Source organism: Alkalibacterium psychrotolerans (assembly GCF_054784355.1).
In genome coordinates, this window is record NZ_BAAGPH010000002.1 from 1 (window position 1) to 57,671 (window position 57,671).

Consider the following 57,671-nt stretch of genomic DNA (forward strand, 5'->3'; position numbering starts at 1 on the left):
TGTGCGGTGACGATGGCGGGAAGGATCCACCTGTTCCCATTCCGAACACAGCCGTTAAGCTTCCCAGCGCCGAGGATAGTGAAGGGTCTCCCTTTGTGAAAGCAGGACGTTGCCGTGCAGCTCTTTTATTGTTTAAAACCGGAGGTTTAGCTCAGTTGGGAGAGCATCTGCCTTACAAGCAGAGGGTCAGCGGTTCGAGCCCGTTAACCTCCATTGCACGAAGAGCCGTTAGCTCAGTTGGTAGAGCATCTGACTTTTAATCAGAGGGNTTTAAGAAAAACGCGGATGTGGCGGAATTGGCAGACGCACTAGATTTAGGATCTAGCGCTTCACGGCGTGGGGGTTCAAGTCCCTCCATCCGCATGATTGTTTTCTTAAATAGGTAATGCCGGCTTAGCTCAGTTGGTAGAGCAACTGATTTGTAATCAGTGGGTCGAGGGTTCAAATCCTTTAGCCGGCATCTTTTTTTACTTAGTTACTTATGCGGAAGTAGTTCAGTGGTAGAACATCACCTTGCCAAGGTGGGGGTCGCGGGTTCGAATCCCGTCTTCCGCTTGTTTACCTTTACAAGTAAGTCCAATCACACTCATGCCGGGGTGGCGGAATTGGTAGACGCACAGGACTTAAAATCCTGCGGAGAGTTTTCTCCGTGCCGGTTCGACTCCGGCCCTCGGTACTAATACTATAATGCACCCTTAGCTCAATTGGATAGAGTACCTGACTACGAATCAGGCGGTTAGAGGTTCGACTCCTCTAGGGTGCACTTTATTTTCGGGAAGTAGCTCAGCTTGGTAGAGCACCTGGTTTGGGACCAGGGGGTCGCAGGTTCGAATCCTGTCTTCCCGATTGCAATAAAATGGCGGTGTAGCTCAGCTGGCTAGAGCGTACGGTTCATACCCGTGAGGTCGGGGGTTCGATCCCCTCCGCCGCTATGGAAGCGGACCTTTAGCTCAGTTGGTTAGAGCGAACGGCTCATAACCGTTAGGTCGCAGGTTCGAGTCCTGCAAGGTCCATTAATATTATCGCGGAGTAGAGCAGTTGGCAGCTCGTCGGGCTCATAACCCGGAGGTCGCAGGTTCGAGTCCTGCCTCCGCAATTTGCTCTAACTGTTGTTGCTTTAGCAACTTACAGGTAGAGTACGCGTAACGAAGTGGAGCGCGATGTGAGGAAAGCTCACAATTAAAGTGTTTAAAAGTGAGGTCCCGTAGTGTAGCGGTTATCACGCCTGCCTGTCACGCAGGAGATCGCGGGTTCGATTCCCGTCGGGACCGTTTTATGCGGGTGTAGTTTAGTGGTAAAACCCCAGCCTTCCAAGCTGATGTCGGGAGTTCGATTCTCCTCACCCGCTTTTATACAGCAATGTATAAGCAATATTTTTAGGGCCTATAGCTCAGCTGGTTAGAGCGCACGCCTGATAAGCGTGAGGTCGATGGTTCGAGTCCATTTAGGCCCATTATATCAATTTTTAATTGGTATGGGGAAGTACTCAAGTGGCTGAAGAGGCGCCCCTGCTAAGGGTGTAGGTCGGTTTTCCCGGCGCGAGGGTTCAAATCCCTCCTTCTCCGTTCTTCATTTTTTTAATTTTAGGCCCCTTGGTCAAGCGGTTAAGACACCGCCCTTTCACGGCGGTAACACGGGTTCGAATCCCGTAGGGGTCATAATAACTGAATTGTTATTTGTCGGAGGATTACCCAAGTCCGGCTTAAGGGAACGGTCTTGAAAACCGTCAGGCGTGTAAAAGCGCGCGTGGGTTCGAATCCCACATCCTCCTTTCTAATGGTTGTCATTGCTTTAGCAATATACAACCATTAGACACTACGAGTGTTAATGAGTAGTGTCTCCGATTGAAGGTCTTGTGGCTTCTTTAGAAGCTTACAAGCTCAGTACACGCGGTCTTCAGACCGTCGTGTTTCCGATTTAATCACTGTCAAGCTTCTATGCTTCACAGTTTCTGTACACTACGAGCACTGCTGAGTAGTGTTTTCTAATATTTAGTACTAGGTCCCGTAGTGTAGCGGTTATCACGCCTGCCTGTCACGCAGGAGATCGCGGGTTCGATTCCCGTCGGGACCGTTTTTATTTAGGCGCTGTAGCTCAGTTGGTAGAGCAACGGATTGAAGCTCCGTGTGTCGGCAGTTCGACTCTGTCCAGCGCCATCTTTATTATTAAGCGGGTGTAGTTTAGTGGTAAAACCCCAGCCTTCCAAGCTGATGTCGGGAGTTCGATTCTCCTCACCCGCTTACTGTATCAGCGGTGAGTCATTCGTAATAAAAAAGCGATTATCCTCAAAGGAGGGTGATCGCTTTTTTTTATTTTAACACCTCAGTCTACTATTTCTGACTGCTTACTATAATTGCCTAGTTTATTCACTGACAGATAGACCAGGTAAATACTTATGAGATAGACCGTCAGGGTCGAATTGAAGAAGTAAGTCTGACTATAAAAGGAAAAACTGTTTAAGACAACTACGATAATAAAGCTCTCAATCCCATGAAATAGATTTAGCATGTCAAAATGGAAAAAATGTTTTCTCAAGGAAAAGAGCAGTATTATTGCAGAAAACAGCATTAACGTAAAAGGGGAATAGCGGAGTGAAAAATATATCAATGGTAAAGCTAAACAGGCAATTGCTCCAATAATTTTTCTCCTCAACTTGAGAGTAAGAATATAGTTTATATGAAAAATTCCGGTTGTCAGAATCAGCAAGAGCAAAGCTGATATCCAGTGAATGCCATCATATCGTAAGGACAGTGAAAATCCGATGCCATTTGATAGCATTAATACTATTAAAAGTTTTAATGCTGCTTTTAGAGTTGATTTGTTCATTAGATCACGTCTTTCATTTAAGTAACAATTCATTCCTTTAATGATAACAGAAATATTCAAGGTTGAATATCAAATTATTGGCTGTAGGCAATGTTTTTACCTATAAATTGTGGTAAACTAATATAGGTTTACAATGAATTCCCGATAGGACGGCCAGAACCGGTCGGAAGCCTTGTAACCGAACAAATTAGGGGGAATAATAATGAGAGAAAAACATTTATTTACATCAGAATCTGTAACAGAAGGTCATCCGGATAAAATCGCGGATCAGATTAGTGACGCTATTTTGGATGCGATTCTATCTAAAGATCCTGAAGCAAGAGTGGCCTGTGAAACAATGGTCACAACAGGTCTGGTTTTAATTGCAGGAGAAATCCGTACAGAAACGTATGTGGATATGCAGAAGATTGCCCGAGATACCATTCGCGAAATTGGATATACTCGAGCTAAGTACGGTTTTGATGCTGACACATGTGCTGTTTTAGTATCCATCGATGATCAGTCTCCAGATATTGCTGAAGGAGTAGATGATTCCTTTGAGTACAAAACTGAGACGCATGATGCACTGGATAAAATTGGAGCGGGCGATCAAGGGTTAATGTTTGGTTATGCTACCAACGAAACACCGGAGTTGATGCCTTTACCTATTTCGTTAAGTCATAAGTTGACTAAACAACTGGGCAAAGTGAGGAAGGACAAGACACTTGACTACCTTAGACCGGATGGTAAAGCTCAGGTAACAGTTGAATATGATGAATACAATCAGCCTGCCAGAATTGATGCCATTGTCGTCAGTACACAGCATCGGCCTGACATAACACCAGCTCATCTGAAAGAAGACATTATCAATAAGGTAATCAAAGAAGTCATTCCTGAAAAGTGGCTGGATGATGAGACTAAATACTACATTAACCCAACTGGTCGCTTTGTCATTGGCGGACCACAAGGTGATGCGGGATTAACAGGTAGAAAAATCATTGTAGACACATATGGAGGCTATGCACGACACGGTGGTGGTGCATTTTCCGGGAAAGATGCCACAAAAGTTGACCGTTCTGCTAGTTATGTTGCACGATATATAGCGAAAAATATTGTAGCTGCTAAGTTAGCCGATAAAGTTGAAGTACAATTAGCTTATGCTATTGGTGTCGCTCATCCTGTTTCAATTTCCGTCGATACGTTTGATACAGGAACTGTTTCTGAAGAGAAATTGATTGAAGCAGTCAGAAAAACCTTTGATTTAAGACCAGCAGGCATTATTCAAATGCTTGATTTAAAGAAACCGATATATAGACAGACTGCAGCTTATGGACACTTCGGACGATCTGATATTGATTTACCGTGGGAAAGAACTGACAAAGTAGACGAATTGAAAAATTGTCTATAAAATAATATAAAGTACAGGATTTCATTGAGATTCTGTACTTTGTTTTTAGCACGGGTCAATATAGTTCAGGCAGTTGAGGGTACAAATTCATTAATGACGTTTGTAATAAATATTTAAAGAAGCTTTTCACCATAAACGACTGCATATACTATACTGCTAATTTCACGTGTGGTATACTTTTAGAGATAGATATATGACTCTCGATTTTAATAGCAAGTTGAATGAATTAAGAGAATGATTTTGTTTGAGAAATACTTTGGGTAGGTGAATACGGTTGAACGAAATAGGAGATAAGCTAAAAGAAGCACGACAATCTCAGGGGTACACACTCGATGATTTACAACAGATGACTAAAATACAAAAAAGGTATCTAATTGCAGTTGAAGAAGGTAATTTGGATGTTTTGCCGGGGAATTTCTATGCACGAGCCTTTATTAAACAATATGCCGATTCAGTAGGATTAAATGGGGAAGAATTGATTAAAGAACATATGGATTCTCTGCCTCAAGTCAGTGAAACAACCTACTCTAAGGGAGTAGACAGTAAGCAGACACGCTCGAAGAATAAAAGTAGCGGCTTTCTGGCTACCATTCAGGACAGCTTGCCTACCATCCTTATCGTACTGCTTGTCATTGCCATTATATTTGCAATTTATCTGGCTGTGACTTTTGGTGGAGGAAATGCTGATTCTGATTCTTTCATACAGGGAGACGACGCATCAGAGATTGTAGAAGTCGACGATAATGGTGAGGAGTCGGATGAAGAAGCCGATACAGACGATGAGTACACAGAAGATCAGGCATCAGACTCTGAAGATATTGATAACGATGAAAGCGAAGACGACGACTCAGAAGAAGATGAGTCGGCAGAACAGACTGTTGAAGAGTCCGGTGGTACTGGAAACTCCACAGTCTATACCATTCAGGGAGATCATCCGACTGAACAAGTCTTAACGTTATCTGCAGAAGGTGGTTCTTCCTGGGTAAGTATAGAGGTTGACGGGACAATGACCGAGCAGGGATTAATTGATGATGGACAGTCATTATCTGTCGATTTTGATGATACGGTATCGGAGATTGCATTAGTCATAGGTAATGCATCAGCTACCTTAGTTGAGCTGAACGATATGGAACTTCCAGCTGCGGTCGAAGCAGTACGTCAGGAAATGTATATCAGTTTTGAATAAATAAACAGTTTAAGGCAGACCAGTATACGTTACTGGTCTATTTTAACTATCAGGAGGAAAAAATGAACTTACCTAACAAGATAACCCTATTTAGAATTTTTCTTATTCCGCTTTTTATGATACTGGTTCTTATTCCTTTTGACTGGGGAACGTTTAATGCTCTTGGCTCATCAGTTGAAAACCATCTGCTTATAGCGGCAGTTGTCTTTTCTGTTGCTAGTTTTACTGACTGGCTTGACGGGTATTTGGCCAGAAAAATGAATATTGTTTCTAACTTTGGAAAATTTGCCGATCCACTGGCTGACAAAATGCTGGTAATGACTGCGCTTATTCTTCTAGTAGAACTGGGATTGGCCCCATCATGGGTTGTGGCGATAATTGTATCAAGAGAGTTAGCCGTTACTGGTCTGCGACTGATTTTGGTGGAGCAAGGCGGTACGGTCATGGCTGCAGGATGGCCGGGTAAAATTAAGACGAATACCCAAATGTTTGCCATCATCTTTTTACTCATTAATGATTTTCCGTTCGGGTTTATTGACATTTCTGTAGGAACAGTATTGCTGTATATCTGTCTTTTCTTTACTATTTATTCAGGAATTAATTACTTTTATAATGCACGTGAGGTATTCTCAGGAACATTTTCAGAATAAGCCAACTACTTTCTGGTCTGCAGCTTTCATGCTGCAGGCTTTTTTAATTCATATTTATCAGTTATTGGGCAGTCCTGTGATAAAATAATAGTGACTTTTCAAATAAAAGGTAAATATATAATACAGGAGGATAATCATGAAAGCTGAAATCATTTCAATTGGAACAGAACTGCTGTTAGGCCAGGTTGTCAACACGAATGCTGCTTATATCTCTAGACAACTGGCTTCTTTGGGTATCGAGGTCTATCATCACGTAACAGTAGGCGACAATAAAGAAAGGCTCGTAGAAGCTGTAAAAACAGCTGAGGAGCGGGTAGATCTCATTGTCCTCTCTGGTGGGCTTGGACCGACTCAAGATGACATTACTAAAAAGACCTTATCGGAATATTTAGATGTCGAACTTATTCTTCATGAAGAAACAGAAGACAAGATTATTACGTATCATAAAAACTCTGATTTTAAGATGCCAGAGAACAATCAGCTTCAAGCTTTGATTCTTGCTGATTCGACACCTTTGGATAACGATACCGGCCTTGCTATAGGGATGATGCTATCCAAGAGTAAGCATCATTATGTCTTGTTGCCCGGTCCTCCTGATGAACTGGAACCTATGGTTGAGAATCATCTGAAGAAGGAACTTGTGAAGCATATCATGGAGGAGCAAGTACTCGTTTCACGAGTTTTACGCTTCTTCGGCTTGACTGAAGCGCAACTGGCTGAAAAAATAGATGACATTATTTCGGAGCAAAGTAATCCGACTGTTGCCATTTATGCGAATGCGGGTGAAATAACCGTCAGACTAACGGCTAAGGCTAAAGATGATGACGAAGGGTATGCGGCTATTGATAAAGTAGAAAAGAAGATTATGGGCATACTTTCTGACTACTTTTTTGGGTATGGTGAAAAAACAATGGTTGAAGTAATCAAGGATAAGCTCAAAGAAAAAGAACTGACCATTACTGCAGCAGAAAGTTTAACTGGTGGCGCATTTATGAGCGAATTGACCAGTGGACATGGCACAAGTGAAATATTCGAAGGAGGCCTGGTGACTTATAGCGCGGATAAAAAGAATAAAGTCTTAAAGGTTAGAAAAAAAACAATAAAAGACTTTGGAGTAGTCAGTGGCGAATGCGCTATTGAGATGGCAGAAAGGTCCAGAGAGCTCTTTAATGCGGACATTGGAGTTGGCTTGACCGGTGTGGCCGGCCCCAGTTCTCTAGAAAAACAAATTCCAGGGACAGTATGGATTGGCATATCATATAAGGGAAAAGAAAGCTTCTCAAAGCACTTTCACTTCAGTTATAAACGCAATAAAAACAGGCAAATGGCTGTCTTGAATGCACTGGAATTGGTTAGACGTACGATAGATGATCTGCCAATTGAAGACAGGAAGTATTATGGTGAAGATAAACAGTAAAGCGAATAAACGTTCGAAAAAAGCTTGATTTTTCTGCTCTACAAGCGTAAAATATAAAGAGTAGACAAAAGTAAAATCCCGAATTATGAATGCTCTAGGAGGAAAAAGAATGTCAGATGATCGCGCGAAAGCATTAGAGACAGCACTGAAAAAAATTGAAAAAAGTTATGGTAAAGGTTCAATAATGAAAATGGGCGAAAAGGTGGATACTCAAGTCAAGACAGTATCCAGTGGCTCGCTCTCACTAGATGTCGCTTTAGGTATAGGTGGGTATCCACGTGGACGAATTATTGAAGTATATGGTCCTGAGAGTTCAGGTAAAACAACAGTAGCTCTTCATGCTATTGCGTCGGTTCAGGCAAATGGCGGAATTGCTGCCTTTATCGATGCCGAGCACGCTCTTGATCCTAAATATGCACGAGCTTTAGGTGTGGATATTGATGAATTGCTCCTGTCACAACCGGATACAGGCGAGCAGGCCTTGGAAATTGCTGATGCACTTGTATCAAGTGGTGCGGTTGACATGGTCGTTATTGATTCAGTAGCTGCTCTGGTTCCCCGTGCAGAAATTGACGGAGAAATGGGAGACTCACACATTGGACTTCAGGCTCGACTGATGTCCCAAGCTTTGCGTAAGCTATCAGGTTCAATTAACAAGACTAAGACCATTGCTTTGTTCATTAACCAGATTCGTGAAAAAGTAGGCGTGATGTTTGGTAATCCTGAAACCACTCCAGGTGGTCGTGCACTTAAGTTCTACTCTTCTGTCAGACTGGAAGTCAGACGTGGTGAATCAATCAAATCAGGTCAGGATATGACAGGTAACCGTACGAAGATTAAAGTTGTTAAGAACAAAGTAGCCCCACCATTTAAGACCGCATTGGTGGATATCATGTACGGTCAGGGGATTTCTCAGATTGGTGAGATTGTTGATATGGGATCAGACATGGACATCATTACGAAGGCGGGTGCGTGGTATTCCTATGGGGAAGAGCGTATCGGTCAAGGTAGAGAGAACGCCAAGCAGTATCTGACGGAACATCCTGAACTGAGAGCTGAAATCGAGAAGAAAGTTCGAGCAGCATATGGTATTGGTGATGAAGAAGTTGAAATTGTTGAAAGTGTGGATCCGGAAACACTGGAATTAGACTAAGTTTTTAAAAAGGCAAGTCATTCTGCAGTCAAAGAATGACTTGCCTTTTAACATGTAGACAAACGGATACCGACTTAAATCTTAGTTGACAGAAGCTGTAAGTATCTATAAAATTAAAGTAGTATGTTTCTATAAAAAACGAGACAGTACTAATCGTGTACCCTAACATAAATTCGATATTGTATAATATCTGATTATTTTAATGCATGACAAAAACAAAATATGATACGGAGGTGATTAGATGGATATTATTTTAACAGCCTTCGCTATCATCGTTGCTTTAATTATTGGAATTGTCGCAGGATCTTATTTTACGAAACAAAGTTTTGAAAAAAGATTAGCTAATTCTAAACGAACAGCTGAAGACATTGTGGAAGACGCAAACAAAGAAGCTGAAACTTTGAAAAAAGAAGCGTTGCTGGAGGCTAAAGAAGAAATCCATTCTTATCGTACGGAAGCAGAGTGGGAGCTGAAAGAACGTCGAACTGAAGTGTCTCGTCAGGAAAACAGACTGGCTCAGAGAGAAGACAATCTTGAGCGAAAAGAGACCACTTTAGATAAAAGGGAAAGTTCATTGCAAAGCAGAGAAGATAAATTGTCTGCTCGTCAGAAGAAAGTGGAAGAGCTGGAGAAAACTGCTGAACAATTAGTAGAGGAACAGCAAAATAAGCTTCATACTATAGCAGTTTTGTCAGAAGAAGAAGCAAAATCTATCGTGCTGAAATCTACAGAAGACGACTTGTCTAGAGATATGGCAGTAATGGTCAAGCGTTACGAAGATCAGGCTAAAGTGGAAGCGGACAGAAGAGCAAAAGCTCTCGTTACTCAAGCCATACAGCGCTGTGCAGCCGATCAGGTAACAGAATCGACAGTCAGTGTCATCAATCTTCCAAATGATGATATGAAAGGCCGCATTATCGGAAGAGAAGGACGTAACATCAGAACGCTTGAGAGTCTGACTGGTATGGACCTGATTATTGATGATACACCGGAAGCAGTGGTTCTGAGCGGGTACGACCCAATCAGAAGAGAAACTGCCAAGATGGCATTGGAAAAACTAATATCTGACGGACGTATTCATCCTGGACGAATTGAAGAAGCTGTAGAAAAATCTCGTAAAGAGATGGACGAAAGAATCAGAGAAATCGGTGAAGAAGCGATGTTTGAATTAGGTATTCACTCCATCCATCCCGATTTAATGAAGATTGTCGGCCGTTTGCATTTCAGAACAAGTTACGGTCAAAATGTATTGAATCACTCTATAGAAGTTGCCAAGCTAGCCGGCGTCATGGCGGCAGAACTAGGCGAAGATATTCAGCTGGCAAAACGTGCCGGTTTACTGCATGATATCGGTAAGGCACTGGATAGTGAAGTTGAAGGTTCACACGTTGAAATTGGTGCGCAAATTGCTATGAAGTATCAGGAAAATGAAACAGTCATCAATGCGATTGCCTCGCATCATGGTGATGTTGAAGCCAGTTCCGTTATTTCAGTCCTTGTAGAAGCTGCTGATGCAATTTCAGCTGCAAGGCCAGGAGCAAGAAGTGAATCACTTGAACACTACTTACAGCGATTGGAAAATCTGGAAAGAATTTCTAACAGCCATAAAGGTGTGAAAGAGAGTTACGCTATTCAAGCTGGACGAGAAGTACGTATTATTGTGAAGCCGGATCAACTGGATGACAGTATGGCATCCAAGCTGGCTCGAGACGTACGCAAGCAGATAGAGGAAGATATGGATTATCCTGGACACATTAAAGTAACGGTTATACGCGAAACCAGAGCAGTAGAATACGCAAAATAAATTTCAGTAACCAATCATAGCAGGCTCATAAACGGGTCTGTCATGATTGGTTTTTTTATTTGGAAGTTAGGCTAAAGGATTTTGATTTTCACTGACAATAACTGGTAAAATAAAGAGACCGATTAGAAAAGAGGAGAAGGAATGAAAGTTTTATTTATTGGAGATGTGGTAGGCACTCCGGGAATGACTATGATGAAAAACTGGTTGCCTAAGATTAAAGAGAAATACAAACCTCAGGCAACTGTAGTCAATGGTGAGAATGCCGCACCTAACGGAAGAGGGATTACCGAGAAATTGTATAAGGAACTTTTAAAAAATGGTGCAGACTTGATTACTATGGGTAATCACACATGGGACCAGAGGGAAGTTTATGACTTTATTGCTTCCGCTAATAAAATGATTCGACCGGCGAATTACCCGGATAACTCCGTTACACCAGGAAAAGGATTGGCTTATATCACGATTAATCAGACTAAACTTGCGGTCATCAACCTGCACGGCCGGGCCTTTATGGGGGACTTGGAAGATCCTTTTCGAGCAGCTGCTTCTCTTGTTGAAGACGCTAAAAAAGTGACGGACAATATCCTTATTGACTTTCATGCTGAAGCGACAAGTGAGAAAGAAGCGCTAGGCTGGTATATGGACGGTAAAGTATCCGCTCTAGTAGGCACACATACACATGTGCAGACTAATGATGCCAGAATTCTGCCTCAGGGAACAGCTTATATGACGGATGTCGGAATGACGGGCTTCTACGATGGGGTTCTTGGTATGAAGAAAGAATCCATTCTAAATAGATTTCTGACACAGATGCCGCAGCGGTTTGAAGTCCCTGAACAGGGAAGAAGTCGTTTGAATGGCTGTATAATAGATATTGATACTAAAACAGGTCAGGCTAAATCAATTAAAGCGATAAGAATTGATGATGATAACTTGTTTATGACTTAATTTGAAAGTAATTTAGAAAGAGTGAGAAGAGTGCCTCAAAAGACAAAACACACACCGATGATGGAACAGTACTTATCGATAAAGAAACAGTACCCCTATGCGTTCTTATTTTACCGCCTTGGCGATTTTTATGAACTTTTTTTTGAAGATGCCGTGGAAGTCTCAAGACTGCTTGAGCTGAATCTGACCAGTAGAAACAAGAACGCGGAAGAACAGATTCCAATGTGCGGAGTCCCGCATCATGCCGCTCAAGGCTATATTGACACATTAATTGGAATGGGGTATAAAGTGGCTATCTGTGAACAGGTAGAGGACCCTAAAGAAGCAAAAGGCATGGTAAAAAGAGAAGTTGTACAAGTAGTGACGCCGGGCACAGTCATGCAGTCAAAAACGGTAGAAGCTAAAGAAAACAACTATTTAGCGGCCATTACCCGCATGGATTCTACTATCGGTCTGGCCTATGCCGATTTAACGACTGGCGAAGTGAAAGTCACTGAACTTGAGACGACCCAGGAAGTAGTGAATGAGATAGCGTCTCTTAAAAGTAAGGAACTGATTGTTGAGCCGGGTGATTTTCTTGAATTGCAGGAAACGCTGAACAACTATTATAATATTGCCGTCTCCCATCCTCAAAAGACAACGTATGACCATGATTTAAACAAGTTAAAGGAAAAGCTGCCAAACAGCAGACTGGATAAAGTCGTTGATTTACTGCTGCATTATCTGTCGGAAACACAGATGAGAAGCCTGGATCACCTGCAGGACGTGACTGTGTACAACACAGCTCATTATTTGTTATATGGACAGGATGCCAGGAGAAATTTAGAACTAACTTCTTCCTTGAGAGACGGGTCAAAAAACGGCACGCTTTTGTGGCTTCTGGATGATACAAAAACGGCTATGGGCGGCCGCATGCTTAGGTCCTGGCTGGAAAAACCTCTGGTCGATAAAGGTAAAATAACAGATCGGCTGAACAGTGTGGAATCCCTGCTCAATCACTTTTTTGAACGAAGCGACTTGAGAGACATTCTAAAGCAGATTTATGATTTAGAGCGTCTGGCAGGAAGAATCGCTTATGGGTCGGTCAATGCGCGCGATCTGGTTCAGTTAAAACGATCCCTTAGTCAAATTCCTTTGCTGATTGACTTGCTAGAAGGAATCAATGATGAAGGCAACTGGGATGCTTATCTGAACCAGCTGGACCCTATCGAAGAGGTCGAAACGTTAATTGATCAGGCTATTAGCGAAGAGCCGCCTATTTCACTTACCGAAGGAGACATCATCAAACAGGGCTACAATCAGCAGCTGGATAATTACAGAGAAGCCATGACGAATGGAAAACAATGGCTGGCTGAACTGGAGCAGGAAGAGCGAAAGGCTACAGGTATTAAGAATCTGAAGATAGGGTTCAACAAAGTGTTTGGGTATTACATTGAGGTGTCCAAAGGAAATGTAGCGAAGCTTGAAGAAGGCCGGTACGAACGAAAACAGACTCTGGCTAATGCAGAGCGATACAGTACCCCGGGCTTAAAAGAAAAAGAAGCGTTAATTTTAGAAGCTGAAGAAAAATCCCGTCAGCTGGAATACACCTTGTTTACTGAAGTGCGTCAGGAAATCAAAGAGTCCATCGATAGAGTACAGCGACTCGCCCGTGTAGTTGCCACTATTGATGCTCTACAGAGTTTTGCTTCAGTCAGTGAAGAATACAATTATGTTAGACCGAGCATGACTGAGACGGGTAAAGATATAGCTATCGTTAAAGGCAGACACCCCGTTGTGGAAAAAGTTATGGGGGAACATGCCTATGTACCGAATGATGTCACGTTGAACAAAGGGACATCCATATTGCTTATCACTGGACCGAATATGTCCGGTAAGAGTACTTTTATGAGACAGCTGGCGCTGAGTGTGATTATGGCGCAAATGGGCTGTTTTGTCCCTGCTGAAAAAGCGGATCTGCCTATCTTTGACCGACTGTTTACGCGTATTGGAGCCATGGATGACCTTATTGGCGGGCAAAGTACCTTTATGGTTGAAATGAATGAGACCAATCAGGCACTGCGCTATGCGACTGAAAAAAGTCTACTGCTGTTCGATGAGATTGGCAGAGGAACAGCCACTTACGATGGGATGGCTCTTGCCGAGGCCATAATAGAACACGTGCACGACACGATTGGTGCCAACACGTTATTCTCAACGCATTATCATGAACTGACGGTACTGGAAGACCGTCTTGAGGGACTTCAGAATGTCCATGTCGGCGCCGTGGAAGAAGAAGGGGATTTAGTCTTTCTTCATAAAATGATGCCTGGACCAGCAGATAAGAGCTACGGTGTACAAGTAGCTAAACTGGCGGGATTACCTGCCAACCTTCTTAAAAGAGCTGAAACAATTCTAACTGACTTGGAAAAGAAGGAAACGGATTTATTTGTCGATGAAACCAAAGAAAAACACGTCAGAAATGAAGATGCAGCTGTAAAGATTAAAAGTGAAGAAGGTCAGCTGGATTTATTTGATACGTTGTCTGATAAGGAACAGGAAATCCTGGAAGAAGTGAGAAAACTGAGTGTATTGAACACTACACCTATTGAAGCACTGCAGATTCTCAGTACATTGCAGGAAAAAATAAACAAAGTGTAAGCAGAGAGTGGGGGAAGTCATGTCACAAACGATTCAAGTCATGTCATCGAATCTTGCCAATCAGATTGCTGCAGGTGAAGTTATTGAACGCCCTGCTTCAGTTGTGAAAGAGCTTGTGGAAAATGCCATTGATGCGGGGAGTACCCGTATTGAAGTGACTGTAGAAGAAGCCGGACTTAAACATATCAGAGTAGTGGACGACGGGGAAGGCATTCCTTTTGATGAAGTTCTCTCTGCTTTTGAACGTCACGCAACCAGCAAACTGCTGACCGATGAAGACTTGTTCAGAATTCGGACACTTGGGTTCAGAGGAGAAGCCTTACCCAGTATTGCCTCAGTGTCAAAAGTGGCTCTGGAATCGGCTCAGGAAAAAGAGTCGGGAAAGCGAGTTGAGCTGGAGGGGGGCACGGTAACGGTCAACCAGAGCGCTAAAGCCCGCAAAGGGACTGACATAACAGTCAGTGAGCTGTTTTTCAACACACCGGCACGATTAAAGTATGTCAAAACTTTAAAAACTGAACAGGCCCATATCAATGATACGATTAACCGTTTTGCACTCGCTCATCCAGAAATATCGTTTAAACTGGTTTCGGATGGTTCCACAGTGATTAAGACTGTAGGGAATGATAAACAGATTCAAGCGATAGCAGGTGTGTATGGCGTGGATACAGCACGAAAAATGAAAGCAATCAGTGGGCAGTCATTTGACTACGAAGTGAACGGCTTTGTATCCTTGCCTGAACTGACACGAGCCAGTAATTCCTATATTACACTGATTATCAATGGCAGAGTCATTAAAAACTTTGCCTTGAATCGGGCAATAGTAGACGGCTACGGCTCGACTCTTATGGTGGGACGTTACCCAGTTGCCGTCATTACGATTACCATGGATCCAAAACTGCTGGATGTGAACGTTCATCCGACGAAACAGCAGGTAAGAATCAGCAGTGAAAAAGATTTGGGCCAGTTAATCTCTGATACTATCAAAGATACCCTGTCCAAAGAAAGACGCATTCCAAATGCTGTTGAAAATATTTACGATTCAGCATCCAAAAAGCTTCAAGGTGAAAAAACAACGAGCCAGCAGACACAGTTCAAGCTAGAGCAGTCTTCGTCTATTGAAAGCCCTAAAAATGACTGGAAAGCGAATCCTCGTCGATTTAATGAGAGGACGAAAGACACAGAAGACCGGACATATTCGGGCTGGAAAAGTGAAAGATCTCAGAATAATGATATAATAAAAGAGAGCGCAGCGCTCACTCATCAGGAGCCGGTACTGAAAACAGCCTTAAGACAGTCGCCTGAGCAAGAAACAGCAGCTGGCTTTCCGGATCTGGACTATATCGGTCAAATGCACGGGACCTATTTGTTTGCACAAAACGATTATGGCTTGTTTATCATTGATCAGCATGCTGCTCAGGAGCGCATAAAGTATGAGTTTTTCAAGGAAAGAATTGGAGAGGAAGGAACCGATCTCCAGGAATTACTAGTGCCGATTGTACTGGACTACCCATCTGATGAAGCGATGATTATCAAAGAGAACAAAGAAACGCTCGAGACGGCGGGTCTGAATCTGGAAGAGTTTGGGCAGAATAGTTTTCTGATTAGAAATCATCCGAGCTGGATGGCAACCGGGCAGGTTGAAGACACAGTTAAAGAGATGATTGCATTTTTCCTTGAGAAGTCATCACTGTCTGTCGCTAAATTTCGTGAAGCAGCGGCTATTATGATGAGCTGCAAGCGGTCAATCAAAGCGAATCATTACTTGAGCAGGCAGGAAGCAGTCCAGCTGCTGGCAGACCTCAAGGAGTGCCGTAACCCATATAACTGTCCGCATGGCCGTCCGGTACTGGTCAATTTTTCAACAACAGATATGGAAAAAATGTTCAAACGTATTCAGGATCCACACTAATAGAAGGGATGATTGACTGTGGATAAAAAAGAATTGAAAAACAAACTGACAAAAGTTCAGTACGAAGTGACACAGAAGAATGCTACCGAACGACCAGGAACTGGTGAATACGACCTCTTTTTCGAAGACGGTATCTATGTGGATATTGTTAGCGGTGAGCCGCTGTTTTCGTCTAATGATAAATATGATGCCGGCTGTGGCTGGCCGTCGTTTACCCAACCAATTAAGAAGCGAACGCTTAAAGAAAAGCGGGACCGTACTTTTGGAATGGAAAGAATTGAGGTCCGCAGCAAAGAGGCTGATTCGCATCTGGGTCATGTCTTCAATGATGGACCGGCTGACCAGGGTGGGTTGAGATACTGCATCAACTCTGCAGCTCTAAAATTTATTCCTAAAGATAAACTGGTTGAAGAAGGCTACGAAGCCTATGTGGACGAATTCAGATAAGTAGACTGCACGTGGACCTATCCATAAGAAGCTTAATGGATAGGTCTTTTTGTGTTATAATTGTATGGATTAACTAATAGTAAATGAGGGTACTAACATGTATGAATATATAAAAGGCATCATCAGCCATATTTATCCGAGCTACATAGTAATTGAGGTTCAGGGAATAGGCTATAAGGTTTATATGGCAAATCCGTTTCGCCTGACCGATGAATTGAAGAAAGAAACGCTAGTCTATGTCTATCAGGATGTCAAGCAGGACAGTATGCAGTTGTTTGGCTTTAAGTCACTTCAGGAAAAGAATTTGTTCCTGAAGCTGATTAATGTATCTGGAATAGGCCCCAAGTCAGCCTTAGCTATTTTAGCTAATGATAATCACCACGGTTTTGTACAGGCCATTGAAGACAGCAACTTCACTTTTCTTACTAAATTTCCAGGTGTTGGAAAGAAAACGGCTCAGCAGATTGTGCTCGACTTGAAGGGGAAACTTTCAGAATTTGATGTGCTTGAAAAAGGAGAAGCAACCGGTTCAGTTCCGGGCGAAATGAAATCGGTAAATCAAGCCTTTGAAGAAGCGATGGAAGCCTTGCTCGCACTGGGCTATTCTGCTAAAGATGTCAACCGTGTCAAAAAACAGCTGAAGCAGACTGACACGGCAACCACAGACAGCTATATTCGGGAAGCACTGGCTCTACTGATGAAAAAGTAACCTAGCCATTTGAACAGATAACGGGAAGGAAGTTCTCTATGGAGTATAATGACCAACTTACATCAGAACAGGTGCTGGATGAAGGAGAGAATTCTCTGGAGCATACGCTAAGGCCCCAGCAGCTGGCACACTATTTAGGTCAGGAAAAAATTAAAGAAGAATTGACCATTTACATTCAGGCGGCAAAGAACAGGGAAGAGGCTCTTGATCATGTGCTGTTGTATGGGCCACCTGGTTTAGGTAAAACAACAATGGCAATGGTTATTGCGAATGAAATGGGTACAGATATTCGAACAACCAGCGGTCCTGCTATCGAAAAACCAGGCGATTTAGTTGCATTGCTAAACGATCTTGAGCCAGGTGGGATTTTGTTTATTGATGAAATTCATCGTATGCCAAGGATTGCTGAGGAAATGTTGTATTCTGCAATGGAAGACTTTTATGTGGATATTATTATCGGGCAAGGCGATGCCGCCCATCCGGTACATTTTCCGTTGCCACCCTTCACACTGATAGGGGCAACCACTCGTGCAGGGACATTGTCCGCACCACTCAGGGACCGTTTCGGGATCCTGGCTCACATGGAATATTACAAGAAGGAAGAACTTCAGAAAATTGTGCTGCGTTCAGCTGGTGTGCTTCAGACGCAAATTAAGGAAAACGGCGCTCTTGAAATTGCAAAGCGTTCAAGAGGGACACCTCGAATTGCCAATCGCCTGCTGAAACGGGTAAGGGATTTTGCCGAGGTCAAAGGCGAAGGCATCGTGACAGAAGCGATTGCCGCTGGGGCTCTGGATCTGCTGAGAGTGGATCATGAAGGGCTGGACAGTGTGGATCACAAGCTGTTGACTACTATGGTCACTCTTTACGGTGGTGGACCAGTGGGGCTGAATACACTATCGGCAAACATTGGTGAAGAGATGGAGACTATCGAAGATATGGTTGAACCGTATTTATTGAAAGAAGGCTTCATTCAGCGTACTTCAAGAGGAAGAGTAGCAACCGAAAAAGCTTATGCACATTTGAAACTGAACCATTTACTAGATAATTAAAAAGGAGAAAAGTATGACACTGACAACAAATGATTTTGATTTTGAACTGCCGGAAGAACTGATTGCCCAGACCCCACTCGAAGACCGATCGTCCTCAAAAATGATGGTACTGAGTGCGGACTCTGAAACGATTGAAGATAAAAATTTTGAAGACATTCTGGACGAACTAAATGCCGGCGATGCGCTGGTCATGAACGATACGCGCGTGCTGCCAGCAAGACTTCAGGGAATAAAAGAAGAGACGCACGCTCATATTGAAGTGCTTCTTTTAAAAAACACCCAAGGGGACAAATGGGAAACGCTAATGAAGCCGGCAAAGAAAGCTAAAGTCGGGACAGTTATTTCATTTGGAGACGGACGACTTAAAGCGACAGTGACGGAGATACTTGAGCACGGTGGACGCATTGTCGAGTTCAGTTATGAAGGGATTTTTCTTGAAACGCTCGAATCACTAGGTGAAATGCCTCTTCCGCCGTATATTAAAGAACGACTGGATGACCAGGACCGTTATCAGACAGTGTATGCGAAAGCCAATGGGTCTGCAGCCGCTCCAACTGCCGGGTTGCATTTTACTGAAGACATCCTTGAGAAAATCAGAAATAAAGGTGTCAAGTTAGTCTTTCTTACTCTTCATGTCGGACTGGGGACTTTTAGACCGGTTAGTGTAGATAATATAGACGAACACAAAATGCACGAAGAATTTTATCAGTTGTCAGAAGATGCTGCAGAAACATTGAACGACACGAGAGTAAAAGGTGGAAAAATTGTTGCCGTAGGTACGACATCAATTAGAACACTCGAAACGATTGGACAGGCGAATGACGGTAAATTAACGGCATCCAGCGGCTGGACAAGTATTTTCATTTCACCGGGTTACACCTTCAAAGTTGTGGATGCCTTTTTAACTAATTTCCATCTGCCAAAATCGACATTAATCATGCTAGTCAGCGCTTTTGCAGGAAGAGAATTTGTTCTTAAAGCCTACAAGCATGCGGTCGACAAACGCTATCGCTTTTTCAGCTTTGGCGATGCAATGTTTATAAAAAAGAAGTAAAGGATTAGGAGAAGATTATGAGTAACCACCCAGTAACCTATCAATTAGAGAAAAAAGACAAGCGAACCGGTGCCCGTTTAGGTAAAATCACCACCCCTCACGGCACCTTTGAAACCCCTATGTTTATGCCAGTCGGGACGCTTGCAACAGTCAAGACCATCGCACCGGAAGAACTCGAAGAAATGGGTGCGGGAATTATCTTAAGCAATACTTACCATCTATGGCTCCGACCAGGTGAAGATATCATCGCAGAAGCAGGCGGCCTGCATAAGTTCATGAATTGGGATAAAGGGATTCTTACTGACTCTGGCGGCTTTCAGGTATTCTCCTTGTCAGATATGAGAAAAATTGAAGAAGAAGGGGTACACTTCAGAAGTCATCTGGACGGATCAAAATTATTCCTGTCACCGGAAAAAGCAATTAATGTACAAAACAAACTGGGTCCGGATATCATGATGTCATTTGACGAATGTCCTCCTTTTGATAAAAGCCATGATTACGTCAAGAAATCCGTCGAACGTACCTCCAGGTGGGCAGAAAGAGGATTGGAAGCTCATCAGAACAGAGATACTCAAGGATTATTCGGTATTGTCCAAGGAGCAGGATTTGAAGATCTGCGTCGACAATCAGCAAAAGATTTAACCAGTATGGACTTTGCCGGCTACTCAATCGGTGGTTTATCAGTAGGCGAGCCAAAAGAAGACATGTACCGGGTACTGGACTTTACCACGCCATTACTGCCTGAAGATAAACCAAGATACCTGATGGGGGTTGGGACACCTGATGCCCTTATCGAAGGGGTTATGCGAGGCGTAGACATGTTTGACTGTGTTCTGCCGACACGGATTGCCCGAAACGGCACAACGATGACGAGTAAAGGCCGCGTTGTCATCAAGAATGCCACTTATGCGAGAGACTTCAGACCGCTCGATGAGAACTGTGACTGCTACACGTGCAGAAATTACTCCAGAGCATACATCAGACACTTGATTAAATCGGATGAGACATTTGGACTTAGACTGACAAGCTACCATAACTTGTATTTCCTGCTCGATTTGATGAAAAAGGTCCGCCAAGCCATCAGAGAAGACAACTTACTGGAATTCAAGGAAGCCTTCTTTGAAGAATATGGCTATAACAAACCAAATGCCAAAAACTTTTAATTGCTGGCTGATTAAAGTTTTTACACAGACTAGTATTTTAGCTCGAAATTTGCTATGGTAAGTATTGAATCATTAAAAGAGTACTCTTTATCCTGTAGATTGGACAAAGATATTTAATTAAAATAGAGAAATAACGGAGGAATGAATAAATGGAATTAATTGCTGGCATGCTGCCTTTCATAGTGCTTATGGGGATTATGTATTTACTGATGATTAGGCCTCAACAGAAAAAAGCGAAAGAAACTCAGAATATGCTGAGTGCCTTGCAAAAAGGAGATGCTATTGTTACTATTGGCGGTCTTCACGGTATTGTTGATGAAGTAATCGATACAAATAACACAGTAGTGATTGACTGCGAAGGCATTTACCTGACGTTTGAAAGACGTGCAGTTGCACGTATTGTAACGAAAGCATCAGCTGCAGGAACCCCTAATGCAGAAGAACTGGGAACCAACACACCAGAGGAAACTGCTGATAAAGACTAGTTTCTGAAATAAATGCCGCTTCTTTTCCACTGAGATAAGGAGGTGATGTCGTGAAAATCGAAACCAGTAATAATGAAGACCTGTATGCTGTCTGGCTGGATCACAAACTGAAGGAATTCAGACGTCAGGGTTATAGTGAAATTACTGTCGAAGACTTATGGGATTACTGTATAAATTTTTTATGGAAGCACAAGGAACCGAATCGCTATTATCAGAAAGTGAATGACATCGCGTCTATCTCACTGAATGATTATTTCAATTATGCTTCCTTGAAAGCTCAAGTCTATAATGTGACTTCTCTGGATGAGATGGAACTGGATGATTTATTAAAATAACAATTGAGAACAAGTAGGATGATCTGTTCATCTCTACTTGTTTTTATTGTATCTGGATTTAGAATGTTCATAATTGAGTAAAAGTTTGCAGCATTTCAGTCTTTCATTTCTAGTATAATAGGTGTATAGGATGTGTAATCTGGAGGGACAGAATGAGATACGGACTACTGGTGTTTGACGAACCCAAAAGAGACACCTCAAGAAAAATTATTCATATAGACATGGACGCTTTTTACGCTTCAGTTGCCATGAGAGAGAATCCGGAATTGATGAACAAACCTGTGATTATTGCGCGCCATCCCAGGGAAACGGGTGGAAGAGGTGTGGTTGCAACGGCTAATTACGAAGCCAGAAAATTTGGCATCCATTCGGCAATGAGTGCACAAAAAGCCTTTGAACTGTGTCCTCATGGGCAATTTGTCTCACCTGACTTTGCTCTGTATAGAGACACGTCTCAAAAGATGCACGATATTTTCAGACGCTATACCGACCGGATACAACCATTGTCACTGGATGAAGCCTATTTGGATGTGACTGAAAACAAGTTAAATCATAAAAGCGCCACCTTACTCGCTGAACGTATCCGAGAGGACATCAGAAGAGAACTGCATATCACTTGTTCGGCAGGTGTCTCATACAATAAATTTTTGGCTAAATTAGCGTCTGATTATCATAAACCGAATGGCATCACGGTCATACCTCCGGATCGGGCCCATGACTTTCTCATGAATCTGCCAATTGAAAAATATCACGGCGTCGGAGAAAAAACAGTCAATAAAATGCATGAGATGGGTATATACAATGGTCAGGATTTATATAATAAAACAGAACTGGACTTGTCTAAACAGTTTGGTAAGATGGGGCATTCTCTTTACCGGAAAGTAAGGGGAATAGATGACAGTGAAGTAAAAAATGACCGCGAACCAAAATCAGTTGGAAAAGAATCGACCTTTTCTGATAACTTGACAACTGAGAGTGAAGTGATTCAGGCTTTGAGGGTTCTTTCTGGAAAAGTCATGACCAATTTAAAGAGAAAACAGAAACACGGCAAAATTATTGTACTGAAAATCAGGTATGATAATTTTGAAACGGTGACAAGGCGCAAGTCATTTCCCGACTACATTAAAAATGAAAATGAACTCTTTCAGATTGCGCTCTCTATCTGGGAGGAAGAGAATGCGAGTGAGGGAATAAGGTTACTTGGGATAACAGTAACTGGCCTCGAATCAGCAGTATTCGAGACCATTCCACTGCCGCTCTGGAAAGATAATTACAGTGAGAGGATTAAACAGACCGATGACGACTAAGCATAAACAAATTCTGAATTTCATTGAAGATTTGCATGTCGGCGCGAAGCTTTCAGTCCGAATGATAGCAAAAGAACTGCAGGTAAGTGAAGGAACAGCCTATCGGGCAATTAAGGAAGCCGAAAATAACGGACTGGTGTCAACCATTAAACGAGTGGGGACTATCCGTGTGGAAGCGAAGGCGAACGATCACATTGAAAATCTGACTTTTGAAGAGATTGTCAAAATTATTGATGGTGAAGTGCACGGTGGTGAAGAGGGATTAAAAAAATCACTCACTAAATTCAATATTGGAGCAATGACGGAAGATGCCATGCTGCGTTATATTACCGAAGAATCACTCATGATTATCGGGAACCGGGAAGAGGCACAACAATTGTCACTTAACCATGGTGCTGCAGTCCTGATTACGGGCGGTTTCGAGCCTAGCCCCGCTGTTATTGCACTGGCTAATAAAAAAGAACTGCCCTTAATCAGCACATCTTATGACACCTTTACAGTGGGCACGATGATTAACCGGGCGATGACAGATCAGCTGATTAAGAAAGATATTCTGCGTATCCAAAACATCTATACGCCGATTGAAAGGACGCAATTCCTGTCGAGAGAAGATACGGTCTACAACTACCGTATGTTGAATCAGAAAAGCAAGCATTCCCGTTTCCCCGTGGTCTATTCTAATGATAGGCTGGTAGGAATCGTCACAGCAAAAGATGTGGTAGGGAAAGAAGACTCGGTTTTAATTGAGAAAGTCATGACCAAAAATCCAGCCTATGCGAAAACGAATATGAGCGTAGCCTCAATTGCCCATACAATGATCTGGGACGGTCTTGAGGTCATGCCGGTAGTCAGTGATGAGATGACACTTAAAGGGATTATTTCCAGACAGGATATCATGAAAGCCATGCAGTCTGTTCAGAAACAGCCGCAGTCAGGGGATACTATTTCCGATCAGATCAATAAGCTGATTACAGAACGTGAAGACGGTATGTTCTCGTTTCTGGTTACACCGCAGACGACCGACAGTATGGGAACCATTTCATTTGGAGTGCTGAGTGAAGTCATTACTGAAACAATTTACAATTATCTGGCTAAGAATAAAAAGAAAAACCTTGTGGTGGAACAGATGAACCTTCATTATTTTAACATGATTCAGTTAGGTAACGAATTGACAATCAAACCGACAATTTTTGATGAAAACCGGCGTTCTGCCCGTCTGGACGTTGAAATTTATTCAGAAAACGCATTGGCAGCCAAGGCAATAGTTGCCTGTCAGATTTTACAGAAAAAATAACAGTCACGTTTTAGAAAGAGGAGAGCTTAAGTGGGATTACAAACGAATAACTCAGAAGATAATCAGATAAAAAAAGAGCTATGGGACTTTATTAAGAAATGGGACACTATCATTATTCATAGACATGTCAGACCTGATCCGGATGCAATCGGATCCCAGTGCGGCTTGAAGGAAATCATCAAGGCTACTTTTCCAGAAAAAGACGTGTATGCGGTAGGTGCTGAAGTCGATGACCTTGCTTACCTGGACAACATGGATGACATTCCGGAAGATATATATGATGAAGCGCTGGTTATTGTAACAGATACAGCCAATATCAAGCGTATTGATGATGACCGGTTCAGACTGGCAAAAGAATGGATTAAGATTGACCATCACCCGCTGGATGATTCGTATGGAGAAATCGAATGGATTAATACGAATGCCAGCAGCTGCTGTGAAATGATAGCCGATCTTTGGCTGACTTATCCGGAAGAAATCACGATGACGACCAAAGCAGCCCGCTTGCTGTACGGGGGCATTGTAGGCGATACTAATCGGTTCCTGTATGATTCAACGTCCACTTATACGATGCAGGTAGCTGCAGAGCTTATGACTTATCCATTCTCACATACTGAACTGAATAATCAGATGAATGTCATCAAACCGGATACCGGAAAGATGATGGGTTATGCTCTCGAGCATTTTGAAGTAGCAGATAATGGTATCGGTCATATTGTGCTGACGCAGGAACTGCTTAAGTCACTGGGACTTGATGACAGTGAAACACATTCCATTGTGCCACTTCTAGGCAAGATTGAAAATGTCAAAGTCTGGGCTGTTTTTGTTGAACAGTCTGACGGCGGGTATCGCTGCCGCTTAAGATCTAAAGGACCAGTCATCAATGACATTGCTCAGCGACATGGCGGCGGCGGACACCCACTTGCCAGTGGAACGCATGCAAAGACTGATGATGAAATACAGGAAATTTTAACAGAACTGAAGCAGGTCGTTTCAGAGTACAGTAAATAAGACTAGAGACGGATTACGTTCAGTAACTATTGTGATACAATCGTGAATAAAGACAAATAGAGGTAATCTTATGAGCAAAAAATCAACGAATCGTTCGCTGAAAAACAGGATGGCACATCTTTACCAGCAGTCTAAACCTAAGTTCAGACGATCGGGAATCATTGCAAGACGAAAATGGAAAAAGTTTCACGGGACTAAACTCCTGATACTTTCAGTATTGACTGTAGCATTGTTTTTCAGCGTTTATTTAGCAGTGCTGGCTCGTTCAGCCAATGTCAACGCGTTAAGGGCTGGCCTTGAGCAGTCTACGACCATTATGGATGAGAACGGTGAAGAAGCGGGCACCTTGTACGCTCAGAAAGGGACATTTGTGGACCTGGACCGTATTTCTCCGAATTTAGTGGATGCTGTCATTTCGACTGAAGATCAGCGGTTTGAAAGACACAGAGGCTTTGATCCAATCGGACTAGGCCGGGCGGCAGTCGGTTACGTTACTAATAGAGGTCAGATAGTCGGTGGGGGAAGTACCTTGACTCAGCAGCTGGCAAAAAATGCCTATCTGTCTGCTGATCAGACCTTTATGAGAAAACTAAGGGAACTGTTTCTGGCCATTGAAATAGAAAAGCAGTATTCCAAAGAACAGATTTTGGTCATGTATTTGAATCATGCCTATTTCGGTAACGGAGTCTGGGGTGTGGAAGATGCATCACTCAAATATTTTGGTAAAACCGCGAGTGAAGTAAGTGTTCCTGAGGCCGCAACGATTGCTGGAATGCTTAAGGCGCCGAGTCACTATAATCCGATTGACAATTATGACCGTTCAATTAGTCGAAGAAATATTGTATTGAGTTTAATGGCTTCAACGGAAACGATAACGGAAGAAGAGAAAAATCAGTATAGTGAAACGGGACTTACTCTCATAGACCGCTTTAATAGTACAAATGGGTATCGTTATCCTTATTATTTTGATGCTGTCATCAGAGAAGCTGAAAACCGATACGGTATTGCAGAAGAAGATTTAATGAATAACGGCTATACTGTTTACACGGCTCTAAATCAGACTTATCAGCAGCAGATGGATGCTGTTTATGCGTCAAATCAGCATTTTGAGACGAGTTCAGACGGGACAATGGTTCAAAGTGCCTCTGTTGCCTTGAACCCGCAGACAGGCGGGGTCAGTGCTGTGATTGGAGGTAGAGGCGAGTATACGTTTAGAGGATTTAACCGAGCTACACAAATGAGACGTCAACCGGGTTCAGTTATTAAACCGCTGGGTGTATTCACCCCCGCACTAGAAGCCGGTTACTCTCCCGATGATATGCTGACTGACGAACTGCTGTCATATGGGGAAACGGAGTATACACCGACTAACTTATCAGGGCAGTACAGCGGTGAAGTGTCTATGTACAGAGCACTGGCGGACAGTTTAAATGCACCAACTGTCTGGCTGTTGAATGAAATAGGTATCAGCCGTGGCATGCGCAAAGTTGAGCAGTTTGGTTTGAAATTGGGTGAAACAGATAATCACCTCGGAGCTATTGCCTTAGGCGGAATGGACAGAGGAGTGACACCTCTTGAAATTGCCAGTGCCTACAGTGTTTTTCCTAATGATGGTATAAGAAAAGAGCCGCATTTTATTACACGAATAGTGGATGCAACAGGCGCTGTCGTTGTGGATAATTCCAGAGTTAAATCCAGCCGGGTTGTATCAGAAAAAACAGCAAATGATATGAACAGTATGCTGCTGAGTGTATTTGAAAGTGGAACTGGGCGTAATATTCAGCCCGCATCTCATAAAATAGCCGGAAAGACTGGTACGACTCAAACAGAATCAGGTACAGGCGCAACAGACCAGTGGGTAGTCGGCTACACGCCTGATGTGGTCATCACCAGCTGGATGGGCTACGATTACACAACAGATCTGCATTATCTGACTACTTCTACGTCTCAGGGAATTGGACAAGTCATGAGAGCAAGCATGGAAGGCATTCTGCCTCATACCGAGCAGTCAACTTTCCTTGTCGAAGAGGCCGGTCAGGAGTTTGTCACTTCAAACCCGACCTTGTTAGATAGGGTGACGGAAGGGGTAGAAGAAGCTGGGTCTATTTTGAGAGAAAGTACGGCTACCTTTAGAGAGCAGACCAGTAATCTTCTTGAGCGATTCCGTAACCGACAGTCAGGTGAATAATTAAAGCTTTCTAATCTCTTCTGGCAACACTCTGCGATTCATGATAAACTTAATTAGGTAAAAAAAGCTCGTGTAGAGCGAAAATTGAAGGGATGAGACTATGGCTGTCAATATTTATGACACTGCTAATCAGTTAGAACAGGATTTAAGAAACACGGAAGAATTTAGTCAGCTGGATGCTGCTTTTACAGCAGTTAAAGAAGACGAAGTAGCGAACCAGGTATTTAATGAATTCCGTCAAGTTCAACAGACCATTCAACAGAAACAAATGATGGGTCAGGAAATTTCTGAAGAAGAAGCTAAACAGGCTCAGGACATTTCATCTAAAATTGGTGAAAATGAACTGATTTCTAAATTGCTTGAAGCAGAAAAACAAGTGGGTCAAATGATCGACGATATTAATCAGGTTGTCCTGAAACCTGTCCGCGAATTATATCAATAAAGTACTAATGGTGAGGGCTTGCTGTTTACAGTAAGTCCTTTTCCTAAACAGTCTAAAGAACGTACGTACCCTTAAAAGGAGGTAACTAACATGGTTAAATTTATTCATGCCGCTGATTTGCATTTGGACAGCCCTTTTAAAGGTCTGACTGACTTGTCTGATGACTTACTGCAGCAGATAAAGCATTCGACCTTCCTATCTCTGGAGACGATTGTTAATCAGGCCATCGAAGAGGCTGTTGATTTTGTGTTGTTTTCAGGAGACATTTACGATTTGGAAGATAGAAGTATAAAAGCTCAGTTAATGTTTCAGAAGCAGATGGAACGTCTGAATGATGCGGCCATCTCTGCCTGCGTGATTCATGGGAATCATGATTTCGTCGGAAAACAAGCTGATCACCTTTCTTTACCGGAAAATGTCAAAGTATTTTCAGAGAAAGTGGAAACACACTACATAACAACAAAGAATAATGAAACGGTAGCCATCAGCGGGTTCAGCTATAACAAGAAGTGGATAGAACAAAGAATGATTCAAAGATATCCATTTAAAGATAAGAAAAGTGATTACCACATTGGAATGCTTCACGGCTATGCCGAAGGCCAGCAGGCTGACCATGCACGGTACGCCCCTTTTTCGCTAAGTGAATTGAGAGAAAAACAGTACGACTACTGGGCGCTGGGTCACATTCACGCAAGACAGCAGTTAGCTGACAATCCACTGATATATTATAGCGGGAATACCCAGGGCAGGCACCGCAATGAAACCGGGGAAAAAGGGGTGCTCATGGTCAGGCTCACGCCGCATGACAGGCAGGTGTCGTTTATCCCCACGGGGCCCATTATATGGGAGAATTTAAGACTGGATGTCTCTTCGGCAAAAAATCTGGATCAGGTCCTGAAATTATGCAGACAAAAACTTGATGAGATTCAATGGGAGAGAGCAATAATTTATCTGACCCTTGAGGTATCAGACGAGCTGCCGGCGAGAACGCTTGAGAAACTGAAACAGAAAGAGTTCAGAGATATTCTTCAGACGAAAAGCGACACGCACTTTATTTACCTATCCAAGGTAAAAGTGACGATACGCCAAACATCGGAGGAACAGAACAGTTTGTCGGAACTGTACCCCGAAGGATGGCATAAGGCTGTGGGTTCACTTAAAACGGCTGACGGTTTTAAAGAGGTTACAAAAGAACTGCTCCTTGCTCATCCCTATTCAAATGAACTGGATGAGCCGGCAGATGCGTATCGAAGCGAACTAGTCGAAGATGCTGTTGAAATGATTGAATATGATTTAAGTCTGAACGAGGGAGTCTAGTATGAGAATAACAAAACTCGTGATTTATGGGTATGGGAAATGGATAGATACTGAATTCTCAGTGAATCAGGACTGGCATTTGTTTTATGGACAGAATGAAGCCGGAAAATCCACACTGATGTCTTTTATACACAGTATTTTATTTGGCTTTCCCAAGCGACACAGTTCAGCCTTGCGGTACGAGCCAAAGGAAAGCAGTCGCTATGGTGGTCAACTGTTTGTACAGGATGATCGCTTTGGTGAAGTCATTATCGAACGTATCAGCGGAAAAGTAACGGGAGACGTTACGGTGACGATGGAAGACGGGACTCAAGGAGGCGAAGAAATCCTTGATGTGCTTCTGTATCATAAAAAAAGACAATTCTATGAAAGTATCTATACCTTTAACTTAAAAGGAATTGAAGAAACAAGCAACATGACCAAGGAGCAGTTGAACCGATTCTTTCTGAGTACAGGCTCATTAGGAAGTGAGCAGTTTCTGAAGCTTGCCGACTCGTATCAGCAAAGAGCCGGAGCTTTGTTTAAGCCAACTGGAAGAAAACCGGTCATCAATCAGCTTCATAGTAAATTATCCGAGGTAAATCGTCAGGTCAAAAACGCAAAGGACCGTAATGCCCACTATACCGTTTTGAGAGAAGAAGCAAATAGCTTTGCCAGTCAGATTGACAAGCTGAACAGTGAAATAGCTGAATACCATAAAGAAAAAGAAAAATATACGACTAGTCTCAAGCATGGAAAAGTGCTTAATGAAATCAGAGAGATTAAAAGTGAAATTGATGCTTATCCAGCTGTTAATATTCCAGAAAATGGTAAGCTGCAGCTGAAGCATTACAATGACCAGCTTGAAAATACAAGAGAACAGATTAAAAAACTTCACGATAAGCAGACTGAACTGCAGAATGAATACAAACCGTCACCGGATTTTGTATTATCCCAGGAACTGGAAATGGATTACCAGAAAATTAAAAACAGTCTGGATAGGCTTGAAGATGACGTTGAGTTAATTTCTAAAGAACAGCAGGAACTGTCTTCAGTTGACCATCAGCTTGTTGAAATGAAATTAAGAGAAGGCCATTCTTTGAAAGATTCCTTGCCGGAAGAACTGACCGAAGACAAACGGGAAGAACTGATTGAATTCAGAACTGTGCAGACAGAATTACTGCAGGAAGAAAGCACTATAGCTTCCGCTGTTCAAGAACTTAAGATTCGGACAGAAAGCAATAATGAACGGATTGATATACTCGAAAAGGATATGTGGCCACTTGACAAATTCAAGTCTCAAGAAAGCAATGACAACAGCGAAGAGGTGATATCCGGTGCTTATTTTAAAGACAAACGGTTGATAGCAGCTTTAGTCTTTTTAATTACAGGAGTCATTGCCGCTTCAGTCATTAAGAGTCTTTTTGGTCTGACACTTCTTATATTACTGAGTTCAGTAGCTCTTTACATTGTCAGACATTATTTTGTTCAAAGTAAAACACAGCAGCTTGCCCAAGATGATGAGAAAGAACAGTTGTATTATCAGAAGAGTATGAGAAATCAATGGAAGGAACTTCTGGCTACTAATGATGCACTTCAGGATAAGTGGCGTGAGCAGGAACGGTTACTGGAAATCAATAGAAGAAAACAGAAAGACAGTTTAGTTGAGTTCGAAAAGTGGAAAGAAAAGATGCGTTATCCTCAACGGTATACCCTTGAAAAGGTCTTGTCTACACGAGAACTGTTTACGGATATGAAACGACTGGCAAATAAAAAAGAAGTACTGGAAAAAAGAGTAGCCGATCACCTTTATGAGCTGGACCAGAAACTCAAGGGGAACGATTATGCGAATCAGTTCATGTCCGAAGACAAAGACAGCCCAGCTGTTTTCTATGACGTAAGGAACCGGATTCGGTCAGTCGAGAATGAAAAAAACAGGCAAAAAGATTATATTCAGGAAACGAATAAGCTTCAGGAAGGCATTAGATATCTGGTAAAGCAGGAGAAAGATGTGCTGGATAAAAAGTATAAGCTGTTTACTGAAGGTGATGTGGAAAGCGAAGAAGAATTTTTGAATCTTTATCAGCTGGCTAACGAGAAACAGGAAAAACAAAAACGTTATGACTTTCTAAAAGAAACCATTGAGCATCAGTCTGTTTTAGAGGATAATTACACTATAGAAGAAATGAATGAGCAGATTACTCTTCTGGAGGAGAAAATTGCCAGTAGACAGCGTCACATAACCGAGCTGACAAAGCAAAAAAATGAAATAGGCTACCAGATAAAACAATTGGAAGAAGGGGGCACCTATTCAGAATTGCTGCAGCAGTTCGAAAACGAAAAAAGTGTGTATCAAAAAGCGGTTGATGAATGGAATACGTTAAAAATTGCTTCAAATCTTATCGAGAAAACACTTAATTACGCGAAGGATAACCAGCTCCCCAAAACACTGGCACTGGCTGAAACGTATTTTAAGCAGCTCACAAATGGCTATTATGAAACAATCACCCTGGAAAGTGACAGTTTTTATGTGACAGACAGATGGGGCCGAAGCTGGGAAGCAGAAGAACTTTCCAGAGGAACAGTTGAACCGCTATATATAGCTGTCAGACTTGCCTTTGTCTACTCAAGCAGAGATAGCATACATTTTCCTATTATAATTGATGACAGCTTTGTCAATATGGATAAGGAAAGAAGACAGCGTATATACGAATTACTTGATACAATAAGTAATGAAATACAGATTATTTACTTTTCATTTGATTCCTCAGTCATTGACAGTGTACCTTCCTCCAAACTTACCCGACTGACGGACAAGCAAGTGAACTGATCACACATTAGGGAGTGGTACTAGTGAAAAAGTTGTATGATTATAAAAAAGACGAACAGCTTTCCTTATATATTTTAATCAAATCTGCAGAAGAAAAAACAACGCGAAACAACAAGCCCTACCTGGCATTGACCTTTCAGGACACCAGTGGAGAGATGAACGGCAATTACTGGGATGCCTCACCTAAAGATGTTGAGCAGTTTAAAGCCGGCCAAGTGGTTAAGGTGGAAGGGCGACGCGAAGAATACAATGGAATGCCTCAAGTACGCATCCAGTCGATGAGAGTGGCCCAGGAAGATGAACCGTCTAATCCTGATATTTATATTGAGAGAGCACCTGTAAACAAAGACAAGATGATAGAAGCGTTTAATCAGGCAGTGTTTGATATTACGAATGCTCATTTAAACCGGATTGTACGATTTATTATGAAGAAATATCAGAAGGATTTCTTCCAAAGTCCTGCTGCCAAGAAAAATCATCACGCCTATTTAGGTGGTCTGGCATTCCACACAATGAGTATGCTCAAGATAGCCCGATCAATTGTAGAGAATTATGAGGATTTGAATCCATCACTCTTATATTCAGGCATCATCCTGCATGATGTAGGGAAAGTAATTGAATTAAGCGGGCCGACTGCTACAGAGTATACAATTGAAGGGAAGCTCATTGGACATATTGTGCTGATTTATGATGAGATTTCAAAAGCTTGTATTGAGTTGAAAATTGATGAGAGCCATGAAGATGTGCTGCTATTGAAACATCTTGTACTAGCTCACCACGGAGAACTGGAATACGGTTCGCCTGTACGTCCACAAATACCGGAAGCTGAGATTATTCATTACATCGATCAGATTGATGCGAAAATGAACATGATGCAGTCTGCTTTGAAGAAAACGGAGTCAGGCGAGTTTACTGAACGGATCTGGGCTATGGACAATCGCTCATTTTATAAGAGCAATTTAAGCCGACCAGATTTAAAGTCTGATTAAGCAAAGAAGATTATATGAAACTTCAATGAATAGTAATAAAAATTTACTTCATACGTTTTCATTTTGCTAAAAGCTGTGTTATATTAGTTGAGGTACGAATAGGAAACAATTATTCGTCAGTTTAGAAAATATTGAATTAGGATGTGTATGTTTTAGTATGAAAAAATGGTTAGTCGGAGCAATTGCAGGATCAGGTTTACTCCTTGCAGGTTGCCAAAGCAGTCCGGAAGTAGCTTCTACAGAAGCAGGACGCGTGCGTGAAGATGATTTATATGAACGAATGAAAAACGAAACCACTCAAAGCGGCATGACTTTTGGTGAACAGATGCTGCAGCAGATTCTGCTTGAAGACATTCTGGAAGACGCTTATGGCGATCAGATTTCTGACGACGATGTTGAAGCAGAGCTTGAAAGAGAAGCCGAACAATATGGCGGCATTGACGAATTTGAACAAATGCTGGAAATGCAGGGCATGTCTATGGAAGATGTCAGAACTAGCGTACGCACATCTCTTCAAGTAAGAGCTGCTATCAGTGATCACGTTGAGGTAAGCGAAGAAGAAATCGAAGAAGCTTACGAAAATTACGCTATTGATGCAACAGTTGCGCATATCTTGGTAGAAGATCTGGGTCTCGCAGAAGAGCTGATTGAAGAGCTTAATGATGGAGCAGATTTCGGTGAATTAGTAGCTGAACACACTATGGATACAGGGACAATTGAAACGGACGGTGAGCTTCCTTTAGAGCCTGGACGTTTTGTACCGGAATTTGAAGAAGCCGCTATGGAACTTGAGGAAGGCGAAATTACTCAGGAACCAGTTGAGTCACAATTTGGCTACCATATCATTAAGATGGTAGAGATGGGTGAAAAAGGTTCACTTGAAGAAGAACGTGATCAGATTGAAGACATGATTCTGGATAATTACATGCAAGATCAAATGGTTGTTCAAGAAGCTATCGGACAACTCGTACGCGACGCTAATGTACAAATAGCGGATGAAGATCTAGCTGGCGCAATGCAGCAATTCCTCCAGGAACCAGGAGAGCAGGCAATGCCAGAAGGACAACAAGAAATTGACGAAGAGCTTCTAGACGAATTATTAGAAGACGAAGAAGCTATGGAAGAAGAACCGGCGGATGAGGATCAGGACATGGATGAAGATTCTGAAGACGTAGATTCTGAAGAAGACGCTGAAGACGAATAATAACCATTAAAAACCGACAGCATCGGGGAAATCTGATGCTGCCGTTTTTTTTATGGTGTATTGGAAACAGATTGTGCGGTTTCTTCTACTTCTTTTTGGATTTTTTCAGCTTTTTCCTGTATCCGTCTAATTCTAGGCTCCGCTTCGTATTGAAAATCAGCTGCAATCTTTTGAACATCTGCCATAAATTCATCCTGAACAAATTTGCTTTCAGCTGTTAACTGGCTCACAGCATATTTTAAGTCATTCACCTTATCCGTAACATCCTGAACATGATAGGTTGTTTCATCAATATAAGCTTTCAAGGCTTCCTGATTTTCCTTACCTGATCGGGGTGTATTGACCAGACCATAAATTCCTCCAAGAACGATGCCTGAAAGACTTCCCAGCACTATATGTTTCATTCTGTTTCCTCCTTAGCTAGTTGGTTTTGAATAGACTCGACAATATGGTCGAGTGTTTCGTCTGAATAATCCTCAGCATGGGTTTCCCATTTCAAACCAAAACCGTCCTGGTCTGAATTATATCGGGGAAGCAAGTGGATGTGACCATGAAAGACACTTTGAGACGCAATTTCTTCGTTGTTCATCAGGACATTCAAGCCTTCACATTCAGGGTAGGCTGATTTTACTGCGCGCGCCAGTTTAGGCACTTTTGAGAAAACAGCAGAAGCCAGTTCATCTGAATAGTCGAGAATATTCCTGACATGTTTTTTTGAAATAACCAATGTATGCCCTTTAGTTACTTGAGAAATATCCAGAATTGCTATGATGTCGTTATCTTCATAAACTTTTCTGGCTGGAATATCTCCATCAATAATTTTGCAAAAAATACAGTCGCTCATTTTATCCCTCTTTTCATAGATGCTATAGTATTAGTTTATCATATTTAGTATAGTTTTAATAAAAAGAAGCAGTGAGAGTCAAAATCACCTGCTTTACTGTGGTAAAATGTAACTATTAGTCGATGAAAGGAATAATTTTATGAGTCTAACTGTTCAATCCTTGACTGGAGGATACACGCGTGTCCCAGTACTGAAAAACATATCATTTAATATTAAAGATGGAGAGCTGATTGGTCTGATAGGGTTAAACGGCGCCGGAAAGAGCACAACCATTAAGCATATCATGGGACTCCTTAATCCTTTTGAAGGAACGATTGAAATTGACGGGCTGACCATTAGCGAGCAGCCGGAAGCATACAGGAGAAAAATCGGGTTTATCCCGGAAACACCCTTGCTTTATGAAGAGCTTACCTTAAAAGAACACATTGAAATGACAATAATGGCCTATGACCTGGATTCGACTGTATCCTGGTCTAGAGCAACTGCTTTGCTGAAGATGTTCAGGCTGACTGACCGGCTGGACTGGTTTCCAACTGACTTTTCCAAAGGTATGAAACAAAAAGTCATGATTGTCAGTGCGTTTATTATTGAGCCTTCGCTATTTATAATAGATGAACCTTTTTTAGGACTGGATCCCCTTGCCATAAGAGATTTAATTCATCTGATGGAAAAACGGAAAGAAGAGGGCGCTTCACTGCTGATGTCTACGCATGTTCTAGCTAATGCCGAACGAATCTGCGATCGGTTTATCGTGATGCATGAAGGCCAGATTTTTGCTGTAGGTACACTAAGCGATTTAAGAGAGCATTTCAAAATGCCGGAAGCCAGCCTTGAAGAGATGTACAGTCAGCTGGCTGATAAGGAAGGTTTTTAGATGACAGTCAGTGAATTATTTAAAAAGAGAACAGCTCATTATTATAAACAATTGGGAAAATATCTGAAATACGTATTCAATGATCATTTTGTCATAGCTCTTCTCATATTACTCGGAGCGGTAGGCTTTACGTATTCCAATTATCTGGAAACAGTCGAATCCGAGGCGTTACTGCCGAGAGTGATTTTATTTGCGTTCATTAGTGTGGTCATTAAAACTGGTGGTATCCGTACGCTGATTAAGCCTGCTGATGGCATCTACCTGCTGCCTCTGGAGAAGAAAATCAGACCGGTAATGCAAAAAAATCTTTTGTATAGTCTTATCTTTTCCATAGTCACGGCTTTGTTTATGGCTTTTTTGACTGCCCCACTCGTAACGGTGCTTAACGCTTCTATAGATCAGGCCAGCGTGATGTGGATGGCAACAGTTCTGTTTGCTAAACTATCGGATACTTTGTTAATTTATTACACATTCAAGCTCAATAAACCTGAAACAGAAAACAATTTGCGCTTGATAGTCAATGCTGCCCTTTTACTGACAATAGGTGTAACCCTGTTTTTTTCACCGCTTATCGGATTCGGTCTGAGTCTCTTTATCTTGCTGATGTTTGGATTGTACCTTTTCAGGTCGGGTAAAAAAACAATCTGGAACTGGGAGCGCTTGATTGACAGTGAACAGAAGAGAGTGCAGGCAATCTATAAAATAATTAATTTGTTTGTGGAAACACCGTATGGAAACAATAAAGTTAAACGGCTGAAACCACTGGACACGTTTATCAAACTGTTTGGCAAAAAAACTGACGTACACAGCTATTATATTTCACGCGTCTTTTTCCGCCAGACATCCTTCAGCGGTCTCTATATTCGGCTGACAATCATTGGCTCGGTCATACTGGTACTCAATTCACTTGCCTGGCTTTCGGTCCTGATTAGTCTATTATTTCTGTATCTGATTGGGTTTCAGTTGTTGCCATTGAAACAACTTTTAGATAAAACTATTTATTTTAAATTGTATCCTGTCAAAGATACTGATAAAATAAAGTCCATCCAAAAACTTATAGCGAAAGTGCTGCTCGTAACAGGACTCCTGTTTACCTTAGCGTCTTACTCCGGGGGGATAGAGGCAATTATGGTCTTGGCAGCAAACGGTCTGTTTGTTTATGGGTTTGTTAATTTTTATATTCCTAAGCGATTAGGATAAGTTAAAAGGGGAGAATGGCATGAAAGTAATTTGGAACAGTGAAATAGTTGAACGAAGCGAAGTAATAATCGATCCGGAAGACAGGGGATACCAGTTTGGTGATGGCATTTATGAAGTCATCAGAGCATACAACAAAGAATTTTTCTGCCTGGATGAACACCTTGACCGGTTCTTTTCAAGTGCTGAAAAAATTGAGATGCATGTACCGTATACTAAAGAGGAACTGAAGCATTTGTCCAATCGCTTGCTGAATGAAACGGGTGTGGACACGGGTAATTTGTACCTGCAAATGACCCGTGGAGTTGCATCGCCACGTAACCATATGTACCCTGACGCGAGTGTGCTGCCAATGCTGACAGGGACGTTAACGGCAGTAGAACGAGATCAGCAGATGCTTGATAGGGGCATACATACTATCGTAACGGAAGATATCAGATGGCTAAAGTGTGATATTAAAATGATCTCTTTGCTTGGAAATATCATGGTTAAACATGAAGCGCATAAAAAAAATGCCTATGAGGCAATTCTGCACAGAGACGGCATAGTTACGGAGTGCTCTGCGGCAAATGTTGCCATTGTTAAAGACGGAGTTATCCATACCCATCCTGACGGCAATCTGATTTTGCCGGGTATTACTAAGCTTGTCTGGAAACGATGTGCCCAGGAGTTGGGTATATCCGTTGTAGAAGAGCCCTTTACGCTGGAAGAACTGTATAATGCAGATGAAATTTTCTGCTCCAGTACGACGATGGAAGTTATGCCAGTGAAAAAACTGGATAACAAGATATTTTATAGTGAACAGGCGGGACCGATTATCAGAAAACTTCAAAATGCGTATAAGTCGGAAATCGAACAATGCTGCGGAAAACTGGCGGTTCATTAAAAAAAGAACAGGCACTCTCTTGACGAGCTCCGCTTTTATTTCTACAATAGAAGTTAAGTAATTATCTGTGCGGATAAAGAACGGATTAAATGATGATAAAGGATGGAATAACATGGAGCTAGAGAGAGAAACGGGGTGGGAATTGCATCCTATTGGCGGAGATACCGGACAGGCTTATATGGGGACTAAAAATGAGGAACGCTTATTTTTAAAACGCAATTCCTCTCCTTTTCTAGCTGCTCTGTCCATCGAAGGCATTTCCCCTAAACTGGTTTGGACTAAACGCATCGGAAATGGTGACGTTCTGACAGCTCAGGAATGGTGCACTGGAAGAACCTTACACAGAAGTGAAATGGCTTCTGTTAATGTTCAGAGAATTATTAATAAAGTACACCAGTCTGACAGTCTCAAACGGATGCTTCATCGATTAGGCGGGAAAGTCTCTTCACCATCTGATTTCTTTTTTGAGTGTCGCTTTGAACTGGCACCTGAACTGGCAGCTCATCCTCTGATACAGCAGGCTCTGTCGTTTCTGGAGAACTTCATGCCTGAAGATACGCCGCTGGAAGATAAAGTGGTTTGTCACGGGGATGTTTCCCATAAAAACTTTCTATTATCCAATGAAGAGCATCTGTATTTAGTGGACTGGGATTCGGCTCTACTAGCTGATCCGTTTGCGGATTTAAGTCAGCTGCTGGTCAGATACTTTGATGTATCCGAGTGGGATGCATGGATTCACACTACAGAGGATGCGTACTCAGATTCAGTCCATAACAAATTGTTCTGGTACAGTATTGCAAATAGTGTCCTGGATATTAAGTCCAATCATAAAAAACAGGATTTTATTCGTATGAATCATAATTTACTGAAGTTAAATGATGTTTTATCTTATATTTAAAAAGAGACAAGCTTTAAGTGTCCGTTCTATTGTGAGGAGAATTTGATGAGATTAAGGCATAAACCTTATGCAGAAGAAAAATTAAAAGAATACAATCAATATGTTGTGGAAGAACCGGAACAGGTTAAAGGCAACTGGTCCAGTCGCTTTGAAAAAGAACAGCCCCTCCATATTGAAATCGGGTGCGGGAAAGGTCGTTTTATTATTGAAATGGCCAGACTTCATCCGGAAATCAATTTCGTTGGCATTGAACTACAGACAAGTGTCATTGTTTCAGCGCTGGACAAGCAAATAGAAGCAGACTTGCCAAATGTCCAGCTCCTTCAGGTCAATGCTAAGGATTTGACTGATGTGTTTGAGAAGGGCGAAGTTGACCGCATCTATCTAACGTTTTCAGATCCGTGGCCGAAGAATCGACATGAGAAGCGACGTTTAACCTACAAGACGTTTTTATCTGTCTATAAAACCATCCTGCACTCAAAAGGAACTCTGCATTTCAAAACAGACAATCAGCCTCTATTTGAGTATTCACTCGTGAGTTTTTCTGAATTTCCTGCTGTACTGGAAAAAGTTTATCTGGATCTGCATAACAGTGAGGTCGAAGAGAATGTCATGACTGAATATGAAGAAAAATTCTCCAAAAAAGGCAACAGAATTTATAAAGCTGTTGTGAAATTTTAAAAAAACAGTCTTCTTACCTGCCATCCTCATGGATGACGGTAGAAGACTGTTTTTTTACTTTAAACCTTATATAAATCGATTAAGCTGCCGGTATAGGCATCCACAATATATTCATATTGAATGAGTTTGTTCTCTTCATAGCGTGAGACTCCCCCATAATAGACATCTGTTTCATACGCATATTTTTTCCATGGAACTTTTGTCAGTTCAATCCAGGAACCATCGATGGGGCCTTCTTTGAGAAATTCTTTTTTCACTTTTTTCAGCAGGTCATCTGCCTTGAGTGACTTTCTGCTGGAAACAAATGAGAATGCCGCTGCACCCAATAGAAATGAAAGCAGCAATGATCCGCCAAGAATACTCCATTCTGCCGAAGAGTGCTGTTTAACTAACCGGTTGTTATTTCTAAACATTATTTCGCCTCCTATCCTGTCTACATCTTACTGTCGTATTTATTTTAGCATAGATGCCTGACAAGTGTAACAGAAACAAATCAGTTTAGCTTAAATTAAAGCCGGTTTTTGTGTATAATAATAAGGTATAGCATATGAAAGAATAAAAAATTACTGGGAGGATAGCGTTAGTCTGACTAACGATTTATATATGACTGATGAAACATTTAAATTAATAAAAAAGGTGACTGAATTACAGGGAACAAGTGGCTTTGAGCATGAAGTCAGAGATTTCATGAAAAGTGAAATGGAAGGTCTGGTAGACTCCATTGAAATGGATGGTTTGGGAGGCATATTCGGTTTGAAGCAAGCAGCTGATGAACAGGCCCCTAAACTCATGATAGCGGCTCATATGGATGAAGTGGGATTCATGGTTTCATCCATTACTAAAAATGGACTTATCAAAGTACTGCCAATGGGTGGATGGAACCCCTATGTCGTATCAGCTCAGCGTTTTACTGTTCAGACAAAAAAAGGCAACTACCCGCTCATTTCTTCCTCAATCCCGCCACATCTGTTAAAAGGTCAGAAGAAAGAGGCCTTGACAGTTGACAGTATTCTCTTCGACGGGGGATTCGAATCCAAGGAAGAAGCGGAAGAATATGGTGTCAGACCCGGAGACGCCATTGTACCGGATGTAGAAACCATACAGATGGCTAACAAAAAGACGTTTGCCGGTAAAGCCTGGGATAACCGATATGGCGTGGCTCTCGTTCTTGAATTATTAAAAAAGCTTGAAAATGAATCACTTCCCAGCACACTAATAGCTGGAGCAAATGTCCAGGAAGAAGTAGGACTCCGAGGAACAAAAGGTGCGGTACGGAAATTCAATCCAGATGCCTTTATCGCGGTAGACTGTTCACCTGCAAATGACATCAATGGAGACAAAGAGGCATTCGGACGTCTGGGCGACGGTTTTCTTTTGAGAATTCAAGATCCGGGAATGATTTTATCCAAGGAAATGAAGGATTACTTGCTTGATACAGCAGAAACGCATAATATTCCTTACCAGTATTTTGTTTCAAAAGGTGGAACGGACGCCGTTGCTGCTCATCAGCTGAATGAAGGCATTCCAAGTGCAGTTATTGGTGTACCGGCGCGCTATATCCATACACACCAATCCCTGTTTAGAATTGATGACTATGAAGCGGCCAAGGAAATGGTTTACCAGATGGTAAAATCCTTTGACCACTCCGTACTCGACACACTGAAAACATTTTAATTAATAGATTAGAGGAGAAATAATATGTTTATAAGCACGTACAATAATAATGGCCTTGATGATGTTTTGATGATTATGCTAAGCAAAGCAGATTCAGCCAATCAGGTATTCGAAAAAAAGAAAAACATGACAGTGATTAAAGAGAAATCTGCCGGGGACATCGTGGGATTAAATTTGTTTAATGCTTCTGCAGTCCTGAACGATTTAAAAGAAGGACCTCAAATTTTATCGGATAGAGACAGAGACACGCTTAATCAGCTGCTTAAAGACATGGACATCGATGTAGCACTTGATGATCAGGGCGGTTCAAAATTTGTCGTTGGCTATGTCAGTTCCTGTGAACCGGTCGAAGGCTCAGATCATTTAAATCTGACTCAGACTGAAGTTGAGGACGGCAAGGTTCTGCAAATTGTCTGTGGTGCAGGCAATATAGCGAAAGGACAAAAAGTAGTCGTGGCGAAACCCGGGGCAGTCTTACCAGACGGTCTAGTAATCTGGCCTGGAGAATTAAAAGGCATCAAGAGTGAAGGCATGATTTGTTCTGCGAGAGAATTAGGTCTTCCACAGGAAACTGCCGGAATAATGGTGCTTGATGAGGACAAAGAAACAGGAGTACCTTTCACGTTCTAATCAGTAGACGACAAATTAAGGTTCATTTCAGTGAAGGAGGGTGAATATGGCTTCTAAATACACGGATTTCTTTGACTCTTCCAGGAGTACAAAGCCAAAAAGAGAAGGAAAACTGGAGACACCTAAGTTCGAGTCACCTAAATTCGAAGACCGCTATGCCTTGCCTGAAGATATTAAGCGGAAAGAAGAAATAAAAAAAGAATTCAAAGATTATCTGACTCACAAAGAAGAAGGGTTTGACAGAGGTTATGTCTCCCCTCCTTTTGAAGTGAGTAAAGTACCTTCTCCATATTATGGGTTTAATAAGCCAAAGCCCAAGAAAAAAAGAGTACATGACTACGGCAAATTAAAAAATAAGATGACAAAAAAGGCCAGTGACTACATTATACTGGAGTCTTTTTCCACACCTGAACTGGAAGCCGCATGGAACCATCAAAGCGAGAAGGGAAAGTCTTTGACTGAACCGGCTGAAGAGAAGCAAGTCAGCTCTCAATCCTTTGAACGACCACGGAGAGAAAAAGCGGTACGGACACACGGTCTGCATCGAACCCTCGAGTCAATTATGAACGAAGAACAAAGTGGAAATAACAATTCGAAAAGAAATGTTCCAGGGTATTTTAATAATAAGTGAGGATTAATATAATAGACTGGCTTTTTTTAATGATTTCACTTATAGTATATAACGATGCAAAATTAACCGATGAACACAACTGGAGGATTTTTAACGTATGAATCAAGAAGAACTATACCACTTTGTGGGGATTAAAGGATCTGGGATGAGCGCATTGGCACTTATTCTTCATGATAAAGGCTACAAAGTCCAAGGGTCAGATGTCAAAAAATACTTCTTTACACAAAAGAATTTAGATGAAACGAATATTCCAATCTATTTATTTGACGAAAACAATATTAAAGAAGGCATGATTGTTATCGCGGGCAATGCTTTCCCTGACACTCATGAAGAAATAGTCAGAGCTAAGGAGCTTGGTCTAACGGTCATTCGTTACCATGATTTCCTTGGTCAGTTAAGCAATGAATTTACAAGTGTCTCCATAACCGGATCTCATGGAAAGACCAGCACCACAGGTCTTTTAGCTCACGTTCTCAGCGGCATTAAGCCGACCAGTTACCTTATTGGTGACGGAACAGGAAAAGGCGAAAAAGATGCCAACTATTTCGTCCTGGAAGCATGTGAGTACCGACGCCACTTTTTAGCATATAAAACGGATTACGCGTTAATCACAAACATTGATTTTGATCACCCGGACTATTACCAAAGCATTGAAGACGTTCAGGATGCTTTTGTGGAGTTTTCAAGCCAAATCAAGAAAGCTATTTTTGCCTGTGGCGATGATGAACGACTGCAGAAACTGCATGCCCCTGTCCCAGTCGTCTACTATGGTTTTGATGAATATAACGACTTTCAGGCGAAGAATATCGAACGCACAACAATTGGATCTACGTTTGATGTTTATGTACGTGGGGATTTCCATGGACGCTTTACGATTCCTTCTTTCGGCAAGCATAATATTCAGAATGCCTTAGGCGTGATAGCCTTTGCCCATTATGAAGGGCTGGAGCAGGACAAAGTGATGGAGAGACTGCTTTCCTTTAAAGGAGTCAAGAGACGCTTTACTGAAAAAGAAGTGATGAATACAGTTATCATCGATGACTACGCCCATCATCCGGCAGAAATCAAAGCAACTCTTGATGCCGCTCACCAGAAATACCCTGACAGAGAGATTGTAGCCGTATTCCAGCCACACACTTTCAGCCGTACAGTTGCGCTTTTGAGTGAATTTGGTGAAGCTCTTGATATGGCAGATGCCGTTTATCTGTGTGATATCTTTACTTCTGCAAGAGAGCAGGAAGGCCAGGTCACCATCAAAGACTTGCTGGATAAAACAGAAAAAGGGAAAGATATTGTGTCTGAAGACGATTTATCTGTTTTGCTTAAGCATAAGAATCAGGTCGTTGTCTTTATGGGAGCAGGCGATGTCGAAAAATTCGAACATGAATTTGAACGCATCCTAAGTCAGTCAGAAGCTAAAATTTAAAGCAATTTGAAAGAGAAGGTCTTCTATTTGAAGCATAGCAGTAAAGCATGTTATGGTTTCGGATCGAGGACGTTCTCTTTTTCTATTCGTGAAATTTTGATACTATAGGATTAGGATACTAGTCGGGAGTTGGAAAAATTGACCAATAAAAATAAACTATTACTGATTGACGGACACAGTGTGGCTTTTAGAGCCTTTTATGGGCTGCACAGTCAAATTGAGCGAATGAAAAACAGAAACGGACTGCATACAAATGCCCTTTATGGCTTTCATAACATGCTGGACGTTATTGTCAACAAGGAACAGCCGACACATGCGCTGGTAGCGTTTGATGCAGGCAAGACGACATTCAGACATGACTTTTTTGAAGAATATAAAGGCGGCCGTTCCAAGATGCCGTCAGAGTTTGCGGAACAGATTCCATTTATGAAAGATTTACTCGGTGGATTTGGACTGGAAAGTTATGAACTGGAAAACTATGAAGCTGATGACATCATAGGAACTTTGGCTAAGGAAGCTGAGAAAAAAGGCTTTGAAGTTGTTATTCTCACCGGTGACAGAGACTTGACTCAGCTGGCTTCTGATCAAGTCAGAGTGGATATCACTAAAAAAGGGGTTAACGACCTCAAAGAATACACCAAAGAATCCATTATGGAAGAAATGGGTATTTCTCCTGACCAGATCACCGATATGAAAGGCCTCGCCGGGGATTCTTCAGATAACATACCGGGTGTAACTAAAATTGGAGAAAAAACAGCACTGAAATTACTGCACGAATACGGCTCTGTTGAAAATCTTTACGATAATATCGATGATATGAAGAAATCAAAGCGTAAAGAATATTTGATAGATGAAAAGGAAACGGCCTTTCTAAGTAAAAAGCTGGCGACTATCGATTGTGCAGCACCGATTACAGTTGATTTGGATGAGTTAAATTATTCCGGCAGAGATATGGAAAAACTGATTGCCTTTTATAAGGATATGGATTTCAATTCTCATCTTGAAAAGCTGGATACATCAGACTATATGGAACAACTGGCTGAAGAAGCTGAAGAAATTGAGTTTACTTTTCTTGATAAAATAGAGAAAAGTCATTTCACAGAAAAGATGGCACTCTATCTCGAAATGCTTGATGAAAATTATCACCAGGCAGAAATTGTTTCCGTTACATGGGGGGATGAACATAATCTCTATGTATCAGATCCGGAGACGGTTTTCAGTTCAGAAGCCTTTAAAGACTGGGTTGAAGAGGAATCACAGACAAAGGTTGTCTATGATACGAAACGGACCTATGTTGCTTTAAACCATCGAGGCATGGAGTTGAAAGGGGTCAGCTTTGATATTATGCTGGCGTCCTATTTACTCACGGCTGAAGACAGCAGCAGTGGAGATATCGCTGATGTAGCCAAGAAACATCACTATACCGGCATTTCACCCGATGAAGTGGTCTACGGAAAAGGAAAGAAGAGAGCACTGCCAGAAGACCGTCAGCTGATGTATAATCATGTGGCTCAAAAAGTTCAGGGCATTTATGCACTGGCTGAAAAAATGAACCAAGAATTGATTGAAAACGAGCAGGAAGATTTGCTGAAAAAAATGGAGCAGCCACTGGCTGTTGTATTGGCTGAAATGGAAATTCAAGGAATTACAGCGGATGCCGAACGACTTGAAAAAATGAAGGCCGAATTCAAGGAGACCCTTGAAGGCATCGAAAAAATCATTTTTGAAGAAGCGGGCGAGACGTTCAACATTAATTCACCGAAACAGCTGGGTGTCATTTTATTCGAGAAAATGGGCTACCCTGTTATTAAAAAGACTAAAACCGGCTATTCGACTGCCCAGGATGTTCTCGAAAAGCTGAAAGATCGGGCTCCGATTGTTGAGCATATTCTGCACTATCGTCAGATAGCCAAGATACAGTCTACTTATATCGAGGGACTGCTTAAAGTCATTGATAAAGACACCAGTAAAATTCACACACGTTACCTTCAGACAGTCGCCAGAACGGGCCGATTGAGTTCTGTAGATCCGAACCTGCAGAATATTCCGATTCGACTGGAAGAAGGCCGAAAAATCAGGCAGGCTTTTGTACCGAGAAAAGAAGGATGGAAAATCTTTGCCTCAGACTATTCGCAAATTGAGCTGCGCATACTTGCTCATATTTCGAAAGACGAGCACCTGATTAAAGCTTTCCTGGACAACGAAGATATTCACACCACAACAGCCATGCGTGTCTTCAATATTGACAGCGCGGATAAAGTAACCCCGGCTATGAGACGGGAAGCAAAAGCCGTCAACTTTGGAATAGTTTATGGAATCAGTGATTACGGTTTGTCTCAGAATCTGAACATTACGAGAAAAGAAGCAAAAGACTATATTGATACTTACTTTGACCGCTTCCCTGGTGTAAAAGAATTTATCGATACAGTTATAAGAGAAGCGAAAGATGAAGGTTATGTTGAAACACTCTTCCATCGCCGCAGGTACCTGCCGGACATCAACTCCAGAAATTTCAACTTGAGATCATTTGCTGAGCGCACAGCTATGAATACACCTATTCAAGGAAGTGCCGCAGACATTCTGAAAATGGCTATGATTGAAATGGACAGACGAATAAAAGAGGAGAACCTCAAGGCAACCATGCTCCTGCAAGTACATGATGAGCTGATATTTGAAGTGCCTGAAGAAGAACTGGAAACGATTGAACAGCTTGTAAAAGAGGTTATGGAACAAACGGTTGAACTGGCCGTGCCGCTAAAAGTAGAAAGCAGTTATGGAAACAACTGGTACGAAGCTAAATAAGAAAGAGCGGGAGAGCTTCCCGCTCTTTTAACCTGTTTGAATCTATATAGAAAGTTGAGACGAGAAAATGCCAGAATTACCGGAAGTAGAAAGTGTCAAGAATGGCTTGAATAATCTGATTGTTGGAAAGACGATTAAAAACGTAGAGGTATTATGGGATAATATCATTAAAGATCCTGCTGTAGAAGAATTTCAGCAGAAACTGACCGGTCAGACCTTCTCTGAAGTGAAGCGCCGAGGGAAATTCCTGCTGTTTGTCTTAGACGACCACACCCTCATCAGTCATTTGAGAATGGAAGGGAAATTCCGGGTGAAAGCCAGTGGAAAACCGTTGTCCAAACACACTCATGTCATCTTCTCTCTTGATAACGAGGAGGAGCTCCGCTATCTGGACGTTAGAAAGTTTGGACGTATGAGTCTTGTAGAGCATTCTGACGCCTTGCTGCATCCTTCGTTAGCCCAGCTTGGTCCGGAGCCCGATGAAAAGAGCCTTTTGACAGATCACCTTATGGAGCAGCTGAAAAAAACGAGTCGACCTATCAAAGCAGTTTTACTTGACCAGCGTGTAGTCGCAGGTATTGGCAATATTTATGCAGATGAAATTTTATTCTTGTCTGGAGTTTATCCGGGTAGGCTTGCTTCTGAACTGTCTGAAAAAGAAGTGGTTAAACTGCATCAATCTATTCTTCAGATTATGTCGGAAGCTGTCAGCTCAGGAGGCACGACTATCCGAACCTATGCAAATGCCTTTGGTCTGGAAGGGTCCTACCAGAATAAACTGAAAGTTTACGGTAAAGAAGGAGAAGCCTGCAGCAACTGCGGCCATCCCATTGAAAAAACTAAAATAGCTCAGCGCGGGACACACTATTGTCCCGTCTGTCAGGTCCACTGATAGGAGAAAGGAAGGTTAGATGACTTATTTTTTAGGCTTGACTGGAGGCATTGCTTCTGGAAAATCCACAGCTAGTCGATTCTTCAAGTCCAAGGGGATACCGGTTATAGATGCTGATGTCATTGCCCGAAAAGCTATGGAAAGTGACCAGCCTGCTTTTAAAAATGTTGTTGATGCCTTTGGGACGGGTATAGTGACCGAAGATGGTCAGTTAGATAGAAAAGCACTGGGGCAACTGATATTCGATGACGAAACCAAGCGCCGGAAATTGAATGCCATTGTACAGGATGATATTCGCCAGAGGATTCATCAGCAGAAGGCGGATTACGAAGAAAAAGAAGCGCCCCTTGTCATCCTTGACATCCCTTTGCTCTTTGAAGCGGGTTATGAAAAAGAAGTGAATGCGGTAATGGTCATTTATGTAGACAGAGAAACGCAGGTCAGTCGATTGATGAAAAGAGACAATTTGACTGAAGAAGACGCGATGAAACGCATAGAAGCACAGTATCCGATTGAAGAAAAAGCAGATAAAGCGGATGTCGTAATCAATAATAATTATTCAGTAAAAGAAACGAATAAGCAGCTGTCTGAATGGCTGGTCACAAATGGCTTTCAAGTCGAGGATATAAATGTGATATAATACGAGTAATAAATCATTGTAAAGGACTGAAGACTATGCATTGCCCGAAATGTCAACACAACGGAAGCAGAGTAGTAGATAGTCGACCAGCAGATGACGGCAAAGCAATCAGACGGCGCCGGGAATGCGAGGCCTGTCTGTTTCGTTTTACAACGTTTGAAAGAATTGAGCAGAGTCCCATACTGGTAGTCAAAAAGAATGGAAACCGTGAAGAATTCAGCCGCGAAAAACTGCTGAGAGGCATCAGAAGAGCCTGTGAAAAACGACCGGTTACCGCGGAAGACCAGGAAAAAGTAGTCAACAAAGTCGAATATAAAATCAGAGAAAACGGATCCAGTGAAATTCCGTCAACTAAAATCGGCGAATTTGTTATGGAAGAACTGGCTGAGTTAGACGATGTGGCTTATATCAGGTTTGCGAGTGTCTACAGACAATTCAAAGACATCGGTGTCTTTATGCAGGAAATGCAGGAACTTGAAAAAAAGAGAAAAGAACATTAAGAGAGCTAGAGAGGACAGTAAGCAATGAGCTACCCGTGGAAATCAATTAGTCCGAAAGATTCACTTCGCCTAATTAAAAACGCCATCTTTTCAGATAGCCATACCAGCACAGTGATATCTCTATATCAGCCGCTCATCGGCAGAGAAGCAGTGAGCTTGTATTTGCTTATGAAGGAATACCTGGCAGAAACAACGGACAAAGAGGTAGTTCTTGCAGATATACTGGCCCAGCTTAGCATAGATGTGCAAGGCTATTATACTGCGCGCATCAAGCTGGAAGCATACGGGCTAGTGAGAGTGTATAAGCATAAAACAGATGAAACGCATTATGGCTTAGTTATACAATCTCCTTTAACACCTCAACAGTTTTTCTCCGATTCAATGATGAAGATGATGCTGGTCGAGAAAGTCGGTCAACGGCTTGCTAAGGAGCTGGAAGAGCGCTTTGCTGTGTCGAAATATGACTTGAATGAGTTTGTAGAGATTACTAAATCCTTTTTGGATGTCATTCATGTCGACATGAGTAAATACAGTAACAATCCATTTGAGGAAATGCAGGTTCAGACTGAAAACAATCAGAAACCATCTGACGAACTTATTCAGAACAGCAGCTTTGATTGGCCTTTTTTCATTGAAGGCTTGAATAAGAACTATATAAACAGCCAGTCATTGACAAAGGATATCAGAAAGACGATTCTTACCTTTCATCTGCTGTATGGTATAGATGAGCTGGAAATGCAGAAACTGGTACTGGAAGCATCTGATATTACCTCAGGAGACGTAGAGGAGAAGAAACTAACGTCAATAGTGCACAAAAAATACTTGAGCCAGTCAGCTAAGAAGACTGAACCGGTCTTGAGTGAAGGCGATTCTCAGAAACGGACAAGGCAGCTGAAACAAAAAGGTTTTTCCGATGAGGAAATAGAAATCATTCTTCATGCAGAAGCTACCCAACCGTATAGTTATCTGAAATCGATAAAACAGCAGAAAGGCGGCTTTGTTACTTCCAGTGAAACATGGATTCTGAAAGAGCTGGTTGGGAATGCCCCTCTGTCAACAGCTGTGATTAACATCCTGCTGAACTATCTGCTGATTATAAAAGACGCCCCGACTCTGGAAAAAAATCTGGCAACTAAAATAGCCAATGACTGGGCTCAAAGCAAAGTCGCTTCGCCTGAAGATGCGATGATTAAGGTTAAGCAGCTGTATGCTTCTTTCGCTCAGTCCAAAGAAAAGAAAAACAAGCCTGCCTACAGTAAGAACTACAATAAGAGCAGCCATGCCCGTAAAGAAACATTGCCAGCCTGGGCGACTGAAACAGCAGAGCCGGATCAGCGGTTAACAAGCAAGGAAGAAGAATCATATAAGGAAAAGCTGAAAAGAATCCGAAATAAAAAGAGTGGTGAATAAAAGTGGACAGTATAAAAGAACAGTTAGACAAACTGATGGATGCTTCAAAACTGAGTGACATGTTCAGTCAGATTATGAAGAATGAAGTGTTTAAGGATCCGGAAGTACGCTCATTTTTAGCTGAGAATAAAGAGGCTCTTGATAAAGAAGCGATTGAAAGAAGTGCCTCAAAGTTATATGAGTTTGTTTCTGAGAAAAGAAAAGTGGGCAACGATGACTCCAGTTTGGCTCCGGGCTACAAGCCTAAGCTTATTCTGAACAATCATCGAATTGACGTAACTTATGTCCCTACATCAGAACTGATTCAAAAGCAGAAAGAAGAAAAGATTAAGAGTAGAATCCGGTCACTGTATATGCCGAAAGATCTGAAAGAAGCGCGTCTTGAGGATTTTGAAGCCACACGGAAGCGTCAGAAGGCGCTGGACAAAGTCATTACCTTTATTGAAAATTATCTGGAATCGCCTAAGTCTTATCATAAAGGACTTTATTTACATGGGCCATTCGGAGTAGGTAAGACGTTTCTTCTCGGCGGAATTGCTCATGAGTTGTCCGAACAAGGTTATCCGTCACTGATTGTGCATTTCCCGACCCTAGCGGTTGAGATGAAAAACTCGATTGGAAAAAACACGACAGAAGATAAACTGGATAAGTTTAAAAAAGCACCTATACTCATGATAGATGATATAGGAGCCGACTCATTATCTTCATGGATTAGAGATGATATATTAGGCGTTATCCTGCAGTACCGTATGCAGGAGGAGCTGCCTACTTTTTTCACTTCTAACTTTGATATGACGCAGCTTGAAAAAGAGCATCTAAGTGTAACGCAACGAGGAGAAACTGAACCACTTAAAGCAAAGCGTATTATGGAGCGGATTCGTTTTCTTTCAGAGGAAGTAGAAATGTCTGGAGAAAACAGAAGACATAATTAATGATTGATTAATAGGCTTAATCGTGATAGAGTACTTCATATATATAAGCGATGAGAAAGACACCGTCATCAGTTATTCAAAAGAGAGAGAGACAGTTGCTGAAAGTCTTTCACAGTCTGATGATGACCACTTTCGAGTATTACCCTGAAATCAAAGTAAGGGTAATCGTATCTCTGCGTTAAAGAGTAATGAAGATAGAGAGACACCGTCTTTCTATGAACTTGGGTGGAACCACGTAAATTTGACGTCCCATTGAATAACATGTTTATTCGATGGGGCTTTTTTATGCTTAATTTTAAAAGGAGGAATTAGCAATGTCAGAGATGATTACAGTTACACTGCCGGACGGTTCAGTTAAAGAAGTTGAAAAAGGGACAACACCTGAACAGGTGGCAGAATCGATTGCCAAGTCGCTTAAGAAAAAAGGGCTGGCTGCCAAGTGGAATGGTGAGCTGGTTGATTTCAGCCGTGCACTACAGGAAAGTGGTGTGCTTGAAATCGTCACGCCGGATCATGACGATGCTCTGCAAGTCCTTCGTCATTCAACTGCTCACTTAATGGCTCAGGCCATCAAGCGTCTATACCCATCGGTGAAATTTGGAGTCGGACCAGCAATCGAAAACGGTTTTTACTATGATACGGATTCGGAAGAACCGATTACAGAAGACGATTTAGAAAAAATTGAAAATGAAATGATGTCTATTGTAAAAGAGAACTTGCCGATTGTCCGTAAAGAGATTTCAAGAGCGGATGCTCTGGAGCTGTTTGCTGATGATCCGTATAAAGTTGAACTGATTACTGATTTACCTGAAGATGAAGAACTGACTGTTTACGAGCAGGGTGACTTTGTTGATTTATGCAGAGGTGTCCATGTGCCGTCTACAGGCAGAATCCAGGTATTTAAACTGCTTTCACTAGCCGGAGCTTACTGGAGAGGTAATTCGGATAATAAAATGATGCAGCGGGTGTACGGAACAGCCTTCTTCAATAAGAAAGATTTGAAAGATTACTTGAAAATGCGTGAAGAAGCGAAGCAGCGCGACCACCGTAAGCTTGGAAAAGAACTGGAACTGTTCATGCTGTCACCGGAAGTAGGGTCGGGTCTGCCGTTCTGGCTGCCTAAGGGCGCAACTATCCGCCGTGTAATTGAGCGATACATTACAGATAAAGAAATTAGCCTGGGGTACGAACATGTCTACACACCTATTATGGCTAATGTTGACTTCTACAAAAAGTCCGGTCACTGGGATCACTATCATGAAGACATGTTTCCACCGATGGATATGGGAGATGGGGAGATGCTGGTCCTTCGTCCGATGAACTGCCCGCACCATATGATGGTCTTCAAGAATGACGTTCGCAGTTACCGCGATTTGCCAATTCGGATTGCTGAACTAGGACAGATGCACCGCTACGAAAAGAGTGGAGCACTGTCAGGTCTGCAGCGTGTGCGTGAGATGACCCTGAACGATGCTCATGTATTTGTCAGACCTGACCAGATTAAAGAAGAATTCACTAGAGTTGTCCAGTTAATGCTGGCTGTCTTTGAAGATTTCGATATAACTGATTACCGTTTCCGATTGAGCTATAGAGATCCGGAAAACACTGAAAAGTATTTTGATGACGACGCCATGTGGCAGAAAGCAGAATCCATGCTGAAGGAAACGCTAGATGACATGGGTCTGGAATACTTCGAAGCCATAGGGGAAGCAGCCTTTTATGGACCCAAGCTGGATGTTCAGGTCAAAACAGCTATGGGTATCGAGGAGACATTATCTACTGTTCAACTGGACTTCCTGCTGCCTGAACGCTTTGACCTGACTTATGTGGGCGAGGACGGCCAGGACACGCACAGACCGGTTGTTATTCACCGAGGCATTGTATCAACGATGGAAAGATTTGTAGCTTATTTAATTGAACGTTACAAAGGAGCGTTTCCAACATGGCTGGCTCCAGTTCAGGCTAAGATTATTCCGGTTAACCTTGATATTCATGGGTCTTTTGCTAATGAACTGAAAGACAAGCTTGCTCAAAAAGGCCTTCGTATAGAAGTGGATAACCGTAATGAAAAAATGGGATATAAAATCAGAGAAGCCCAGACGCTCAAAATTCCATATCAGCTAGTTATCGGAGACAGTGAGATGGAAAACAACACCATAACAGTCAGAAAATATGGTGAGAAGAAAACTGAGACAGTTTCGCTTGATACGTTCATCAGTCAGCTGGTTGAAGAAAGCTCAAAATAAATTTAATTTGAATTGACAATAAGAACGAGAAGTGTTATTATTAAAAAGTTGAGAAAACAAAGCAGAAGCCCCCGCTTCTCGCCTTAGCAGATTTAAATCTCTGGGCAGATATGGACGTATATAATTAAGACACGTATGTGTACGTGTTTAATGCGGAGATAAGGCGGGTATTCTATTAACTAGATGACCCGTCTTTTTCTGTGCTTTTCTCGCAAATACTTTGGAGGTGACCACCATAGCTAAAGACATGATTGTCAACGATCGCATTCGTGCTACGGAAGTGCGTCTGATCGGTAAGAACGGTGAACAGATAGGAGTAGTCCAGCGTAAAGAGGCGATGAGATTAGCAGAAGAGTCTAACTTGGATTTAGTGCTCGTTTCTCCTAATGCAAAACCCCCGGTCGCGCGTATCATGGATTACGGAAAATATCGCTATGAACAACAGAAAAAAGAACGTGAAGCAAGAAAGAATCAAAAAGTTGTCAACGTTAAAGAGATTCGTTTGAGTCCTACAATTGATGATCACGATTTTGATACTAAACTGCGTAATGCACGTAAGTTTCTGGAAAAAGGCGATAAAGTTAAAGTATCTATCCGTTTCAGAGGTCGAGCTATTACTCACAAGGACATTGGTCGTGTTGTGTTAGAACGTATGGCAGAAGCTACTTCTGATATATCACAAGTTGAATCTAAGGCTAAAATGGATGGCCGCAGCATGTTCTTGATGCTCGCACCGAAAAGTGAGAAATAATTAGAAGGTAGTCTGACTATTTTCTGGATAACTATAAGAAGAGTATTGGAGGAAATCAATAATGCCTAAGCAAAAAACGCATAAAGGATCAGCTAAACGATTCAAAAGAACAGGATCCGGTAAATTAAAGAGAAGTCACGCGAAAACAAGCCACATGTTCGCAAACAAAACTCAGAAACAGAAACGTAAATTGCGTAAATCAGCACTGGTTTCTAAAGCTGACTATAAGCGTATCAAGCAGCAGCTTGCAAAAATGAAATAAGACAAGATTCTAGGATTGTATTGAAGGAGGAAAAACAATGGCACGAGTAAAAGGTGGAGTCGTCACTCGCAGACGCCGTAATCGCGTATTAAAATTAGCTAAAGGATATTATGGTGCTAAGCACCGCTTGTTTAAAGTTGCTAAGCAACAGGTAATGAAATCATACATGTATGCATTCAGAGACCGTAAACAGAACAAGCGTAACTTCCGTAAATTATGGATTGCACGTATTAATGCGGCAGCTCGTATGAATGGATTAAGCTACTCTAAATTCATGCACGGTTTGAAACTAGCTGAAATTGATATGAACCGTAAAATGCTTGCTGAATTAGCTGTTAGTGATGCAGATGCATTTGCAGCATTAACTGAAAAAGCTAAAGAAGCATTAAATAACTAATTTTTAAGGAATCTTATAACAGGGTGTTTTTATAACTCCCAGTTATAAGGTTTTTTTGTTTGTTAACAAATCAGACAAAAAATGTTCGCTAATAATTTTCTCAACATGGTATAATGTAGAGTATGTTTTAACATTGACCGTATATTAATGCTTTACGAAAATAATTAAACAGGTTCAAAAACTGTTTAATTAGTTATATTGAGTAATAATTGAGCTGTTTGAATGCAGTGCAGTTATAGTTGAGAGGTATCAAGAATGGAGAAGACGAATAAGCGAGTAGCGATTATTGGCAGTGGCATTACCGGCCTGACAACTGCCTATGAGTTAAAAAAGCATATAAAAGAAGAGAATCTGCCATATGAGGTACTGGTTCTCGAGTCTTCTATCCGTTCTGGAGGAAAGCTGTATACCATGAAATTTGGTGAACAGTACATTGACTTAGGTGCTGAATCTATTGATACACGTCAGACGGAAGCTTTACAGCTAATAGAAGAATTGCAGCTGACAGAACAGCTGCAGTACAGTAAAAATGGCAAGCAGGATGTGTATGCATTTAATAGATTGTACCATTTTGACTGCCCCACATATAAAGGGATCCCTGTCAAACGAACAGATATATGGAAATACGACTTAGTCTCTTTTCAGGGCAAATTGGCTTTTTTAAAGGATACCTATTTTTCACGTCTTGAAAATGACAAAGAAGTTACCACAAAAGAATACTTTGCTCAACGACTAGGAGAAGAAGTGGCTGAATATGTAGTTGAACCATTCTTTTCTAAAATCTATTCCAGTGATATTGACGAAATAGGTATTCATGGTCTGAATGAACAAATAGTTGATTTGGAAAGTGATTATGGAACACTAACAAAAACTCTAGAATCCCATCCTGAATTGCTGGATGGCGATGATAATTATGTTACTTTTACGAATGGACTGGAAACATTAACCGAAGCACTAGTTGAAGAGCTGGACACATCTATCCGTTATTCAAAAAAAGTGACGGAGATTAAAAAAAGTATCAATAATACCTTTATTCTTGATATTAACAAGAAAGAACAGTTGCGTGTTGATAGTATTGTGGTTGCTACTGATTCGGGTGCTTATAACCAGATTTTCTCCGGAGACGTCGAACTGAATGACTATTTTAAGGAAATTAAAATGGGATCGATTGGATTTGTCCTCTTTAGTTTTCCGAAAGGCTCTTTTAATAAACCACCTAAAGGAAATGGTGTACTGTCTGTCAGACGTAATAATTCGTACATTCAGAGTGTTGTCTGGTTGAATAAGAAGTGGGATCACTATAAAGATAAAGATGAAGAGCTCGTAGGTGTGTACTTTGGTCGCAGTACTGATGGTATAATGATGTCTTTAAGTAATAAGCAGATAGAAGAAGCGATACTAAGTGATTTAAATAGTATATTGGCTATTCAAAGTGAGCCAAATTACAGAATAATCAAGCGCTGGCCTAATGCTATTCCCCAATTTTCTTTGAATCACGATGAAAAACGTAAAAATCTATTCGAGTTTTTAGATGATAACTATCCTGGCCTTTACCTAGCAGGAAATGGGATTGACGGTTTTGGTATCAACAATTGTATCGCTCAGGCGAAACGTGCCTCAGAGAATGTACTGAATTATTTAAAAAATACAAAATAGTATTTTCAAGAAAGCAAACAACCAATTGCTTCACTTTATACAGCTGATTTGTACTGTATAAAGGAAGATTGGTTGTTTTTTTTTATATTTAACGTATTCTATAAGTAAAGCCATATTAGGAGGAAAATACGTTATGGAACTAGTTGTATTAGGATGCTACGGTGGTTATCCAACAAATGATACGGGGACCAGCTCATACCTATTGAAATCTGACCATTTTAACTTATTGTTGGATGCAGGAAGTTATAGCCTGCTGACACTTGAGAAACATTTAGATCCACTAGAACTCGATGCTGTACTTCTTTCTCACTATCATCACGATCATATTGCAGACTTAGGTGTTCTGCAGTTTACCCGTCTACTGAAAAGAGACAAAAATGGAAACAGAGCGCATTTGTTACCAATATATTGCCATGATGAAGACAAGCAGCGGTTTAAGGAAATGACTCTGGAAAATGTGAGTGAAGGGATAGCCTTTAATCATGATAAAAAACTGGCTATCGGTCCATTTGATATTTACCATATGAAAACATTGCACCCTGTTCCGTGCTATGCATTTAAAATTATTGAAAGAAAAACAGGCAAGACCTTAGTTTTTACTGCTGATTCTGGATACAGTGAAACATTCTCTGAATTTGGGGAAGGGGCAGACTGTCTACTGGCCGACAGTAATTTTTATAAAGGAATGGAAAATCATTCTGTTCATATGACAGCCAAAGAATGTGGCTTCATTGCAGAAAAAGCAGGTATTAACCAGTTAATCCTGACGCATTTGCCCCAGACAGGCAACCATGCAGAATTAGTAGAACAGGCAAAAGAACAGGCTGAAGAAACTGATGTTACATTAGCCGAAAAAAATAAAACTTACACAATATAGAGGAGACTGTTTAATGTATTATGTGAAAAACCAGCGTGACGGTAAAGAAATCCATGATCCAGCTTTAAATTTGGCAATAGAGTACTACCTGCTCAATGAAGTGCAGCTTGATGAACCCATCCTGCTGTTCTATATTAATGACAATTCAATCATTGTCGGACGAAACCAGAATACTTATGAAGAAGTTAATATACCATATGTCGAGGAAAATGGTGTGAAAGTAGTCAGACGTTTCTCAGGTGGTGGAGCTGTCTACCACGATATGGGCGTCTTGAACTTCTGCTTTCTGACAAAAGATGACGGCAATTCATTTAGAGATTTTAAAAAGTTCACGCACCCGGTTATTGAAGCCCTTCATAAAATGGGCGTAGAGGGAGCAGAATTAAGAGGCCGGAATGATCTGGTCATTGATGGCAAGAAATTTTCCGGAAATGCTATGTATGATAAAAACGGCAGGCTGACGGCACACGGGACATTAATGTTTGATTCAGAAATTGAAGCAGTAGTGAAGGCCTTAAAGCCTAAAAAACATAAGTTGGAATCTAAAGGAATAAAGTCAATTAGAAGTAGAGTGACGAACATCAAACCTTATCTGAACGACTCTTACCAATATATGAATGCGAAAGACTTTAGAGAACAGCTGCTTCTATATATTTACAACACAGACCAGAAAGACTCGATTAAAGAATACGAGCTGACAGAAGACGACTGGAAACAAATTGAGGTGTTTGCTGATAAGTATACCGACAACTGGGAATGGAACTATGGGAAATCACCGGCTTTCGATATGGAAAGAAGTGAGCGTCTGTCAGTGGGAACGGTAGAAGTAAAAATGA

The 57,671-nt window shown here is 41.7% G+C and carries 50 protein-coding genes, 19 tRNA genes, 1 rRNA gene, 1 riboswitch and 1 other annotated feature (1 of these 72 running past the window's edge); of the genes, 67 read left to right on the forward strand and 3 right to left on the reverse strand.

Annotated features, from left to right (window positions below; translation table 11 throughout):
* Positions 1-2: 2 nt before the first annotated feature.
* From rrf to ACYVLS_RS00525, 45 genes are all read left to right on the forward strand, one after another.
* Positions 3-118, forward strand: a 5S ribosomal RNA gene (gene rrf / locus ACYVLS_RS00305).
* A gap of 22 nt (positions 119-140) precedes the next feature.
* Positions 141-213, forward strand: a tRNA-Val gene (locus ACYVLS_RS00310).
* Positions 214-281: 68 nt separating this feature from the next.
* A tRNA-Leu gene (locus ACYVLS_RS00315) sits at positions 282-363 on the forward strand.
* Between the two features lie 24 nt (positions 364-387).
* Positions 388-460 (forward strand) — tRNA-Thr (locus ACYVLS_RS00320).
* A 23-nt stretch (positions 461-483) separates the two neighbouring features.
* A tRNA-Gly gene (locus tag ACYVLS_RS00325) sits at positions 484-555 on the forward strand.
* Positions 556-590: 35 nt separating this feature from the next.
* A tRNA-Leu gene (locus ACYVLS_RS00330) sits at positions 591-676 on the forward strand.
* A 13-nt stretch (positions 677-689) separates the two neighbouring features.
* Positions 690-763, forward strand: a tRNA-Arg gene (locus ACYVLS_RS00335).
* 9 nt (positions 764-772) lie between these two features.
* Positions 773-846 (forward strand) — tRNA-Pro (locus tag ACYVLS_RS00340).
* 12 nt (positions 847-858) lie between these two features.
* A tRNA-Met gene (locus ACYVLS_RS00345) sits at positions 859-932 on the forward strand.
* 7 nt (positions 933-939) lie between these two features.
* Positions 940-1,013: transfer RNA gene (locus tag ACYVLS_RS00350), tRNA-Ile, on the forward strand.
* 10 nt (positions 1,014-1,023) lie between these two features.
* Positions 1,024-1,096: transfer RNA gene (locus ACYVLS_RS00355), tRNA-Met, on the forward strand.
* Positions 1,097-1,198: 102 nt separating this feature from the next.
* Positions 1,199-1,271 (forward strand) — tRNA-Asp (locus tag ACYVLS_RS00360).
* 6 nt (positions 1,272-1,277) lie between these two features.
* Positions 1,278-1,348 (forward strand) — tRNA-Gly (locus tag ACYVLS_RS00365).
* A 31-nt stretch (positions 1,349-1,379) separates the two neighbouring features.
* Positions 1,380-1,453 (forward strand) — tRNA-Ile (locus ACYVLS_RS00370).
* 23 nt (positions 1,454-1,476) lie between these two features.
* Positions 1,477-1,565 (forward strand) — tRNA-Ser (locus tag ACYVLS_RS00375).
* Positions 1,566-1,586: 21 nt separating this feature from the next.
* Positions 1,587-1,658, forward strand: a tRNA-Glu gene (locus tag ACYVLS_RS00380).
* 23 nt (positions 1,659-1,681) lie between these two features.
* Positions 1,682-1,771: transfer RNA gene (locus ACYVLS_RS00385), tRNA-Ser, on the forward strand.
* 229 nt (positions 1,772-2,000) lie between these two features.
* Positions 2,001-2,073 (forward strand) — tRNA-Asp (locus tag ACYVLS_RS00390).
* Positions 2,074-2,083: 10 nt separating this feature from the next.
* Positions 2,084-2,156, forward strand: a tRNA-Phe gene (locus ACYVLS_RS00395).
* A gap of 13 nt (positions 2,157-2,169) precedes the next feature.
* Positions 2,170-2,240 (forward strand) — tRNA-Gly (locus ACYVLS_RS00400).
* Between the two features lie 709 nt (positions 2,241-2,949).
* Positions 2,950-3,031, forward strand: a riboswitch (SMK box riboswitch).
* Entirely contained in the window at positions 3,029-4,213 is a 1,185-nt protein-coding gene (gene metK, locus ACYVLS_RS00405) for a methionine adenosyltransferase (protein WP_460319938.1), read from the forward strand. Its footprint overlaps the riboswitch before it by 3 nt.
* Before the next feature lie 274 nt (positions 4,214-4,487).
* Positions 4,488-5,399, forward strand: coding sequence for a RodZ domain-containing protein (locus tag ACYVLS_RS00410; RefSeq protein ID WP_460319941.1), 912 nt, complete (start codon positions 4,488-4,490; stop codon positions 5,397-5,399).
* Between the two features lie 62 nt (positions 5,400-5,461).
* Positions 5,462-6,049 (forward strand): CDP-diacylglycerol--glycerol-3-phosphate 3-phosphatidyltransferase, encoded by a 588-nt coding sequence (gene pgsA / locus ACYVLS_RS00415; RefSeq protein ID WP_460319943.1) that lies wholly within the window; start codon positions 5,462-5,464, stop codon positions 6,047-6,049.
* A gap of 136 nt (positions 6,050-6,185) precedes the next feature.
* Positions 6,186-7,466 (forward strand): competence/damage-inducible protein A, encoded by a 1,281-nt coding sequence (locus ACYVLS_RS00420; protein WP_460319946.1) that lies wholly within the window; start codon positions 6,186-6,188, stop codon positions 7,464-7,466.
* Between the two features lie 109 nt (positions 7,467-7,575).
* Positions 7,576-8,619 (forward strand): recombinase RecA, encoded by a 1,044-nt coding sequence (gene recA, locus ACYVLS_RS00425; RefSeq protein WP_460319948.1) that lies wholly within the window; start codon positions 7,576-7,578, stop codon positions 8,617-8,619.
* 241 nt (positions 8,620-8,860) lie between these two features.
* Positions 8,861-10,423, forward strand: coding sequence for a ribonuclease Y (gene rny / locus ACYVLS_RS00430; RefSeq protein WP_460319950.1), 1,563 nt, complete (start codon positions 8,861-8,863; stop codon positions 10,421-10,423).
* Positions 10,424-10,564: 141 nt separating this feature from the next.
* On the forward strand, positions 10,565-11,371 hold the full coding sequence (locus tag ACYVLS_RS00435) for a TIGR00282 family metallophosphoesterase (protein ID WP_460319953.1): 807 nt from the start codon (positions 10,565-10,567) through the stop codon (positions 11,369-11,371).
* 30 nt (positions 11,372-11,401) lie between these two features.
* Entirely contained in the window at positions 11,402-14,011 is a 2,610-nt protein-coding gene (gene mutS, locus ACYVLS_RS00440) for a DNA mismatch repair protein MutS (RefSeq protein WP_460319955.1), read from the forward strand.
* A 19-nt stretch (positions 14,012-14,030) separates the two neighbouring features.
* Positions 14,031-15,923 (forward strand): DNA mismatch repair endonuclease MutL, encoded by a 1,893-nt coding sequence (mutL, locus tag ACYVLS_RS00445; RefSeq protein ID WP_460319957.1) that lies wholly within the window; start codon positions 14,031-14,033, stop codon positions 15,921-15,923.
* 18 nt (positions 15,924-15,941) lie between these two features.
* Entirely contained in the window at positions 15,942-16,370 is a 429-nt protein-coding gene (gene msrB, locus ACYVLS_RS00450) for a peptide-methionine (R)-S-oxide reductase MsrB (RefSeq protein WP_460319959.1), read from the forward strand.
* A 97-nt stretch (positions 16,371-16,467) separates the two neighbouring features.
* A complete protein-coding gene (gene ruvA, locus ACYVLS_RS00455) occupies positions 16,468-17,079 on the forward strand; it encodes a Holliday junction branch migration protein RuvA (protein WP_460319961.1) in 612 nt (203 codons plus the stop codon).
* Positions 17,080-17,117: 38 nt separating this feature from the next.
* The gene (gene ruvB / locus ACYVLS_RS00460) at positions 17,118-18,131 is read left to right on the forward strand and encodes a Holliday junction branch migration DNA helicase RuvB (protein WP_460319963.1); all 1,014 of its coding nucleotides are present in this window, start codon (positions 17,118-17,120) and stop codon (positions 18,129-18,131) included.
* Positions 18,132-18,150: 19 nt separating this feature from the next.
* A complete protein-coding gene (gene queA, locus ACYVLS_RS00465) occupies positions 18,151-19,185 on the forward strand; it encodes a tRNA preQ1(34) S-adenosylmethionine ribosyltransferase-isomerase QueA (RefSeq protein WP_460320088.1) in 1,035 nt (344 codons plus the stop codon).
* 17 nt (positions 19,186-19,202) lie between these two features.
* Entirely contained in the window at positions 19,203-20,348 is a 1,146-nt protein-coding gene (tgt, locus tag ACYVLS_RS00470; protein WP_460319965.1) for a tRNA guanosine(34) transglycosylase Tgt, read from the forward strand.
* Between the two features lie 149 nt (positions 20,349-20,497).
* On the forward strand, positions 20,498-20,833 hold the full coding sequence (gene yajC, locus ACYVLS_RS00475) for a preprotein translocase subunit YajC (RefSeq protein ID WP_460319967.1): 336 nt from the start codon (positions 20,498-20,500) through the stop codon (positions 20,831-20,833).
* Positions 20,834-20,883: 50 nt separating this feature from the next.
* Positions 20,884-21,168 carry a post-transcriptional regulator gene (locus tag ACYVLS_RS00480; RefSeq protein WP_460319969.1) on the forward strand — a complete coding sequence of 95 codons (285 nt, stop codon included), beginning with the start codon at positions 20,884-20,886 and terminating at the stop codon, positions 21,166-21,168.
* Between the two features lie 152 nt (positions 21,169-21,320).
* Positions 21,321-22,475: a DNA polymerase IV gene (dinB, locus tag ACYVLS_RS00485; protein ID WP_460319971.1), complete on the forward strand. Its 1,155-nt coding sequence runs from the start codon at positions 21,321-21,323 to the stop codon at positions 22,473-22,475.
* Positions 22,465-23,769, forward strand: a complete 1,305-nt coding sequence (locus ACYVLS_RS00490) for a DRTGG domain-containing protein (protein WP_460319974.1) — start codon at positions 22,465-22,467, stop codon at positions 23,767-23,769. The genes dinB and ACYVLS_RS00490 overlap by 11 nt, the downstream gene beginning before the upstream one ends.
* Before the next feature lie 30 nt (positions 23,770-23,799).
* Complete coding sequence (locus ACYVLS_RS00495; protein WP_460319977.1) at positions 23,800-24,780, forward strand: DHH family phosphoesterase; 981 nt, start codon at positions 23,800-23,802, stop codon at positions 24,778-24,780.
* 70 nt (positions 24,781-24,850) lie between these two features.
* Positions 24,851-26,968 (forward strand): PBP1A family penicillin-binding protein, encoded by a 2,118-nt coding sequence (locus tag ACYVLS_RS00500; RefSeq protein ID WP_460319979.1) that lies wholly within the window; start codon positions 24,851-24,853, stop codon positions 26,966-26,968.
* 100 nt (positions 26,969-27,068) lie between these two features.
* Positions 27,069-27,410, forward strand: coding sequence for a YlbF family regulator (locus ACYVLS_RS00505; RefSeq protein WP_460319982.1), 342 nt, complete (start codon positions 27,069-27,071; stop codon positions 27,408-27,410).
* Between the two features lie 90 nt (positions 27,411-27,500).
* A complete protein-coding gene (locus ACYVLS_RS00510; protein ID WP_460319984.1) occupies positions 27,501-28,727 on the forward strand; it encodes a metallophosphoesterase family protein in 1,227 nt (408 codons plus the stop codon).
* A gap of 1 nt (position 28,728) precedes the next feature.
* On the forward strand, positions 28,729-31,536 hold the full coding sequence (locus ACYVLS_RS00515; protein ID WP_460319987.1) for an ATP-binding protein: 2,808 nt from the start codon (positions 28,729-28,731) through the stop codon (positions 31,534-31,536).
* 23 nt (positions 31,537-31,559) lie between these two features.
* Positions 31,560-32,525 (forward strand): 3'-5' exoribonuclease YhaM family protein, encoded by a 966-nt coding sequence (locus ACYVLS_RS00520; protein ID WP_460319990.1) that lies wholly within the window; start codon positions 31,560-31,562, stop codon positions 32,523-32,525.
* Positions 32,526-32,682: 157 nt separating this feature from the next.
* Entirely contained in the window at positions 32,683-33,729 is a 1,047-nt protein-coding gene (locus ACYVLS_RS00525; protein WP_460319993.1) for a peptidylprolyl isomerase, read from the forward strand.
* Between the two features lie 50 nt (positions 33,730-33,779).
* Here ACYVLS_RS00525 and ACYVLS_RS00530 read toward each other — a convergent pair whose 3' ends face one another.
* Both ACYVLS_RS00530 and ACYVLS_RS00535 read right to left on the reverse strand, forming a co-directional pair.
* Positions 33,780-34,133 (reverse strand): YtxH domain-containing protein, encoded by a 354-nt coding sequence (locus tag ACYVLS_RS00530; RefSeq protein WP_460319995.1) that lies wholly within the window; start codon positions 34,131-34,133, stop codon positions 33,780-33,782.
* Positions 34,130-34,573, reverse strand: coding sequence for an HIT family protein (locus ACYVLS_RS00535; protein ID WP_460319997.1), 444 nt, complete (start codon positions 34,571-34,573; stop codon positions 34,130-34,132). The genes ACYVLS_RS00530 and ACYVLS_RS00535 overlap by 4 nt, the downstream gene beginning before the upstream one ends.
* A gap of 139 nt (positions 34,574-34,712) precedes the next feature.
* On the opposite strand from ACYVLS_RS00535, the gene ACYVLS_RS00540 reads away from it, so the two are divergent.
* From ACYVLS_RS00540 to trmB, 5 genes are all read left to right on the forward strand, one after another.
* Complete coding sequence (locus tag ACYVLS_RS00540) at positions 34,713-35,447, forward strand: ABC transporter ATP-binding protein (protein ID WP_460320000.1); 735 nt, start codon at positions 34,713-34,715, stop codon at positions 35,445-35,447.
* Complete coding sequence (locus ACYVLS_RS00545) at positions 35,448-36,647, forward strand: ABC transporter permease (protein WP_460320002.1); 1,200 nt, start codon at positions 35,448-35,450, stop codon at positions 36,645-36,647. It begins immediately after the preceding gene.
* 19 nt (positions 36,648-36,666) lie between these two features.
* Positions 36,667-37,530: a D-amino-acid transaminase gene (dat, locus tag ACYVLS_RS00550; RefSeq protein ID WP_460320004.1), complete on the forward strand. Its 864-nt coding sequence runs from the start codon at positions 36,667-36,669 to the stop codon at positions 37,528-37,530.
* Positions 37,531-37,642: 112 nt separating this feature from the next.
* Positions 37,643-38,428, forward strand: a complete 786-nt coding sequence (locus ACYVLS_RS00555) for a phosphotransferase family protein (protein ID WP_460320006.1) — start codon at positions 37,643-37,645, stop codon at positions 38,426-38,428.
* 45 nt (positions 38,429-38,473) lie between these two features.
* Positions 38,474-39,109: a tRNA (guanosine(46)-N7)-methyltransferase TrmB gene (gene trmB / locus ACYVLS_RS00560; protein ID WP_460320008.1), complete on the forward strand. Its 636-nt coding sequence runs from the start codon at positions 38,474-38,476 to the stop codon at positions 39,107-39,109.
* A 59-nt stretch (positions 39,110-39,168) separates the two neighbouring features.
* Here the strand turns inward: trmB and ACYVLS_RS00565 are convergent, their stop codons facing one another.
* The gene (locus ACYVLS_RS00565; RefSeq protein ID WP_460320010.1) at positions 39,169-39,522 is read right to left on the reverse strand and encodes a PepSY domain-containing protein; all 354 of its coding nucleotides are present in this window, start codon (positions 39,520-39,522) and stop codon (positions 39,169-39,171) included.
* 190 nt (positions 39,523-39,712) lie between these two features.
* Here ACYVLS_RS00565 and pepA point away from each other — a divergent pair, with 190 nt between their 5' ends.
* The 17 genes from pepA to ACYVLS_RS00650 all read left to right on the forward strand — a co-directional run.
* A complete protein-coding gene (pepA, locus tag ACYVLS_RS00570; protein ID WP_460320012.1) occupies positions 39,713-40,783 on the forward strand; it encodes a glutamyl aminopeptidase in 1,071 nt (356 codons plus the stop codon).
* Positions 40,784-40,807: 24 nt separating this feature from the next.
* Positions 40,808-41,413: a YtpR family tRNA-binding protein gene (ytpR, locus tag ACYVLS_RS00575; RefSeq protein ID WP_460320014.1), complete on the forward strand. Its 606-nt coding sequence runs from the start codon at positions 40,808-40,810 to the stop codon at positions 41,411-41,413.
* A gap of 46 nt (positions 41,414-41,459) precedes the next feature.
* Positions 41,460-42,044 (forward strand): hypothetical protein, encoded by a 585-nt coding sequence (locus tag ACYVLS_RS00580; RefSeq protein ID WP_460320017.1) that lies wholly within the window; start codon positions 41,460-41,462, stop codon positions 42,042-42,044.
* Positions 42,045-42,141: 97 nt separating this feature from the next.
* Positions 42,142-43,470, forward strand: a complete 1,329-nt coding sequence (gene murC, locus ACYVLS_RS00585; RefSeq protein ID WP_460320019.1) for a UDP-N-acetylmuramate--L-alanine ligase — start codon at positions 42,142-42,144, stop codon at positions 43,468-43,470.
* A gap of 138 nt (positions 43,471-43,608) precedes the next feature.
* Entirely contained in the window at positions 43,609-46,272 is a 2,664-nt protein-coding gene (polA, locus tag ACYVLS_RS00590) for a DNA polymerase I (protein ID WP_460320021.1), read from the forward strand.
* 67 nt (positions 46,273-46,339) lie between these two features.
* Positions 46,340-47,164 carry a DNA-formamidopyrimidine glycosylase gene (gene mutM / locus ACYVLS_RS00595; RefSeq protein WP_460320024.1) on the forward strand — a complete coding sequence of 275 codons (825 nt, stop codon included), beginning with the start codon at positions 46,340-46,342 and terminating at the stop codon, positions 47,162-47,164.
* 19 nt (positions 47,165-47,183) lie between these two features.
* Positions 47,184-47,804 carry a dephospho-CoA kinase gene (gene coaE, locus ACYVLS_RS00600; protein ID WP_460320026.1) on the forward strand — a complete coding sequence of 207 codons (621 nt, stop codon included), beginning with the start codon at positions 47,184-47,186 and terminating at the stop codon, positions 47,802-47,804.
* A gap of 35 nt (positions 47,805-47,839) precedes the next feature.
* A complete protein-coding gene (gene nrdR, locus ACYVLS_RS00605) occupies positions 47,840-48,304 on the forward strand; it encodes a transcriptional regulator NrdR (protein WP_460320028.1) in 465 nt (154 codons plus the stop codon).
* A gap of 24 nt (positions 48,305-48,328) precedes the next feature.
* On the forward strand, positions 48,329-49,714 hold the full coding sequence (locus tag ACYVLS_RS00610; protein WP_460320031.1) for a replication initiation and membrane attachment family protein: 1,386 nt from the start codon (positions 48,329-48,331) through the stop codon (positions 49,712-49,714).
* Positions 49,715-49,716: 2 nt separating this feature from the next.
* Positions 49,717-50,646 carry a primosomal protein DnaI gene (gene dnaI, locus ACYVLS_RS00615; RefSeq protein WP_460320034.1) on the forward strand — a complete coding sequence of 310 codons (930 nt, stop codon included), beginning with the start codon at positions 49,717-49,719 and terminating at the stop codon, positions 50,644-50,646.
* Positions 50,647-50,687: 41 nt separating this feature from the next.
* Positions 50,688-50,901: a binding site (T-box leader), on the forward strand.
* A 59-nt stretch (positions 50,902-50,960) separates the two neighbouring features.
* Complete coding sequence (gene thrS, locus ACYVLS_RS00620; RefSeq protein ID WP_460320037.1) at positions 50,961-52,892, forward strand: threonine--tRNA ligase; 1,932 nt, start codon at positions 50,961-50,963, stop codon at positions 52,890-52,892.
* Between the two features lie 247 nt (positions 52,893-53,139).
* Entirely contained in the window at positions 53,140-53,643 is a 504-nt protein-coding gene (gene infC, locus ACYVLS_RS00625; RefSeq protein WP_460320090.1) for a translation initiation factor IF-3, read from the forward strand.
* Positions 53,644-53,704: 61 nt separating this feature from the next.
* The gene (gene rpmI, locus ACYVLS_RS00630) at positions 53,705-53,905 is read left to right on the forward strand and encodes a 50S ribosomal protein L35 (RefSeq protein ID WP_460320039.1); all 201 of its coding nucleotides are present in this window, start codon (positions 53,705-53,707) and stop codon (positions 53,903-53,905) included.
* 37 nt (positions 53,906-53,942) lie between these two features.
* On the forward strand, positions 53,943-54,302 hold the full coding sequence (gene rplT / locus ACYVLS_RS00635; protein WP_460320041.1) for a 50S ribosomal protein L20: 360 nt from the start codon (positions 53,943-53,945) through the stop codon (positions 54,300-54,302).
* 255 nt (positions 54,303-54,557) lie between these two features.
* The gene (gene hemG, locus ACYVLS_RS00640; protein WP_460320044.1) at positions 54,558-55,958 is read left to right on the forward strand and encodes a protoporphyrinogen oxidase; all 1,401 of its coding nucleotides are present in this window, start codon (positions 54,558-54,560) and stop codon (positions 55,956-55,958) included.
* Positions 55,959-56,091: 133 nt separating this feature from the next.
* Positions 56,092-56,835, forward strand: a complete 744-nt coding sequence (locus ACYVLS_RS00645; RefSeq protein WP_460320047.1) for an MBL fold metallo-hydrolase — start codon at positions 56,092-56,094, stop codon at positions 56,833-56,835.
* A 13-nt stretch (positions 56,836-56,848) separates the two neighbouring features.
* Positions 56,849-57,671, forward strand: the 5' portion of a protein-coding gene (locus tag ACYVLS_RS00650; RefSeq protein WP_460320050.1) for a lipoate--protein ligase. 197 nt of this gene lie beyond the right edge of the window; 823 of the gene's 1,020 nt are visible here — the first part of the coding sequence; its start codon is at positions 56,849-56,851; the stop codon falls past the right edge of the window.

What these genes read in the sequence shown, in the direction of transcription:
- mutM (WP_460320024.1), top strand. Translation starts at nt 46,340, where the DNA reads ATGCCAGAATTACCGGAAGTAGAAAGTGTCAAGAATGGCTTGAATAAT.
- pepA (WP_460320012.1), top strand. Translation starts at nt 39,713, where the DNA reads ATGACTGATGAAACATTTAAATTAATAAAAAAGGTGACTGAATTACAG.
- ACYVLS_RS00505 (WP_460319982.1), top strand. Translation starts at nt 27,069, where the DNA reads ATGGCTGTCAATATTTATGACACTGCTAATCAGTTAGAACAGGATTTA.
- ACYVLS_RS00500 (WP_460319979.1), top strand. Translation starts at nt 24,851, where the DNA reads ATGAGCAAAAAATCAACGAATCGTTCGCTGAAAAACAGGATGGCACAT.
- rpmI (WP_460320039.1), top strand. Translation starts at nt 53,705, where the DNA reads ATGCCTAAGCAAAAAACGCATAAAGGATCAGCTAAACGATTCAAAAGA.
- ACYVLS_RS00580 (WP_460320017.1), top strand. Translation starts at nt 41,460, where the DNA reads ATGGCTTCTAAATACACGGATTTCTTTGACTCTTCCAGGAGTACAAAG.
- ruvA (WP_460319961.1), top strand. Translation starts at nt 16,468, where the DNA reads ATGTATGAATATATAAAAGGCATCATCAGCCATATTTATCCGAGCTAC.
- coaE (WP_460320026.1), top strand. Translation starts at nt 47,184, where the DNA reads ATGACTTATTTTTTAGGCTTGACTGGAGGCATTGCTTCTGGAAAATCC.
- ACYVLS_RS00525 (WP_460319993.1), top strand. Translation starts at nt 32,683, where the DNA reads ATGAAAAAATGGTTAGTCGGAGCAATTGCAGGATCAGGTTTACTCCTT.
- yajC (WP_460319967.1), top strand. Translation starts at nt 20,498, where the DNA reads ATGGAATTAATTGCTGGCATGCTGCCTTTCATAGTGCTTATGGGGATT.
- nrdR (WP_460320028.1), top strand. Translation starts at nt 47,840, where the DNA reads ATGCATTGCCCGAAATGTCAACACAACGGAAGCAGAGTAGTAGATAGT.
- ACYVLS_RS00565 (WP_460320010.1), bottom strand. Translation starts at nt 39,522, where the DNA reads ATGTTTAGAAATAACAACCGGTTAGTTAAACAGCACTCTTCGGCAGAA.
- ACYVLS_RS00515 (WP_460319987.1), top strand. Translation starts at nt 28,729, where the DNA reads ATGAGAATAACAAAACTCGTGATTTATGGGTATGGGAAATGGATAGAT.
- infC (WP_460320090.1), top strand. Translation starts at nt 53,140, where the DNA reads ATGATTGTCAACGATCGCATTCGTGCTACGGAAGTGCGTCTGATCGGT.
- metK (WP_460319938.1), top strand. Translation starts at nt 3,029, where the DNA reads ATGAGAGAAAAACATTTATTTACATCAGAATCTGTAACAGAAGGTCAT.
- thrS (WP_460320037.1), top strand. Translation starts at nt 50,961, where the DNA reads ATGTCAGAGATGATTACAGTTACACTGCCGGACGGTTCAGTTAAAGAA.
- ACYVLS_RS00490 (WP_460319974.1), top strand. Translation starts at nt 22,465, where the DNA reads ATGACGACTAAGCATAAACAAATTCTGAATTTCATTGAAGATTTGCAT.
- ytpR (WP_460320014.1), top strand. Translation starts at nt 40,808, where the DNA reads ATGTTTATAAGCACGTACAATAATAATGGCCTTGATGATGTTTTGATG.
- hemG (WP_460320044.1), top strand. Translation starts at nt 54,558, where the DNA reads ATGGAGAAGACGAATAAGCGAGTAGCGATTATTGGCAGTGGCATTACC.
- tgt (WP_460319965.1), top strand. Translation starts at nt 19,203, where the DNA reads ATGAGTAACCACCCAGTAACCTATCAATTAGAGAAAAAAGACAAGCGA.
- ACYVLS_RS00530 (WP_460319995.1), bottom strand. Translation starts at nt 34,133, where the DNA reads ATGAAACATATAGTGCTGGGAAGTCTTTCAGGCATCGTTCTTGGAGGA.
- recA (WP_460319948.1), top strand. Translation starts at nt 7,576, where the DNA reads ATGTCAGATGATCGCGCGAAAGCATTAGAGACAGCACTGAAAAAAATT.
- trmB (WP_460320008.1), top strand. Translation starts at nt 38,474, where the DNA reads ATGAGATTAAGGCATAAACCTTATGCAGAAGAAAAATTAAAAGAATAC.
- dinB (WP_460319971.1), top strand. Translation starts at nt 21,321, where the DNA reads ATGAGATACGGACTACTGGTGTTTGACGAACCCAAAAGAGACACCTCA.
- mutL (WP_460319957.1), top strand. Translation starts at nt 14,031, where the DNA reads ATGTCACAAACGATTCAAGTCATGTCATCGAATCTTGCCAATCAGATT.
- pgsA (WP_460319943.1), top strand. Translation starts at nt 5,462, where the DNA reads ATGAACTTACCTAACAAGATAACCCTATTTAGAATTTTTCTTATTCCG.
- ACYVLS_RS00555 (WP_460320006.1), top strand. Translation starts at nt 37,643, where the DNA reads ATGGAGCTAGAGAGAGAAACGGGGTGGGAATTGCATCCTATTGGCGGA.
- ACYVLS_RS00540 (WP_460320000.1), top strand. Translation starts at nt 34,713, where the DNA reads ATGAGTCTAACTGTTCAATCCTTGACTGGAGGATACACGCGTGTCCCA.
- ACYVLS_RS00610 (WP_460320031.1), top strand. Translation starts at nt 48,329, where the DNA reads ATGAGCTACCCGTGGAAATCAATTAGTCCGAAAGATTCACTTCGCCTA.
- dat (WP_460320004.1), top strand. Translation starts at nt 36,667, where the DNA reads ATGAAAGTAATTTGGAACAGTGAAATAGTTGAACGAAGCGAAGTAATA.
- ACYVLS_RS00510 (WP_460319984.1), top strand. Translation starts at nt 27,501, where the DNA reads ATGGTTAAATTTATTCATGCCGCTGATTTGCATTTGGACAGCCCTTTT.
- rplT (WP_460320041.1), top strand. Translation starts at nt 53,943, where the DNA reads ATGGCACGAGTAAAAGGTGGAGTCGTCACTCGCAGACGCCGTAATCGC.
- ACYVLS_RS00535 (WP_460319997.1), bottom strand. Translation starts at nt 34,573, where the DNA reads ATGAGCGACTGTATTTTTTGCAAAATTATTGATGGAGATATTCCAGCC.
- ACYVLS_RS00645 (WP_460320047.1), top strand. Translation starts at nt 56,092, where the DNA reads ATGGAACTAGTTGTATTAGGATGCTACGGTGGTTATCCAACAAATGAT.
- murC (WP_460320019.1), top strand. Translation starts at nt 42,142, where the DNA reads ATGAATCAAGAAGAACTATACCACTTTGTGGGGATTAAAGGATCTGGG.
- ruvB (WP_460319963.1), top strand. Translation starts at nt 17,118, where the DNA reads ATGGAGTATAATGACCAACTTACATCAGAACAGGTGCTGGATGAAGGA.
- ACYVLS_RS00435 (WP_460319953.1), top strand. Translation starts at nt 10,565, where the DNA reads ATGAAAGTTTTATTTATTGGAGATGTGGTAGGCACTCCGGGAATGACT.
- rny (WP_460319950.1), top strand. Translation starts at nt 8,861, where the DNA reads ATGGATATTATTTTAACAGCCTTCGCTATCATCGTTGCTTTAATTATT.
- ACYVLS_RS00545 (WP_460320002.1), top strand. Translation starts at nt 35,448, where the DNA reads ATGACAGTCAGTGAATTATTTAAAAAGAGAACAGCTCATTATTATAAA.
- ACYVLS_RS00420 (WP_460319946.1), top strand. Translation starts at nt 6,186, where the DNA reads ATGAAAGCTGAAATCATTTCAATTGGAACAGAACTGCTGTTAGGCCAG.